Genomic DNA, 57,671 nt, shown 5'->3' with positions numbered 1-57,671 from the left:
TATGAAAAAAGACATAGTGACAGATCAATTATTAACGCTCTGGCAACAGCCGGCCTGATCGGCAACCTGGTAAAGGAAAATGGTTCCATTTCCGGTGCAGAGGTAGGTTGCCAAGGAGAGGTTGGAGTGGCCTGTGCAATGGCTGCCGGTGCGGCGGCACAACTCATGGGGGGCTCATCACATCAGATTGAATATGCGGCCGAGATGGCATTGGAGCATCATCTGGGTTTAACGTGTGATCCCGTGCTGGGGCTCGTGCAAGTCCCATGTATCGAGCGTAATGCCTTTGCTGCGGTGAGGGCCATGGCCTGCGCCGAATATGCGCTGCTCACAGATGGACGGCATTTAATCAGTTTTGACAAGGTTGTGGAAACCATGCGTAAGACAGGCCACGATATACTCTCCCTGTATCGTGAGACTTCTTTAGGTGGACTGGCAACAGCCTTTTTTGAAAATAATAATAATAATAAGGAATCTGTATGAAGAAAAACAGTGTGAAAAAATGGCACATCGCCACAACCCTGGTCACTGGTCTACTCTTTACTTCTCAGGCATTGGCTTGTACCACCTTTATTATTACCCCTGGAGCCACAGAAAGCGGGGCCATGTATGTCGGCCATAGTGATGATGGTCACCTTAACGATCCCCGCCTTGTTTACGTCCCGGCTGCAGACCATCAGCCAGGCTCCACCCGCCCGGTTTACTTTGACGCAACATCCATAGGGGAATTACCTGAATACGGCAGCTTTGTCTATCGTCGCTATACCGGCAGTGACCGCGGGCCTGGATACGTCAACACACGCGTCCCACAATCAAAGCCTGTCGGCTTTATCCCCCAGGTTGCACACACATACGCCTATTTTGACGGCAACTACGGTATCATGAACGAACATCAGCTGATGTTTGGTGAGTGTACCAATGGTACCAAAATGGGAAATGTAAAGCCCTCTCCCAAGCACCTCTTTTACAGTGCCGAACTCGCTCGTGTAGCTTTAGAGAGATGCAAAACTGCCCGTGAAGCAGTTGAACTGATAGGGCACTTAATCGACACCTATGGTTTTCATGGAACTGGTGAAACATTGCCTGTTGCTGATCCCAAAGAGGGGTGGTTGATTGAAATGGTTCCCGGCGACGACAGCTTTGGCGGGTTGTGGGTAGCGCAAAGAATACCTGATGGCGAAATGGTGGTGAGTGCGAATGAACTACGCATCCGTGAGGTTGACCCCAATAATCCTGATCAATTATTTAGTCCCAATCTGCATAAGGTCGCCCAAGCTAAAGGCTGGTGGAAACCGGAAGATGGCCAATTGGACTGGCTCCGCGCAGTGAGCCTTGGCGAATACAATCACCCATACTACTCTTTACGCAGGGTATGGCGTGTAATGGACAAGCTTGCGCCCTCGTTACATCTCAGCCCATGGGTTAAAGATGGATATACAAGAGACTACCCATTAACCATCACCCCGGATCACAAAGTAACCCGCCACGAAGTACTGCACCTGCTTCGCGACCATTATGAAGGAACAGAGTTCGATATGACCAAAGGCGTTGCTGCCGGTCCTTTCGGAGTACCATACCGCTATCTTGGCCCCTATGAATCAGCAGGCGACGTGGCAGATCCGAAAGCACACCATGACGGGGCATGGCAACGGCCATTATCTGTCTATTACTGCACCTATTCCTTTATCTGTGAAGGCCGATCATGGTTGCCGGATGCCATTGGCGGGCTGCTCTGGTTTGGGCTGTCAAAACCTTCGGAAACAGCCTATACGCCTCTCTACGTGGGAACGACAAAAGTTGCAGAACCGTATTCCACAGCTGACCCAAGATACTACACCAGAGATTCTGCCTTCTGGGCGTTTAACTTTGTCGAGAATTGGGCTGCCATTAATTATTCGGGTGTACACCAGGACATCGTTGATGTGCGTGATCCGCTAGAAAAAGAACATTTTCAAGCAGTCGCTCAAGCAGACAAAGAGGCTCTTTCCCTGTTTAAACAAAACCCAGCGGCTGCCACTGCCTATCTTACTGAGTTCAGTGTCAATACTGCGCAAAATGTCTTTGAGACCTGGCAGAATTTTGCTGATATGCTCATCGTAAAATATGCTGATGGCGGGATGAATTATCCTGGAGAATTAAATCATAAGGTTGGTTATCCGCAGGAATGGCTAAAAACCACGTCCTGGGTAAATGGTCCGACGACCTATGAGCAACCTGAGGCAAAATAAGTGAGCGAGAACTAAAAATTCATAAAGTGGATAGTACGGCCCCTTCAGCAGTACGACAAAAACGCACTGCTGAAGGAGGTAAAAAACTTATTTCCTTTTCTATGGAAGTGCCTGACGTAACGAGTCTGCTCCCGAATTTTCTACATTCTGCTGGACAAGTATATCCACAGGACGCACCGGCTTGCCGTAATACTCTGTATTCCATTTCTCTCTTGGAGCGATTACCGCGCCTTCGACACTCAGCCCGATAAAGGCACCTTTTGATCGCCCAAAAGCGAGGATATCAGCTGTTTGGGCCTTGTTGGTAGCCCCGACCGGGCCGGCAGCGACAGTGGCGTCCCCACCAAGCTTGAATTCAGTTGACAACATAGCTTGCAGCCCTTTATCGCTCATCACCATCAGTATAATTTCAGATGCATCTGCACCAACCTGCAGGCCAAAAGAGATCGATCCCATCGTGTAGAATGCGGGATAGCTCCACTTGCCTGTTTTCGAATCCTGTGCGAGCAGCGCACCGCTTCCTCCTGAACCGCCGATGAAGAATCCGGCTTTAAGCATCTGTGGCACAATGAAGACGCCTTTTGCCTTTTTGACATTTTTTCTAAACCATTCCATGTTAGGGTCACCCAAAAAACTCTTGTAAACAGCAGTTGCCTTTGCTACCAATTCTTCGGGTTTACTGAAATCATCGGCAGCAAGCATTGGAGAAGCGCAACATGCCGATAAAAAAAGAAAACCAACGGCTGTAAGGATTACTCGTCTTAACATTTCCATCATTCTGCTCCTTTTATGGGTGTTTTGTACACGCTGGTTTGCCCGGTACATCCACCGAGTAACCAGCTGTTAGTTCATTTTTCTAGACACCGGCCAAATGCAGTTTCAATTGCTCACAGGTTAAAAACAGTCTTACTGCCGGCCTGCCGGGAGTAGAGCAAAGTTGCCTTCCATTTTTTTTATTTTGCACCATGTCTGTCCCTCTCTTCCCCAAAATAGAAAACATTCTGGATGTACGCCGTCAAAAATGCTGCATCACCATGTACCACGATAGGCGGCATACATACCTAAAGGATTCTAAACAGCAGTCAGGCGGCAAACACCTTACGAACAAGAGCTGTAACAATCGGGTCACCTGTATCCACAATACTGGCCGAATAAATCCACTCTCTGTTGGCATTTCCGGAAACGGCAATAGCATTTTCTTCGTACTCGACCAGGTTCAATTCTCCGTTTTCCGGAGGGACACTGTCCTGCATGCGGGTTGAAGTCAGCCGGAAAGAAGAAAAAGGACGGCCTTCCGGATATACAAGTTCAAAAACGCCATTTTTTACAATGCCAATAAGTATCTTGTCCATCACACTTCCCCATGAATAAGGTCAATAAATGAACCTGCAACGTAACTATTTTGCCTATTGTGCCGAATCAAAGATTTTTACCAGTTTGTACAAACTGTACCTGCTCTGCAGGGCTCTATAGAGCTTAAACAGGTCCATTTGGCAAATAAGCCCCGACTTCGAAACCTCGGTGTGCAAAATGCTCTGACCGCCTATGAGTGAAGCACGACCCAACAGTTTCCGTGCAACAAACCTACAAACAATCAAGGCTGCTCCGACCTTCGTCTAGCCGAACCAAACAAATAGCCTGCAACAGCACCGAGCAGGCCGATGGGCGCAGTCAACTGTTCTGTTGTCAGGGCCGACACAGCCATGAAAATGGTTCCCTCGATTACCAGGATAAGTCCCACCGCATTTACCAGCGACTCACTGGAACAGTTGGGTATTTTTTTTAGACAGAATAAAACCAGCGCCAACATCAACGGAGTAGAGACGACGATACCCCCCAGCAGCCATATCCGATGCTTTTCCTGTAACATTCGAAATTCGGCATCCTTGGTATAAAAGGCAATGTCAAGGGCAGACTCCTCCTGGGTCGGAAGAGGTGCAGATAATTGCCGAGAAGGTGCTCCCGAAATAATGTCTTCGATGGCTTGGTCACTAGAGGGCACCGTTTCCTCTCCGTAAGCCTTTACGGCAGTGTAAGGCAAAATTCCCAACCAGGCACAAACAGTTACACTGATAATTGTAAGGACCAACAGCATACGCATACACGCCTCCCGTATCCACCCTCACCGGCACTGGCTGGATCTCATCTGTTGATTTAATGCATTCAGAAAACGGCTGTAATAGTTTTTATCCTCTGTCGTTCCTGCCGTTTCATACTCTCTTTGCAATGTGGCCTGCATTCTCTTGAGCTCTGCGCAGGAAGAAGTGCGTATATCTCTTTTAAACCGGCGTATTTTCTGCTCTGTTTGAGACGCCCTTGATTGGGGAACAACCTGTTGATACTGGGTTGCCCTGTTAGGTGTGGGAAACGGTAGCAACTCCGCAGCAAATGCTGCAACAGCAACATGCAAAAAGACCACCAAGATAATAATCAGCCAACTCAAGCGACATGTGCGTCTCCTTAGTTTAAAAACAAACATGCTCATCTCCTTTTCAACGATGATGGCCTTGCGAAAGTCCATCACCTGCTAAAAAACGGCGAAACGTAACCACAGGCAGAGGGTATGTCGAATAGCGTGAAAATTCGATGATGCCTTCAATAATAGCATCTCCGCATCTTTTGTTCCCATCATCCTCAAGGAGCTTGCGCTAACCCGACACCACGGTCGGCAACATCCACCCCGGAAGCAAGGGGAGCGGTTACTGCGGCTGCCAAAAGGCGGCTGGTGATTACACTTGCCTTGGCCGGCAACGGTTGGCTGCGAATAGCCTCCCACCAAAGAGCTGCTAGCCCGGCAACATGTGGACATGCCATACTGGTTCCATTTAAAGGAGTCAAACCGCCTCCTGTTTTAGCGGACACAATGCCTACACCAGGTGCGGCAATCTGTGGGAATGTGTTGGAAAAGTAGGCAACTCCCAAGCCATTGCTCCCTTGTTCCAAAGCGCCCACAGCCATGACCCCTTCTGCTGCCGCAGGAATCGAAACCCCGATCTTATAGTCAGGATTTGTATTGCGTTTGCTCTCATTACCTGCCGCTGCCACTACGATTGTTCCAGCACCAAAAGCAGCCTGGCGTCTGATCATCAGCATTACCGCGTCAAACATTCTCAAGTTGGCCCGATACCCTTCCAATGCCCTTGACGTCGCAAAATCAGCCGGTAAACCTTGATTGTTCACCATATCGTCAACCCATCCGGGAAAATCAAAACCCAGTGACATGGAAATCACGGATGCGCCATGATTTGCTGCCCATTGCATCCCTTGAAAAAGCATCTGCGAGTCTCCGCGTCCGTCATTGCCCAAAACCTTGCCGATCAGGGCCTGGTCAACGCCGGGAGCAACCCCAATTCTTGTATTTGCAACGGTTCGGCCAAAGACGGTACCGGCACAATGGGTACCATGGCCCTGTACATCGCCGTTACCGTCACCGCTGAAATCCTTTTCAACCAAGTTAACGCCTGCAAAGGCAGTATGATTGCTGTCAATTCCAGTATCCAACACAGAAACAAGAACACCTTTTCCTGTATAGGCAGACCCATCGGCTCCTACAGCACTGATTCCCCAGGCGGGTTTGTCTTCTTGCGGCTCTACCATCACAACCGGAGCAATCAGCCGGGTAGGCATAACCGGTGCCATTGCATGCACCTGTGGGTCATTGGCGAAATCGACAACTTCGGCGGATCGAAGCTCCTGGGTTTCTAAAACCGGATGAAAATCCTGCAGAGGCTCAAATCCCCGAGTAGAAGTGGCTATCTCAAATGGAGCTCCCAAACTTGTCCCGCTCATATCACGTAAAATAGTATATTGACGCGGCATAACTCTACCTCCAAGAAGTATATAAGCTCGTATTCAAAGGGATTTTGCTCCCCCAAGAAAAAAAATTAATGCACTAGGACCCCAACCTACCCCGGAATTTTTGATCAATAATCCGGACGAAGGGACTACTCGACCTACAATCTCCTCCCTACCTGTTCATTTAAATGGTAATATCATCAGGTCCGTTTACTACCCGATGTCCTCGGTGTTCAACCATGCCTAAAGGATCATGCATGGCAAGCTGTCCAAAACCAACCCCTACCCTGTTTTCTACCAGTTGAACCGGGACCTGATAGGTTTGGTACGCACCAAAAACAAACTCCAGATCTTCCATAAATCCGGATTGGCTCAAAAGATACGCCGTTGCCGAGAGCTGACCAGTGAAGGCATTTATGCAAACAACGACCTTCCAATACTCCTGTGGAATAAGCACATCCCGATATTCGCGATCGCAAAGCCCGAAAACAGGGCCTGTAAAAACACTTACTTTCAGATCATGGGTGGCCGCATTATCAAGAATATATTCCTCCAGGTCCAACCAACTTCTCTGGTTAAGCTGCGCATGTTGCGGATGAGCATTGGTATAGAAAAACGTATCATCTGCCGCTTGAGCGGCCTCTTCTCTCGTATCCCCCCATGCAGGATCAAGTCGTCGTACCATGTGACCTCGATCCAATGGATTGTTTTTGTATAGTTCATTGCCTACTTGATATATTTCCTCCATACGCGGGTCCAGTCCCCATCTGTCGCGGCGGCGTGGTATCTTGTACAACTTACGGCCATCAATATTGCACGCAGTAAACAGTGCCAGGCGACGGCTCTTATGCATCACCACCGAAAAATGCAGATAATGCAGGTATCCATCCTCTCTGTTGTTTACCGGGGCAACAACAGCTGGATCTACCTCAGGAAAGTCAACGGTCTCTCCTAAAAACAAAGGGTCATACCCTTTGCGGATTTCCAGGTCTGCCAGAGTCGGTTTCCTCTCTTCAGTCCCTGAAACCGATAGTTGAATTACGCTGCGGCCATAAAGATCTGCGAGCTTGCTCTTAATCGTTTCGCTGGTGACAGCAAAATTATTCTCTTTATAGGAGCCTGCAAAATGGAGCCCTGCAGCTTTCCCATCTTTAAGATTGACCACCACCGAACCTGAATTGCCCCCCAAAGTGGTACAGTCATGGGTCAAGATAAACCGATCTTCGCGAACACCGGTCACACGCCCCGGACTTAGCCGTTTAACATTGTAGATATTTTTAAAAATGCGCTGCATGATAAACGGATCATTTCTTCCCCCATCCTTAGCGGGATAACCGATAACAGCAACATCATCGTTTCGTTGCAAATGCAGGGATGACAGTTCGATCGGTTGCGGCAAGCCCTCAACCTTTTCAAGTCGAATCAAAGCCATATCCGGCCTTTCAGGACCTTCTTTTTCAATAAAAACAACATCAACAACCTCAACTTCAAAAGCTGGATTAGGGGATGCGTACTCTTCGTTAAAATCTACCTGCACCCCAAGCTGAACGCCGAAAGGCGTGGTACGGAGGACAATTTGATTGTTTGCATGATAAGCAAAAACGTTTGCAACATGTCGGTTGGTGATCATCACGTCTTCCTCTATCATCCACCCGGTCCCGACATATTCCAGTGTAGGATCATTCACCAACTCCACACGCCCTACTTTAGGGATAGCCTGCCGCAGATACCCTGTTGCCGGTTCTATTCTTTTTTTTATCACCTGCAGCTCTGGTTCTTCCCATTGCCCGTCCCGAATAAGCAAGGCAGGCCGCCCCGTAGCAAGCACAATCGCTTCAGGAGAGGCAAACCCTGTGGGAACCCCTTCCTTTCCATCAAGCAGTAAATCGATTCTTTCACGATCGCTTGCCTGCAGCAGCACGTCCATGCCTGCACGGAAGGTTGGAGACTCCATCAAATCCTCGAGCATCCCCTGCAGCGATTCTACCTTATCTTGTAGTTCAGAAACGACTTCTTCGTCGGCAAGCAGGGAAGCTAATGGAGCGTTTTCATTTTTTTTCCTACTCATTGGGGCTTCTCCCTATTCCAGGCAATAAAATGGTGATGACAAAATTGATTGTTTACTCTACTCATTCGCAGGACTCCCAGCAGATAACACGCAATTGTCATACCATTTACACGGCAAAACCCGATACCGCGTAAACGGTCCTTCTTCTGCTCTTTAGGGGCACAGCCCGTGAAAGCAGGTTCTAAAAGTGGTGCATATACACCACCCATGGTGGTGCATTTCGACCACCAGCAATCGCGATGGTTTTTTTTTTGCCCGACAATGGGCAATGATGAACAGGAGTATTAATGACAAAGAGAGAAAAAGCGGTAACGATAACAAAGGGGAGAGAGTGAAAAAAAGTACCCAGATCTACAACAAACAGAGGGGAACGTCCCTGTGAGGACGGGCATAAAGAGAGTAGCTGCCCCAGCAAAGGCAAGCTACAAAATGTGAATATGAGAAGAATTACATTGTACGGTTAATTGCGTATTTTTTCATGCGGTAGCGAAGGGTATTCCTGGTTATGCCAAGCTTTCTTGCCGCCTTGGATTGATTCCATCCACTCTGTTCCAGGGCTGCTAAAATAAGATTTCTTTCCTGTGAAGACAGGTCCAGATAATCATTGGAACGGCTCTGCGGAACAATGTATTCCGAGCGTATTTTCTCCGGCAGCAAATCCTCTGTTATCTCACCATGCCGGCAGACAAGCACGACCCTTTCCAACACATTTTTCAGCTCCCGTACATTACCCGGCCAATGATAACTCTGCAAAAGCTGCAAGACCCCGTCTGCCAAAACCAATGGCGGTTTATTTTGCTCCCTACAAAATAATGCAACAAAATAATCGACCAGCTCATCCAAATCAGCCCCTCGCTGCCTGAGTGGCGGTACACGGAGAGGATACATGTTAAGACGGTGATAGAGATCACTTCTAAACTGCCTGTTGTGGACCATTTGATCAAGATTACGATTGGTCGCGGCAATGATCTTGACATCTACCAAACGAGATTTTGAGGATCCCACAGGAGAGACCAACTTATCCTCAACCGCATGCAAAATTTTCGGTTGCAGATCAAGAGGGAGGTCACCAATTTCATCAAGAAAAATGGTGCCTTTATCTGCCTCCACAAATGCACCCTCCCTGTTGCCGACTGCTCCGGTAAAAGCTCCCCTGACATGTCCGAATAATTCACTTTCAAGCAGATCGTGGGGAATGGCCGCACAATTAACCCGTATAAAGGGTTTAGCTGCTCGTGGGGAATGAGCATGAATCGATTGCGCAATCAGTTCTTTGCCCGTTCCTGACTCGCCGGTAATCAATACTGACATTTTGGTAGAGCCGATAAGCTTAATATCCTCATACAACTTATGCATAACCTGAGAGGATCCTACCATCTTTGCCTCTCCCTGAACCCCACGTGAGACACCAACTTCCTTTCGGGTATCCGCGATGGCTCGCGCTACGACACGCACAACCTCCATATTATCAATCGGTTTGGTCAAATAATCATATGCCCCCTGTTTCATCGCCGTAACGGCACTCTGAATAGTCCCAAAAGCGGTGAGAATAATCAGCGGAACATTCTGGTACCTGCGGTTTCGAAAATCCAAAACTTCCATACCATCAGCCCGCGCCATTTTCAAATCGGTCAACACAGCATGGGGCTCCATATCACGCCACAAAAGCATCCCCTTTACTCCGTCTTCAGCAGCCTGAACCTCATACCCTTCTTCAGAAAGGACTAAGGTCAGCAAATGACGCATGCGTTCTTCGTCTTCAATTATGAGTACCCGACTTTTCATATGCAATTATCCTGGAAACAATTCTGGAGTTTCAATCTAATTTTTACCCACAGTTACCAGCGGCCTCAAAGGCAACCTGATAATAACCCTTGCCCCTCCTTCTTGGCTATTGACGAGCTTGATGCTCCCGTTGTGGGCACGCACGACTTGCCTGCAAACAGGAAGACCGAGCCCTACTCCCTTTTCTTTGGTAGTAAAAAATTTTTTAAAAACAAGCTTTAAATCATCTTCAGCAACACCTGGTCCGGTATCCTCAACTACTATTTCGATCCGTTGCTGTTCTATCTCTCGAATGGAAATGGTTATGGTTCCAACCGCTTCCATTGCCTCTTCACTGTTTGCCACGCAATTAAACAATACCTGCCGGAGTTGTTTAAAATCTGCATAAAGCACCGGTAACGTATCCGGCAGGTTGACATTGATCTTTACACCCTGCGAGTGTTCTTCACACTCCACCCATTTATCCACAAAATCCTTAATCTCAAACTGTAGATCAACTTTTCTGAACTTAGGCGGTTTATGACGGGCAAGGCCGAGAAGATTATTGATGATCAGATTTAAGCTATCCACCTCTTCAATCACATACTGCAGCAAATTTTCCTGGACCTCAGCACTTCGCTGTTCACTCAAGAGGTACTGGGCGGAACTCCTGATAATTCCCAGTGGATTAATCAACTCATGGGCCAACATGGCTGTCATTTCACCAAGGGCAGCCATTTTTTCAGCCTGCACCAACTTATGAAATGTTGCTTGTAACTGGTCATTGCTCCCAGCAAGCGACTCAAAGTTCAGGGCATTTTCGATGGCCGTGGACACTTGACTCCCCAGGATGCTGAATGCCTGAAAATCACGACTTGTATAAGAGGTACCATCTTTCCTGGGACCAATCAGCAGCATTCCCGCAAAAAGCGATCCCCCTTGCAGACCATACACCAATGCAAATCCAGCCTTTTTAATCTCCAGCAGTTCCGCGCTCAAAACAGAATCACCCACCATTCGTTTACAAGAGAAAGATTGCTGTCCTTGCCGCAGCAAAGTAATCAAACGACTTTTCGACCAAAGACTTGATCCAAAACGCAGGTTCTCCGGGTACAGGCGGCTGCGCTTTTCCTCCATGATCATCAAACCTATACCGGTAACCTGTAGCCCTTTGGGCAATTCATCAACAAGGATATCGACCAAATCGGGCAGCTGCAAAGTAGTGGCAATTCTCCCGCTCACCTCACAAAGTAGATTCTGATAATCCGGCCTGCTCCCGAAAATGAGCCGGTCCACGCTATACTGCACCAATCGCCTTAAAGGACTGTAGACAAGAGCGCAACCAAGAATAACGAGTAATAAAAATTCGGTGGGGGCGTCACGGGAATTGGGAGAAAGATAATCCAACAACGCCAACAGGCAGGCATATAAGCCGTAAAGCATCCCCAGAAGTATCCCAAAAGTCAGCCCACTGCTCAACAACCGGTCAAGCTCTACTTTCAGAAAAAAAATCGGTCCAAAAAAGAAAAAAAGAGAAACAACTGTGGCTGTAAACAGCGATAAGGTAAGGGAAACAAGCGAGTGATCTACAATAAGCAGAGGCAGCATATACAGGTAAACAAAGACCAGTACCCCAAACCACACCCCTATAAACAGGAGAATAAACAGGTCTTTTTTACTTATCTGTAAAAAACGTGGCATAGTGGATACGCTGACCGGAAAGTATTATTTTGAATATATGAGGATACTACCTGCCCCCTATTCCTGCCGGGCAAGCTTTTTTCACCTCATTCTTCCATTGAGAACTATTGATTTAGCATCTTACAAACCAGGCTCTCCTGTTTACCGCCAGTAGTCCGGAACTATCTTATTTCATAACAATTATACCAAAACAACGAGGTGATCGCCAACGTTTCTGCAGTTTGCCCGAAAAGACTTGTCTTGCAAGCACTTTTAGATTTCAGCAGATAAAAAAACAACAGCCGACAAGGCTAAAATGCACATAGCAAATATATAAGACAACTTTTCTATACTGGTTGCTTATTTTTTTTATCTAACCGAATCAGGTACAGCCACCAAAGACTACCGGGCACCATAAACAACATAGCGAGCACTACGACAATACTTCTGGGAGAAAAACCAGCATCCAGTGCCTGTCCAGTGGCCAGGGTTGACAGACTCATAATCAATGTCAAAAGCGCCATCTCCACCGCAAAAACCCTGCCCCGAAACTGTTCTTCAACCCGCAAATGAAGAAGTGTGGAGCTAAAAACCCACTGGATGGCACCACCAATATGCCCAAACAGAACAAAAATGCCGGCAATAAAAATATTAGGAGCCTGACTGAACAGCAGGTAGGCGACGGCAGAGATGGCAAAAGCCACTCCAATAGCCCGGCGCATACCTGAAGAATCAGCCCCAAACCAACGCCAGGCAAGAAACGGACCGATGGCAGCCCCAATGCCGCGCATGGAGTAGAGTACGCCACTCAAACCGCCGCGGCCACCATCAGAAAAGACCTGTTCACCAAAAACCGTTAGCATAACCAATATGCCTCCGGACAGTGCCCAGCCACTTTTCACCAACAGAAGCGCCGCAACCCGTGAATTACTCCGCACGTACTGCAAACCTTCCAAAAATGAGGGCACCCCGGTAAGTCTGGCCAAGGAAAATTCCTTTTTTTTCCGTGGTCGCAACCTCAGCACCACCGTACTAACAAGGAGTGCTGAGCCCAAAAAAGTAGCCACATCAATAAGTATAGCAGCCTTCCAACCGAACCAGGCTGTCACAAACCCGCCAAGTGCAGCGCCCAAGGCCAGGTTAACCGACCAGGAGGCACCGAAAAGGCCATTAGCTACCTTCAACTCCTCCTTACTGCACAGATCGGGAATGGAAGCCTGACGTGCAGGATGATTAAACGTCCAAGCCGACTCCTGTAAAAATGCCAACATATAAATCAACCAGACCTGAGAATCGAGTCCTGCCAGCAAATACCCCGAAACCACCAAAGCCCGAAGCACATCGCAGATTATCATAATTTTCTTGCGATTGAAATGGTCGGCAACCACCCCGGCAAAAGGTCCCAAAAGCGTTGTCGGCAAAAACTTGGCAACTAAAAACCAGCTAATGGCCTCACCAGATCCGGTCAAATCCGTCAACACAACAAAGATGGCGATGTAATTAAACCAATCTCCGACCTGACTAACAATAGTCGCAAGCCAGAAGCGTCGAAATTTTTGATTGGTTCGTAAAAATTGTAAATATGATCTCAGCCGGCCTGCTGTCAGCTTGTCCAGACCATCATGCTCAGTATCTGTCATAAACGTATACGAGGTGCAAAAAGATTATAGTTCTAGTAAGTTATAAAAAAATACCTTCACAGGGGGCAACGGGCACTTCCCCAACCTGCCTACAAAACCGGAATGGAAGCAAACGCCGGTAGCGCAAAACGATCAGATCGGGACACCTGCCCCCTCTATTTAGACAGAAGCTTCCCTCGCTCCTTTTACCATATCCTAAAAAACGCTTTTCATTCCCATAGTCTCCACAGTCTTCAATGCAGATAATCTCAGCAACGGTGTATAGAATAATCATGCAGCATACAGGCTCATCGGTATACCCTTATACCATCTCAAACAGCTCCCCCTTCTTGAAAAAGAATAAAAGAGTGGGTGATTATTTCATCTTAGTGGTGTCTATTCTTTGCCGAAACAGCGCCTGACGAATGACGGTCAGGCCGGAGAAAGGTAATACAATGGTAAACAACGAACAAAGGCCCATGCTCCGCTTCCTGGTTACCCTGACTATATGTTCAGTGGTTGGATTGCAGACGTGGATGGTTCTATTTAACAACTTCGCCGTGGAAGTGGCTGCCCTTGATGGAAAACAAGTCGGTGCCATTCAATCGGTACGTGAAATACCGGGCTTTCTTGCCCTACTGGCAATCTATGTCATGCTTCTTTTGCAGGAACATAAAATTGCAGCACTGTCCATTATCCTTCTTGGAGCAGGTACGGCTGCAACCGGTTTTTTCCCGACATTTTTCGGTTTACTGACCACGACCCTGCTGATGAGCTTTGGCTTTCATTACTATGAGACCATGAACCAATCACTGGTGCTCCAGTATTTCAACCGGTCTACCTCTCCGCTGATATTAGGCCGTTTGCGCAGCCTGTCTGCAGCTGCGGCCATCCTCACCAGTGGTCTTATCCTCTGTCTCGGCAAACTTATTGATTACCGATGGATATATCTCATACTTGGTTCTACAGTTACGGCTGCAGGACTGTGGGCGTTGTTCCAAAACCCCACCCACGCCAACATAGTGCCGCAACACAAAAAGATGATATTCCGTCGTCGCTACGCCCTTTACTATTTCCTCACCTTTATGGCAGGCGCTCGCAGGCAGATTTTTATTGCTTTTTCGGTTTTTCTACTGGTCAAAATTTTTTCTTTTTCGGTGCAAGAGGTAATCTTACTGTTCATCGTTAACAACATCATCAACTACTTCCTCAATCCTGTGCTAGGCAAAGCTATCGTGCGCTATGGTGAGCGAAAAATACTCACCATCGAATACACCGGCTTGATTTTCGTCTTTCTTGCCTATGGTTTTACCGAGTCAAAACTGATCGTGATGTGTATGTATATTTTAGATCATGTCCTGTTTAACTTTTCCATGGCTATCAAGACCTATTTCCAAAAAATTGGAGACCCTCAGGATATCGCCCCCAGCATGGCTGTCGGCTTTACTATTAACCACATTGCAGCGGTTGTCATACCTGTGCTTGGCGGTCTCATCTGGATGGTAGACTATCGGATTCCGTTTGTCATCGGTGCCATGATGAGCGGCATCTCATTGATCGCCGTCCAAAAAATATCGCTTCCCGCAAAACAATCGCCGTAAATACTCATGGGGGGGGATAACTTCCTGATTTATTCCCCCTAAAATCTATAACTGCTCACATCACCAACCAAATAGCAAACACATCTTCACACTATGCAATCCAAACATTCTACTACGAGCCAATCGCTTACAGCTCAACCGATAATAACCTCACGCATGTCCAGAGAAGAAATTAACGCCCTACCCATAAAAAAATGGCAAGGCCCAACTCACCTCATCTCGTGCAAAGAGCAATTACAACACGCCATATCGATATTGAAAAAAAACCATGTCCTTGGTTTTGACACGGAGACCAGACCAGCCTTTCGTAAAGGACAGCAGTATCTACCCGCTCTGCTCCAGCTGGCTACAGAAAAAGAGGTTTTTCTCTTTCAACTCAAGCAGATCGGCCTACCTGAATCTATCAGCGCATTGCTCAGCAACAGAACAATTTCCAAGGTTGGAGTCGCAATAACCGATGACGTGCAAGGGCTGCAAAAAGTCACCCACTTTTCTCCTGCAGGATTTATTGACCTGGCAAAACTTGGCAAGACCCTCAGCATACAGCATTTTGGATTGAGAGGTCTTGCAGCGGCCACCATGGGGATCCGCATTCCAAAATCAAAAAAAATCACCACCAGCAACTGGGCCAAGAAGGACCTCTCGCCGGGACAAATTCAATATGCGGCAACCGATGCATGGATAGGGAGGGAAATTTTCCTGCGGTTAAACAATAAGTGAATCCGGCCATGGGCATTTCATGCCCCTCACCCGACCACAGGTGTCCTACGAAAAGGGTTGCCTCCAGGCCGACAGGATATACACTATACAAGAAGACCTTAGCGACCCTTAAAAATAACAAACAGGGAGACCTTTTTTATGGCAAACGAAAAATTTAACAATCACTACCAAAGCTTGATCAACAATTTCCCTGAAGTTATGGCAGCAGTGGAAAACCTTGGCGCTACAGTGCGGACGGCAGGGCCACTGGATAAAAAAACGACGGAATTGATCCAGTTAGGAGTTGCAGCGGCAACTCAATCAACAGGAGCAGTGCACTCCCATACCCGCCGTGCTCTTGCAGCAGGCGCATCTGTGGCAGAAATACAACACAGCCTGCTTCTACTTATCTCCACTATAGGTTTTCCAAAAGTGGCAGCTGCGCTGGCATGGATTCAGGAAACGATCGCTGAAAAGTAATCTATTTTACATCATTCGAATGGAGCCTTACTCACACTCTCTTGGCGACTATCGCTCACCAGCTATTGCCCGGTATGTTTACCGGTTCCTGCATACGCTCAAGCTGATCTTCAAGATCAGCTATTTCCTGCTGCCAGTAAGCAGCTGAACCAAAATCAGGTACGACTACGGAATGCCCGTCTTCTTTAACCTGATAGGCACACCAGGCTGTATAGTGGACAAAGCGCATTGCACGGAGAGGCTCCATCAGGGCAAGGCTTCTGTTATCAAAACTGCGGAAAGTTTCATACCCTTCAAGAAAAAGATCAATCTCGACAAAGGCTGAGTCCAAGGTACCTGGAAGCAGCATCCAGAAATCCTGCACCGGCGGCCCTGTAGCAATATCATCCAAATCGATCAGGTAAAAAGATTCTCCTGGTCGATAAATGAGGTTACCGGAATGACAGTCGCCATGGATGCGAATCATGTCGGTATCTTCAAACAGAGGGCTCGCTTCCCTGATAAACCTTTGTACGACTGCTTCATAATCAGCGGCCAACTCCTCGGTAAGGAGGCCGCTTTCAAGGATGTAGCGGAGATGAGCCTGCGTGCTTTGATCCGGCCTGATCGTCGGTCGATGGGCAAATGATCCTGCGGCACCAACCACATGGGTACGACCCAATAACCGACCGAGTTCAATCCACTGCCCATCATTGAGTTCGTCAACATAACGTCCCCCTTTTTTGGGAAAAAGGGTGAAAAAAATGTTTTCGTAGCAACCGAGCGTACCACCCTTCTGCAATGGAAGTGGTGTAATCACGGGGATCTCATCCTTTGCCAGTTGGTGGAGGAATTGGTGTTCCTCCAGCAATGCCTCTTTACTCCAGCGTCCAGGCCGAAAAAATTTAATGATAATCCCATTGCCGTCTTCATCTTCTAATTCATATACCCGGTTGATATAACTATTCAATGGGCGGCACAAATTAGAGAGATATATACCAAGCTCTTTTTCGGCAAGGTTAAGAATGGCATCAGGCGTGAGCGCCGAAAAAACACCACCAGTTGAGCTTTCTTTCGTATTCATATACGGGCATTACCTTTTTGAAACGGATTCTGCAGCCTACCTTGCCGGCTTAATTGATATTTATTGGCCGGAGGGCGACAAGTATGCTACGATCAAACCGTAATTATTAATATCTTCTTTTTGATCATTCTCTCTTCGACCTGCAGATAATTGTTCCATTTCTGCGAAGAGGCCACAAAGAATAATCAAAACAAGGACTGTCTTTTTTTGACACTCACTCCCAGAGGAAAAGAATGCGTACCTCCCACTATCGCATACAATCAGTTGGTCCAGTCCTCTTCCAGCTCTTGAGCCTGCGCTCTTCTTCCTTCTCTACTCGATTCTCCAGAGGCCTTCTGTTTTATTACGTCATTCTATCTTGTTTAGCTATCACAATACGCCCGCCTGGTATGTATCGGCATACCGAAACAACCCTTTTACACCATATGCAATGAAGGAAAACCTACGTTCTTTTACTAACAAGGAGGAAAAACATGAAAAAATGGGAATGCACAATTTGCGGATACATCCATGAAGGTGAAAATCCCCCAGATGAATGCCCTGTATGCGGAGCAGACAGCAGTGCGTTTATCGAGGTCACAGAAAAGGCTGCACCTGAAACGCCCGAAGAGGATACAGCAGAAAAAGGACAGGATGAAGAAAACCCGGTTCCAGAAACGCTTCTCGAAAAAGCTACTGCACTTATCCTGCAGTTTCATCTCCATCCGATTACAGTCCATACCCCCAATGGAATAATCCCCTTCGCCTTCATACTGCTCATACTTACTCCTGTTTTCGGCCTCATTTCATTTGAGACGGCGGCCTTTTACAGTCTTGTTTTTGTACTCCTCAACATGCCGGTGGTCCTGTACACCGGGTACGTCACCTGGCAAAAAAAATACAAAGGTGCAATGACGTCGCTCTTTAAGCTCAAGATTGGTGCTTCCATCGCTGCTACCGTTCTGCTTACCCTGCTCGTTATCTGGCGACTGGTACAACCGGAAGTGATGGCTACGCCTTCTTCTGGGAGGATGATGTTTATTTTCCTTGCCTTGCTCCTTCTGGCAGCGGTGGGCATAGCCGGCCACATGGGTGGTAAACTTGTATTCGGTGTTAAAAAGAGCAGTTGATATTAATAATAATTGATCCTAAGTGATTTTTATTCCCAAAACTATTGCAAACTTTTTTCGGATACGTTATTCATCTTCGTAATTTGATTAACCAAGCAAATGATGGACTTATAAAAAGTCCATCACACACTAAAGATGGCTAAGTACAAAAGTTCGATATACAAGGCGCAGTGTTTTTCCCGAGGCTTTGACTATACATATGGTATGTCAAAGCCTCGGGAAAAACCTGCAACACCGTAGATCGGACTTTTTACAACGCCATCAGCACATAACAAACTACAGATAAGTATATTCAATCATTTTAAAGGAGTAAAAAATGGCTACAACAAATGACAATCTGAAAGAAGCTTTTGCCGGTGAAAGTCAGGCTAACCAGAAGTACCGGGCTTTTGCCAAGAAAGCAGAAAAAGATGGTTTCGTTAACATTGCAAAGCTGTTCCGTACCACTGCTGAGGCAGAGCGAATTCATGCAGAGGGTCACTTAAAGGCACTAGATGGAATTGCTACTACAGCCGAAAACCTGCAGGCTGCCATTGACGGAGAAACCTTTGAGTTCTCCAATATGTATCCCCCCATGGTTGACCAGGCAGTCGCTGAGGGGCACAGAGCCAAGACCATGTTTAAATTCGCAGTGGATGCAGAAGAAGTCCATGCCCAGATTTACTCCAAGGCACTCGAAGCAGTAAAAAACGGAGTTGATATGGATGTCACAGACTTTTATCTTTGCCCCATATGCGGCTATATTGAACTTGGTGCAGCCCCTGAAAAATGCCCGGTTTGCGGAGCAAAACAGCAGGTCTTTACCCAAGTAGCATAACGATGTTCCGCCCTCTGCCGGCAGCTTATTTCTAGACAAAGCTGTCGGCAGAGCTCCCATTATACAACCCGCCTTACACAACGCTCCGCCCCTTGTTGTTTTTCATTTATTGTGCAAACAGGAACAAATAAGGGCTCGCACCACCAAAGCGTACTCTGTCTCAGCCGTTTCCGGTCTGCCCATTGCATGGAGGGCAGGACTGCATTTTTTTGAAGTTCGCTAAATATAAATAGAAGTTGTTCTCCCTCGCGATCATTAACTATTTTGCAAAAGATAGAGCACCTTTTATCGCCGACAGATGCAAACAAGGAAGTGGGTCAATTGATTTTTCTGAATGCCCCAACCTGAAAAATCGTATAAAGAGGTAATAAGGGGTTGCTGGACATGATTAAGATTCACCATCGTTAACCTGGAGTTCTCATCAGTTCAGGCGGCGTCAGGTTCATTTTTTTTTGGTAATGAATGGAAGCGTAAACTCCGGGTAAGCGTAGACTCAGCTAGCAGTCTCTATTCATTACAAAAATACAACCATTCAACCCCTCTTTATTTTCTGCAACGGTGACAACGACCCAACTTTTCTATATAATTAAACATATTCCAGCTGAGCTCTACCAGCAGCTACAGAAGCATCACTACCTGGAAACAAGTCTATGCCTCCTCCAGTCCAAGCAGCCACCCACAAAGGCCGTTATGAAAGTCTTCTCAATAGTATCTCCACCAATGATGTGGTTTGTATTCTTATTGTTGCAGACCCTGATGCCATCGCCAGTGCTCTGGCTTTAAAAAGATTGTTCTGGAGAAAAGTAAAGAAAACTCTTATCTGCCGGGTTAATGCTATTAAACGTTCGGATAATCTGGCCATGATCAGAGAGTTAAAGATCACCCTCCCTTACATTACAAAGGCAGACACCAGTGAGGTGACGACATGGGCCATGGTTGATTCACAGCCCCATCATCATAAATCTTTAAGCAATACCAATTTCAGGATCATAATCGATCATCACACGCCTGATCCAACTCTGAAAGCTCCTTTCAAGGATATCCGCGAGGAATATGGCGCGGTTTCTTCCATTATGACGGAATACCTTAGAGCGGCGGGGATTACTCCTTCGACCAAATTAGCCACTGCTCTATTTTACGGCATTAAGACAGACACAGATAACTTTGCCAGAACGTCAACTTACGATGATGTCAAGGCGTTTCGGTACCTTTATCCTCACGTTAATATTAATATTATAAAAAAAATTGAATCATCTGAAATCAACAAGAAAAACCTGGACGCATTCCGCAAAGCTTTCGAAGAGTTGCAATTTATAGGTGATACGGCCTATATCCATATGGGTGAAGTAAAGGATGCCGATTCTTTGGTGATTCTTGCCGATTTTTTTCTAAAGATGGCAGAGGCGACCTGGTGCATCGTGTCCGGTGTTTACGGTAAAAAATTAATTATAATTCTGAGAAATACCGGTTTTCGACTTGATGCGGGCAAACTTGCACAACGGCTGTTCGGTAAGCTGGGTTCTGCTGGAGGGCATAAGAACGCGGCTAGAGCAGAGATCCCACTCGCAGGGCTTGCAGACGAAACAGATGATTTATCGCAACTTGGAAAATATATTGCTGATAAAATCAAAAACCGTTGATCCTGTTTTGGAAGCTGGCAACACTTAATATCGCTGTTGCAAGATGCGATCGGCCACGAGGGCTTTATAAAACGAGAGGCAAAAATAACGAGTTGGTAAGGATCAATAATTTCACAAATATGTTTGTTCTTTCAGAGATTGGCATGTTTCCAGGAGTCTGTCGGCCTGAACCCTTTCTCTCCAGCTCGACGTTATTGCCGAAAAAACAATACTCGCAGGGAAGCGTAAACTCCGATAGTAAGTTTATGGCTGTGCCTCTTGCGTCGCATAAAAAGAATGCTTTGGGCCACAGCCGGTATCACTCCTGACAGGGACCGAGTTCAAACATGGTCTGTTTGAAAACTGCGCAATACCCTTGATCACACTGCATCTGTCCAGCTGGAACAATGACAATTAGCCATATACCCGCAATAATTCTTACACCCCAAAACGGCTCAAACAAAAACGTGTATTTTAGTACATTTTTTTGCAATGAGCTTCATGCCGGAACCTTGCAGATTCTTTGCCGATTTCCATTACGCAACCGTCGGTCATATTCCTCTGTTACAATCGGATTTACTCCACTTTTTCTAAAAATAGCGGAGGGCAAATGAAGCATCGTGTTTAAATGTTGACAGGTGATACAGCTTGGCCGGCGAAAGGAGTAGGTCATCCCTCTGCACTATGTTGAGAAAGAAAGTTCGGCAGGTTAAACCCAATTTGAAATTGTACGTTTTTGTTTCCGGCACATTAATTCCGCCTCATGCTTTTAGAAAATAGCAGGCCATAGGGGGTAGTCGTATAAGTTTGGACTATTCTTGGCTGGGGATCCTGTTTTTCCGGACAAGCCTCCTCTTTTGTCGGAATTTTTAATTTTTCCATAGCAACATGGTTTTCCACAGTGCAGAAAGCCATGGTTTTTCGTCTAAGCGCAAGAGGCGAAACATGGCCTGCTTTATGCTAGGATATAATTGTCCCTCAGGTGACTGTTGGAATTAACCATGACAAATGCCTTACAGGCAAATCAACAAAAAGAGAGGTGTTTATCAAGGTGAACGTGGTGTTTCTGTTCTGCATAATTGCCAGTCTATTCGATTTAGCTGGAATCGCAGGCACTGCGGTCTGCAGTGCGCTGTTATGAAAGGTGGGCCTCCTGCAGCATCATAGTCTGGTTAGAGTCCATTTTCATCTCAAGAGAGGGCGAGTAGAATATTTATTTATATTAATTATTTACCAAGGAGGCAGGTATGTTTCCAGTATCATCCATATTATGTCCGAGTGACGGTAGTCAACATTCAGAATCTGCATTAAGCGTTGGCGTCGAGATTGCCGAGAAATTTGGTGCAGCATTACATGTTTTGCAGGTAGTCCAGCCGGTTCCGATAGTCATTGGATCAGGCTATGGCTCAACCTCACTTAACGGTTTTAATGTGCCGATGTATGAAGAAAAGCTGGTTAAAGATGCTGAACAGGAATTGTCCCAGATAGTGGAAAAAACTGTTCCGAGCACCGTTGAAGTAAGCACTCATATTGAGGTTGGATTAGCTGCTGATGCTATCAATGACTTTGCCGTAAAGAGTAAGATCGATCTGATCGTAATGGCTACCCATGGCCGATCCGGGTTGACTCATTTTATGATTGGTTCGGTAGCTGAAAAAACCGTGCGCAAGTCGACAGTGCCTGTTTTGATAGTTCCGGCTAAAGCTGCGGCCTAACCTGAAAAAACGTAACTATTCAACAGTAGCCCCAACTCTCCAAGATCTGCGGGCCCAGCATTCCGATGTATCGAGGTCGGAGCTTATCTGCTAATCGGTCAGCTTGTGAACATTTGAAGCACTGCTGAACAGCATCACTTTCCAAATTAATCAGCCATCAATGGGGATACACCTATGCCATTTAGTCACGTATTGTGGACCGGGCAAAAAGATTGTTTTAATAGTCTAGGACAGCGGGTCGATTGTTGCGAATTGGGACAAAAATCTGAATATGAAATTGCCTTTTCCTGGCCTGATCCCCGTTTTGAACTAATTGATCAAAATATCATTAAAGATCGAGCGACCCAACTCATTTGGCCGCGCAATGCATCCCTTACTGAATATCCAATGGGTTGGTTCGAAGCCTTGCAATGGATAAACGAGCTCAACGAACAACAACTTTTTGGTAAGAAGAGTTGGCGATTACCGAACCGAAGAGAGTTGAGAAGTTTGATTGATCATAGCAGAAGTAATCCTGCTCTTCCCCAGGACCATCTTTTTCATAATCTTGCCATAGGATGGTATTGGACATCCACTACCTCTGCCATGAACACGAATTATGCCTGGTATATCCATATGGAAGGGGGGAGAATGTTTTATGGCAACAAGAATGAAAGTTACTGGTTACTACCGGTTTGCGGTACCAGCAACATTTTACCTCGAACCGGCCAAGAATCTTGTTTTGATAAAAACGGGCAGGCATCTCTATGTAATGAAACAGGACAAGATGGATTCTTTCGCTGTGGAGCAGAATGGCCGGCCCCTCGGTTTGTTATTGACGCACAAGGAGTACTGGACCAACTCACTGGACTGATCTGGCATCCTGATGGAAACCTGACGGATGGACCTGTTTCTTGGGAAGAAGCTTTATATGCTGTTAAATCCTATGCGGCTAAAACTCGTCAACCATTTCGCCTACCGACTATCAATGAAATGGAGAGTCTGGTAGATGCTTCTCAGCACTCTCCAGCCTTACCGCGCCGTCATTTTTTTGATAATCCGCAAGAGGCATATTGGACATCGACAACTAGTGGTTTTGAAACTGATTGGTCGTATGTCTTGTATCTTCATAAAGGAGCTGTAGGGGTTGGGTATAAAAGAAATAAAGATTTTCACGTATGGCCGGTAATGCACCATGACCAAAGGGTCATATAATACCAGCAATTGCCAAAAAATCGTAAAACGCAACCTAACTGTTAAGCAGCACCCAACTCTCCAGGATCTGCCCACCCAGCATACCGATATATCGAAGTCGGAGCTTATCTACTAACCTGTCAGCTTGTGAACATTCGGAGCACTGCTGAACAGGTACAGTTCGGGGTAGAGGTAAAGCATCATTCTTCCTTGGTATAGACGGAATTCCCTTCTTTTAAAAAAAATCTGAAATCAAATTGTAATATCAGCAATTAATGGTAAATGGTCAGAAGCCGTTCTGCTTAGCCGTGTCTTATAGGGTCTCAATGCGCTAAGCGCACCAATCGGCTTAACCCAGATCCTGTCGAGCTTAAGCAGTGGGATCCATGCTGGAAATGTCGCAGGTGAAGACGATTGAGTAAAAACCATTTGCACCGCTCGCATTGAACGTCCCCACACCAGCCATTCATTAAAATCGCCTAACAATACAGAGACATCGGCATTCTTGGTGCCGATAACCCGTAACAATTGGTTAATTTGAAAGTATCGTTCAGCAATACCAAGGCCGAGGTGCGTTGCCCAGATCGTAATGGAGGTCTCGATATCCGGAACATGAAGAACAATCTCAATAACACCACGCGGTTCTTTGCCCGTGACACTGATATTGATGCGGTTGACTGTAGAGATTGGCAATCCGGTTAAAATGGCATTTCCGTATCGAGTACCTGAAGTGGTAAGCGTGAATCCCTCAATAGCTTCCATCTCGGTTTCCAAGGCCAATCGGGCTAACATACTAGATGATTGCTTGTTACTGGAAGTGACCTCTTGTAGGGCAACAATATCAGCATTTAGTCCTTTAAGAACTGCCACTATTCTATCTATATTTTCTACTCCGTCCCGCCCCACGCATCGATGAACATTATAAGTTGCAATTCGAAAGTTCATTATGAACCGTTGTTTTTTCTTTTCCGGCTGCGCCTCTTTTTGATCCAATTTTTAAAAAAGGCCAGCCCGCCAATAGCAACAACAACTGCCGCAAAAAGTGCTGTATAGCTTGTCATGTCAGGTTGCTGCAAAGATTTGGAGAACCGATCGGCCACCATTGCAATCGCGACAATCCCTGGAAGAATACCAATAAATGTACCCCAGAAAAAATCTTTCACGCGTATAGCTGAGACTCCTGCAATGAGGTTGATTATGGAAAATGGTGCTACGGGTATTATCCGAAAAGCGATAATGGCCATGAGTCCCGACTCTTTAAGACGCTGATTAATTCTGTTTATCAGGCTTCCGGAAAAACGGGCAACAAATTCTTTTCCTAGAAGATTTCCTAAAAAAAACATTGTCATGGCACTGAGAAGTACCCCCACTAATGCATACACCCCACCAAACCATGGGCCGTAAACAACAATAGTTGCCATAATCATCAACGTAACAGGAAACGAAAGAAGACTAAGCAGTATATAAGATGCAGGGACAAGCAACGGACTGAAAGGATACTCTTTTATCAAGCGGGCAAAATCTGTAACGGATTCGACGTTGAGATAATTTTCCAAAGAAGTCCAACGCCACAGTGCCACAAGCCCCAACACTACCAGGATCATCACCAGTATCTTGAGGAAATGGCGATAGGCCGGAAGTTGCTGTTCCGGGCGAACGAGGTAATCCAAAAATTCTTCAGGTTCAATGGGCTTTTCAGGATCAAGAAGCTCTGATTCAGGGACTATCCGGTCGAGGTCTTTGTCTATCTTACCTTCTAAAGTGCATAAACTCCGATCATTGCCGGACAGTGATTCCACTGCTGAAATAAGCGATTTCTTCCGAGAAACAGCCTCTTTCACTTGTTCGGGCACAACCCCAAGATGTTCGGCCAGCAAGGTATTCCGAAACGTTATGATAGCCTGCGCTGGAGCAGAGTTTGGCTCTGTTGCGATGGCAAGATCGCACTCAGAATCCAATCCCAATGATCTGTTACTGAGATTTGAGGAGCCGATGCGGACAAAACAATCGTCAATAACCATTATTTTAGCGTGCACCATCAGGGACACATCTGCTTTTTTACTGATTCTTGGATAGTATACACGTAGTCGGTCATGCCTGTCAGCCTGCCGCAATACCCGCAGAATACGTCCTCGTAAAACATCCATGGTATGCTGCTCCAGCCAACCGCCGGTCTGCAATGGTAAAACAGCTATAATCTCCGGACCGTCCTCCTCAGCGAGCTTTTTCTCCAATGCCTCACAGACACGATATGAGCTCAGGTACTGGTTTTCTATGTAAATGTATTTGCCGGCTTTGGCGATCGTATCGCAATAGAGCCTTTCAACTTCTCTGATCTCTTCATGGCCATTATGTTGCGGTAAAGTACGAGAAATGGCCACAGTAACATTGCTTAAGTCAGGAGTAACACTCTCCGGCCAAGGGTCCCCATTCCTCCCGGGCTCACCTTTTTTCGGTTGGTCTTCACACGCCCTTTGCCATCGTTCACGTACTATTTGCCCCAATGCCGTTGCAGCTTCACCATCAACGAGCATCTGTACATCGTGAAACGGGGGATACGTATTTCCATCCGGATCGATTCGTAACTTATCATCCGGTCGATGCTCGGAGGTGTCCCAGCGCCATTTTGATAGATCAAAACCTCCTGAAAAGGCAACGAAATCATCGACAACCACGATTTTCTGATGCTGTGATGCGCCGACAGGATGCTCACCATCAAGGCAGAAATGAATATTTTTATGGGTTCTCCACTTTAATTTGTATCGCGGAAAAAACTCACGTTCCATTGCGTAAATCATGGCAAAGTCCCAGCTCAGCAGATAGATATCAAGTTCCCCTTTCTTGCTAGCCAGATAGTCAAGGAATTCTCCCAATGTCTCGGGTGATGCCTTTTTTTCACCATTGCGAAGCAAACGTAATTCGCTGTGCAGATCCCATCCAACAATCATGATCGAATGTTCAGCCTTTTCCATGGCTTCATACACAGCACGAAAATAGTTTTCGCCATCAATCAAAAAGGAAGCCCGATGCGCCTTTTTAAGATATCTGCAATTTTCACCAGGTTTGAATATATTTTCCATTGTCAAACTCATAAGCCTGCTTCTCTCACCTTTACCTGTTAATTTGAGTATAACTCGTTACGGGATCGGGTCGGCCATATAAAGTATCGTTTTTTACCTGTTCGTTACACGCGATTTTACCTTAACGACAAAAATTAAAAACAGTTAACCTAAATCCTGCAATCGGCAATACCTTCCCCTTATGCTGAGTTAATAACCGTTCAATAGTTTTCCATATGCGTACAAACAAATATGGAGCGGCTTAACAGTTACCCTCTTTTTGGCCTTTTCCCTCTCTTTCCTTGCCGAGAAATCACTCAAGCATTACCGTGTAAAAAGTATAAGACAAATTCCAACTATTGGGAGAAGAGAAGCATGTTGAAAAAATTACTGATGCTCACCATCATGATATTAATGCCTATAACTGCGGTTTGGGCCACTTCTGCAGTTCCAAAAATTGAGGCAGAAAAACTGCAGGCAATGCTAGGTTCGCCGGGCGTAATTGTCCTTGACGCCCGCGCTGCAGGTGCCTGGAAAGATAGCACCGAAAAAATTCAGGGAGCAATTCGTGCTGCATCCGAAGACTATCAACAGTGGAAAGCACAATACTCCAAAAATGCGACTATTGTTCTCTACTGCAGCTGACCAAGTGAAGCGACAAGTGCCAGGTTGGCACAAAAAATGATAGACAACAACTACTATAAAGTATTTGCTCTAAAAGGTGGTTGGAATATGTGGAAGGAAAAAGGATTTCCCGTTGAAAAGAAGTAACGTTCCTTAAACGACAAGCAGGCACAGCACGTTACTTCTGCCATCATCTTGGCGTGTGACTGCTGTGTCAGCTAATGGAGTGATTGCTCACCCAAACAATCCAGCAAACGGGATGATTATTATTGTGTTGCTGCTCTCAGCTAGACATCGGTCCGATTTTCGTCTGTAACTTCGTTGCAGGTGTCCCCCTTATTGACTCACCGCTACAACTGCTGCACGTGCCTCCCCCGCCGGAATGACACGTTTCACCAAGCTCCTGCTGTCTCTTGGTCTTTTTTTTTCGACCGGACATGACCAACCAAGCAAACCCCACAAATCCAATAAAAGTAATGCTGAAAATTAGAAAAAATTCACCCATGGGACCTACCCGCCAAAGTCATCAAAATGAATATTACTTGGTTCTACGCCCAGGTTATCGAGCATGTCCAGTACGGCGGAGATCATCATAGGCGGCCCGCACAGGTAATACTCCACGTCTTCAGGAGCTGGATGCTTTCCGAGATATTCATCATACAGTACTTGATGAATGAATCCGACCTTACCTGTCCACTCATCTTCCGGTTGGGGCTCGGACAACGCCACATGAAATTCAAAATTAGGGAACTCCTCGGCAAGCTGCTCAAACTCATCATCATAAAAAACTTCTTGGCGACTGCGCCCCCCATACCAGTATGCAACCTTTCGTTTGGTTTTTCGTCCTTTAAACAGTTCAAAGATATGACTTCGCAAAGGAGCCATCCCGGCACCACCGCCGATATAAATCATCTCCGCATCACTTTCTTTGATAAAAAATTCACCAAAAGGACCGGCAATGGTCACCTTATCGCCTTCTTTTAAATTAAAAATGTAGGAGGAAGCCTGCCCCGGCGGAATACCTAAAGGTCCTCGCGGTGGCGGGCTGGCAATTCGTACATTGAGCTTAATGATTCCTTTTTCTCCTGGATAGTTTGCCATGGAGTAGGCCCTGGTAACAGGTGTATGGACATGCGACTGATACTGGAACATCTTGAACTTGGTCCAATCACCAAGAAATTTTTCATCAATATCAAAACTCTTGTAATTCAACGCATGGGAGGGAACCTCGATCTGTATGTATCCACCCGCCTTAAAATTTACTTCTTCACCCGGCGGCAAATCCAGTACCAGTTCTTTGATAAAAGTGGCTACGTTCCTGTTTGAACGGACCGTACACTCCCATTTTCTGGTCTCAAGCATCTCTGCCGGAACCTTTATCTTCAAGTCCCGCTTTACAGGCACCTGGCAGGAGAGACGATAACCAGCTTTTGCTTCATAGGGCTTAATTGCAGAAAGCTCAGTAGGCAAAATTGCTCCGCCGCCATCTTCAACCACACAGCGACACTGACCGCAACTTCCACCGCCGCCACAAGCTGAAGAAAGAAAAATATCATTGGCTGCCAAAGTGGTCAGCAGCTTCCCCCCGGGTTGCACCTCCAGTTCCTTTTCATCATTGATAAGGATCGATATCTCGCCACCGGGCAACAAGACCTTTTTCGCAGCGACAATGAGGCTGACCAAAATAAACTGAATAGTCACAAAACAGAGCACCCCAAAAATAATTTCATTCATAGCACTGTCTCCAAAAAGGTAGCGGTCGAACCAGCAAAAAAACATCGAGTATACATCTTTTGACCACCATTAAAATCCGGCAAGACCCATAAAGGCGAGAGCGATCAATCCAGCACTGATAAAGGTCACTCCCAGGCCATGCAATCCTGCCGGCGGGTCAGCATATTCCAGTTTTTCCCTGATGCCTGCAAGAAGTACCACCGCGAGAAAAAACCCACCGCCGGCACCAAACCCGTAGGCAACACTCTCGCCAAAGGCCAAATCACGTTCAACCATAAACAAGGTACCGCCAAGGATGGCGCAGTTCACTGTCAACAATGGCAGAAAAATACCCAAGGTATTGTAGAGAGCCGGAATAAAACGATCAAGCACCATCTCTAAGATTTGGACAATAGCAGCAATAATACCGATGTAGGTCAACAGCCCGAGAAAGGTCAGATCTATATTCGGTTGCCCGGCCCAGGCAAGAGCTCCGGCCTTAAGTACCTTATTTAAAAGCAGGTTGTTAATAGGGACGGTGATCAGCATCAAAACCAGTACCGCAGCCCCCAGGCCAACGGCACTTTTCACTTTCTTGGAAATCGCCAAAAAAGTGCACATGCCTAGAAAAAAGCTCAGCGGCAGGTTCTCAATAAAAAGAGATCGAAAAATGATATCAAAATAGTGCGCCATTACGCTTTCTCCTGCTGAACGGGATCTATGGTACGCAGAAACCAGATAAGGATGGCAATCAGAAAAAAGGCACTCACTGGAAGCAACAAAAATCCATTTCGCTCGTACCAGCCACCATTGGTTGTCAGCTGGAAAATTTCCCACCCGAAAAGGCTCCCAGAACCAAACAACTCCCTGATAAAAGCAACAAACATAAGCACAAATCCGTAGCCAAGCCCGTTACCGATGCCATCAAGAAAGCTGTTCACCGGCGGATTGCTCATGGCAAAGCCTTCGGCCCGCCCCATGACAATGCAGTTGGTTATAATAAGACCGACATAGATCGAGAGCTGCTTGGAAAGATCAAAGTAAAAAGCCTTGAGGAATTGATCAACCAGGATGACCAGGGTGGCAATCACTGTTATCTGGATGCCAATGCGAACAGAATTGGGGATCTGATACCGGACGATGGAAATAGTCAAGCTGGAAAAAGCCACCACCAAGGTCACACAGATAAACATCACAAAAGCAGTGGTCATCTGGGATGTGACAGCCAGGGCTGAACATATCCCCAAGACAAGCAGCGCTATGGGATTGCGCTCAATGATCGAACGTAGGAGTAAATCTCTTTTCCGGTCATCCATTGAAACCTCCCTCTTTTTTGATCCGCTCAATAAATGGTTTAAAGCCATGGTCACCGAACCAGAACTGCATCAAATCGCTCACCCCGTTGGCGGTCATTGTGGCTCCCGACAAACCGTCGATTTCATAAGCTGCCTGCTCACCACTTTTCTCGGCACTGCCCTTGACCACTTGCAGGCGAACTGCTCGATCCTGATCATACACCTTCTTGCCCTGCCACCCTTTTTGCCAGTTTGCATTTTCCACTTCACCGCCCAAACCCGGCGTTTCGCCATGGGCATAAAAACTGACCCCGCGAATGGTGTTCAAATCTGCATCCAAGGCAACGTAGGCAAACATAGTAGACCATAACCCCTTGCCGCGAACAGGGAGAATAACCTGCTCTATCGTATTATCATCCCCGGCGATCAGGTACACCAACGAATACTTTTCCAACCGGGAAAGACGGGCAAGATCCTCTTCTTTTGCAAGCGGTCTGCCGAGTTCATCGCTAAAGGCAGCCTTGGTCTGATTGAACTCATCAGGAGAAAGCTGTTCCTCGGCAACAAAGCTACCGGTTGCAAGCTCCACCAAACGGGTTTCAACAACTTTAAACTGATCAGCCACCGAAACATCATCTTTGAAAATCCCGGCCGCCCGTAAAATATTCTTTTTCTGATCCAGCTGACGATTTGACTCCTGCAGCGGACGCAATCCAACAGCAGCCCCTGCCACCAACAAAGAGCAGGCAAAGGCCAGCACCAGTACCGAATAAAACGGTTTTAAAGCAGATTCTTCAGCCATGACGCATTATCCTTCGTTTAATATTGGCCTGCACCACAAAATAATCAAGCAGCGGTGCCAGAATATTGCCCAGTAAAATCGCCAGCATGACCCCTTCCGGATAGGCTGGATTAGCCACCCTGATGGCAATGGCCAGCACGCCGATAAAGCCACCGTAAATCCACATGCCGAGCCGTGTCTGCGCGGCAGAGACTGGATCTGTAGCCATAAAGGTAAGCCCAAAAGCAAAGCCTCCCATTACCAAATGCCAGTGAGGCGGTATCTCCCGCAACGGATTCTCAGCTCCAGGCACCACATAAAATACAGTGGCCATAAAGAGCCCACCCAGGACCATGGAGAGCATGATCCTCCACGAGGCGACACCGGTAACAAGCAGCAGGACAACTGCAAACAGACAGGCAAGAGTGGAGGTTTCCCCCATGGAACCGGGGATTGATCCGATAAAAGCCTGCCCCCAGCTATAGTCTAAAGTGGCCATAGCTTGTCCAGGCTCACTGCCCGCGACCATACCGATAGGAGTGGCGCCAGTGAATCCGTCCACAGCTGTCCAGACCTTATCCCCACTCATTCTGGCTGGGTAAGCAAAGAAAATAAAAGCGCGAGAGGCCAAAGCCGGATTCATAAAATTCCGCCCAACCCCCCCAAAAACCTCTTTGGCAAAAATAACCCCAAAACTGATCCCCAGCGCAACCTGCCACAGTGGAACCGTCGGCGGCAGGGTCAAAGGAAACAGGAGACTGGTAACCAGAAAGGCCTCAGACATTTCATGGCCGCGAATAATGTTAAACAGGACTTCCCAAACACTGCCGACGATGACCGTTACCAGGTAAATGGGAAGAAAATACAACGCACCATGGAGAAAATTGCTCAGCATGCTTGATGGATCACAGCCGACAAGGGCCATAATATCTCCCCGCCAACCTCCTGGCGAAGATATTCCCAGCTGCTCCAAGCCGCTGTTTGCCTGGTATCCGGTATTCCACAGTGCCATGATCACGCAGGGAATAAGGGAAAAGATAACAATGATCATGATCCGCTTATAATCGACAGCGTCACGAATGTGCGGCGCAACCCTGGTTATTCGGTTGCTGTGAAACAAAAAAGAATCGGTTGCCTCATAGAGCGGATACCATCGCTCCAAGGGGCCACCCTTTTCAAACTGAGGGGCTAATTTTGCAAACTGATCGCTAAGAAAGCTCATGTCGTTTTAAGGTGGCTGTAATTGCTGATTGAATCATGCAACATGGCTGAAATTCGGCCCGGTGCACGTCTAATGGCTATAAATGAATGAAAATTTCCTCCCATGCATCTATCGCCCGCCCTACCCTTCCTGCTCAAGCGTACCAAGGACCGCACGCAGCATAGGGCCAAATTCATTTTTACCTGGACAAACAAAGGAACAAAGCGCAAGGTCTTCTTCCACCAGCTCCAGACAGCCCAGCTCAGCGGCTTTTTCCGCATCACCCACTGCCAGACTTTTCAATAAAGGAAGTGGTATGATATCCAGGGGCATAACTTTTTCATATACCGAAAGTGGATATATGGCCCGGTGCCCTCCCCAGACAGCAGTAAGAAAAGAGAAGCGGCTTTTCTGTTTTGCAAAGGCAGATAAAAAAAGGCCGGTGGCTGTAAAACGGTCCTTACCCGGACTCAACCATCCAAAAAGTGACCTGCCACTGCCTTCCCGCAGAGTTGAAACCTGTCGGTGATACCTGCCAAGGTATCCGGTAAACTCGCCCACAGCTCGCCCATCCAAGACGCCGCCGGACAAAAGTCTATATCCATCGGCTGCCACACGTTCATCACTGCAAATCTCATCCAGGGAAGCTCCTAGATGCGTTTGCACCAATGCCGGAGCCGTGAAGCCCTCGCCGCTGAAAGCAACCACCGTATTGGTTGACAAACAGCCATGGGTAAACAGGTAGCCAATCCGGATAACATCCTGACAATCAATGTGCCAAACCTGTTTCTGAGCATGGACCGGGTCAATAAAATGAATATGAGTGGATGGCAGGCCAGCCGGATGAGGACCGTCAAATGCCCATGTGGTAACTCCAGCCACATCAGTTGCTGCCACATCAGTAGCATTCGGAGAGACGCAGAGATGGAGCGGTACCTCCAACATTTTTTGTAGCACTCTCAAGCCCAGCTCAAAACATGCTTTATCTGCTGCAATGATGATTGCCGGGTCAGCAGCCAGAGGATTGGTATCCATAGCCGTAATAAAAAGTGAGGACGGCACACTTTCCGCTGCCGGTATACGACCAAAAGGACGAGTTCTCAGAGCCGTCCACAATCCCGATTCCTGCAACAGGCCGCGAATAACCTCAGCCTCCTGCTGTTCAACCGGTACCTCAGTGGCTTGGGCAAAAGACACCGCCTCTTCACCTTCCAGGCTTATAACCAGCGATTCAAATTTTCGCTTCGCCCCTCTATGAATTGCTTTTACCGTGCCACTGCCTGGGGCTGTAAACTGAAAGCCTGGATTTTTTTTATCAACAAATACCGGCTGCCCCAGTTTAACCTGCTCCCCTTCCTTAACCAGCATGGTGGGTTTGAGTCCGAGGTAGTCATCCCCCACAAGGGCCACATGACGGACAGCAGCCCCCTGCCTGATCTGCTGCTGGGGCAAACCTTTCAGAGGTAGGTCCACCCCCTGTTTAATGGTGAATGTCTTCATATCATACCTCAAATCCACTGGTACGATATTGGCGCAGGTCCTTATCTATGAGTAACCCTTCACAATGCTCCATCGTTTCCAGCGTTGCTAAAGCCTTTTCCGGCCCTTGCACCATGGCCGCAGTAGCGAGGCCATCGGCCATGGCAACGGATGGAGCGGTGACGGTAGCACTTGCAAGTTCAGGAGGCGACATACCGGTTCGCGGGTCTATGATATGATGATGCCGCATATCCTCTGTAAACCATTGCATATAATCACCTGAAGTTGCTATGGCGGTAGGCCGACTCACCTCCATGACCATCATTTCTTCAACATTTTGAGGGCGAGGATTGCGAACGCCGATACGCCACGGCTTGCCCTGAGGCTTGGCTCCGGATACCATCAGGTCACCGCCGGCCTCAACATAGACATTATGAAAACCAAGCTCCTGCAAAACAGCCACACCCTGGTCAACGATGTATCCTTTTCCTATCCCATCAACCGTGATCGACATGCCTGATTGACGAAAGGCCGCCCTATCACCGGTCCACTCAATTGCTTGAAAATCCACCAGACCGCGAGCAGTGTTCAGCTGTTCTTCTGTTGGCAACGCATCGGTGGCATAGAGATCAAGCAGGGGCAGAACGGTGATATCAAAGGCACCGTCCGTCGCCATGCTCACATCTCGTGCCAAGGAAAGAATAGATTGCAATGCATGCGAGGGATTGTTCACGACTCCATAGCGGTTAAGCCGCGACAATTCGCTCTCCTTCAGGTGCCTGCTCAACAGTTGCTCGACCTCACCCATCTTGTGCAGGGTTGCCTCAACCCCTTGCAAACAGGCATCCTGGTCAGGTCCGCAAACGATAAGGTTAATTTGGGTACCCATCATTTTGCGGGACTCCCGTACGATATGAGGGATAGCCCTGGTCGGACGAATACCGAATTGATACAGCCCGGCACCGGCACCTGCCACCGCGACTATCTGCAGAAACCTTCGCCGATTGAAACGTGGTTTGCTTTTCCTGCTCTCAGTCATATTTCCCTACCTTTTCCACAAAAGTTTTCAAATCCGATAGTAACTCTTCAGCGAATAACAAAGAACCTCGCCTTAACCTCGACCTGTACCTGTTTAGCAGTGCTCCAAATGCATATAAGCAAACTGCCTTTCTGCTCCCTTCTCTATATTCGGAAACATCTCCCTGTTACCTTTCACGCTGCAACAGGAAAGTTTTCCGGCCTGTTAGTCGTTTCTTCTCACTCAGAATATGCTCTAATAGCTGATCGCCAAAAGCGCGGACAGCATAACTATATCGCGCAAAAATCAATAAATCGTGAAAAAATGCCCTATACTGTACCACCGTAAGTTGATCATTATATAGCATGAGCAGAAGCAGCATCAGGGTATTAAAATATACCAGCCCTGCTGACCGGGCGAGAATTAATACATGTTTGTCATCAGAAAGAACTGCCAGTCGATGGTCGGATGCAACAGGACAAAGAGCCTGATCTGCAGCACCTGGAGGCGCTTCCACGCAAATGACCTGTACGGGGAGGGAACGACCAAACTCCTGCAGCACCTGGGGAACAACCAACAACCGGTAGACGGATGCCAGGCGGTTCAGAAGCCCAAGTCGCTCAAGATAGATCAAGGTTGAAGTATCGATAACACCACCCTTGAATTGCTGCACATCATGTAAGGCAGTTTTAATATCCATGGTCATGGTAATTTATTGGGTTACTTCATAATATCCGGCTATAGTAACATAAACAGATAGAAATAATCATCATTGTTAATAAAAAGATGAAAAAAAGAGGTTCAAAAATGGATCTACAGCTGATTATAGATCAGGAAGCCTGCATCCAGTGCAGTGCCTGCGTCAAAGATTGCCCCTATGAGATATTGGAACTTTCCCCTGACTTTCCAGCGGTCATAGCTGACAAAGCCGACCAGTGTATCCAGTGTCAGCACTGTCTGGCAGTCTGCCCCACAGGAGCGCTGTCGATCCTCGGCTTTGATCCGCAGGATTCCCTCCCTCTCAAGGGGCAACTGCCGACACCTGAACAAATGGATATACTTATCAGGGGAAGACGCTCTGTTCGCAGATACAAATCGACTCCGCTGGAAAGCAGCGTAATTGATACGATGATGGCCACTATCGCCCATGCTCCTACAGGCGTCAACAGGCGCGAGTGCCTCCTCACAGTGGTTGAGGAAAAGGCGGTGATGGAAAAAATTGCCAAAGAAACCATCGCCGGAATACGGAAAAAAGCAGACACCGAAACGCTTCCCAAAGGTTTGGAGTTTTTTGCAGGTATTGTCCGAGCCTGGGACAAGGGAAAGGATGTGCTTTTTAGAAAAGCGCCCCACATGCTGATCATATCAGTTCCTAAAACCGGCCCTGCCCCGGGGGCAGATCCAATTATTGCCTTCAGCTATTTCGAACTGCTGGCAGCCAGCATGAATATTGGTACCCTTTGGGATGGCTTGGCAAAATGGGCTATTACCGATATTGTTCCAGAAATGCAGAAAAAAATAGGTATCCCTGAGGATCACCAGATTGGGTACGTGATGCTGTTTGGAAAACCGGCAGTTAAATATTTTCGCACTGTACAACGGGATAAGGCTAATATCAGACGCGTTACTTATAAATAGCTGCCAGGAGAGATAAGATACAGAGGAGGTAATTTGGCAATTACCTCCTTTTCGATGCCTGTGTTCTTGCATAATCTTGATCCCAACACCCTTTTTTGAACGATCACTATTACCCGCATAGAGTGGCTACCGGAGTCTTCGCTTCCCTGCGAGGATTATTTTTTTAACATAACGAAGAGATTGGACGAAAAGGCAGTAAATCAACTGGCTCATGTATATTTCAATGCCTGTTTTTTGCTGAGACTTTTCCACCAACCAATAAGCTACAGCCGGCCCTTATGTCAACTCCTGCACCGAACAGTCCTTTTATTTACATGGCCCCGCTCAGGGGAATCACCGACGCGTTGTTCAGACGAGTATACACACGCCATTTTTCTGGCGTGGACGCCGTACTTGCGCCGTTTATCATCCCCCATCCCCAAGCTATCCAGTCGAAAAAATTGCTCAAAGATATCATACCCGAAGCAAACGTTTCCGGGCTGAAACTGATTCCTCAGCTTCTGAACAGCAGCGCAGACGATTTTCTGGCTGTAGCGGCCCGAATTCACGACCTGGGATACGACGAAGTAAACTGGAATCTCGGCTGCCCGGCACCGATGGTGGCAAAAAAGAAAAGAGGCTCGGGCCTGCTGCCGTATCCTGATGAAATCGAGTCTTTGCTGGAGAAGGTAATGCCCCGGCTGAAACCTCGTCTATCGATCAAAATGAGGCTTGGTTACCGAGACTACGAAGAATCCATGGAACTGCTGCCCCGGTTGAACAAATACCCGCTTGCAGAGATTATCATCCATCCCCGCCTGGGAACCCAGCTATACAAAGGAAAAGCGTCCCCGGAACATTTCAGCTCACGCATGGATCATACCAGGCACACGCTCGTCTACAACGGCGATATCGTCTCTCTCGAATCATTTACCGAACTGCAGGAAAAACTGCCTGGGATCGATCGCTGGATGATCGGCAGAGGCCTGGTCGCCGACCCGCTGCTCCCGGAAAAAATAAAGGGAATCAAAATTCCCGAAGAGCAAAAACAAAAAAGACTGACCTTATTCCACGACGAACTCTACGCTGCCATGAAAGAGAACCTGAGTGGCCCGGGCCACCTCCTCGGTCGTATGAAACAGGTATGGCCGTACTTTATCGACTCTTTCCCGGAAAAAAAGAAGCAACTTAAGAAAATCATCAAAGCATCGACGGAAACGAAGTATTTGGAGGCGGTTGAGGCGGTAATAAGCAAGGAGTGAGGTCTGAGGAGTGTACTCCTGTATGACTTCGGTGGCTTCAAGAACTTCCAGACCAACACTTTCCCTGGTGAAATTGGTAGCCGCAGAAAAAATTACTTTCAACGATAAATGGTCTTTTGGGGATCAATCAGTCCGAGATATTGTGGCCTCTTTGACTGTAAAAAAACAGATCCGGCCAGCTCTTCATACGGGCCTTTGTCAAGTAGTCAGATGTAGAGCTCGCGGGAGGAGATACAAGCAAAAGGCGGCTTGAAAGTTTTTAGATATTCGCCGAACAGTTAAAAACTGAAATGACTGCTTATATACAATGCCTTACACCTCCGCCTTCTTTTATTATCAAATTTATATTTGCTAAATAGCAGCCTCTAACCTTTTCGATTTAGCGATTTAATTCGCCAGTTTTTCGTCTCTTCCTGTATACTCTGATAATGAATGTTACTCGGTGTCCTCTCTTTATTCTCTGTTCTATTGTTTATTGAATAACAGTACTCATAAGGCGAGTACTCGCCGCACTCTCCCCCTATACGGGAGAAACCCGTCATCGACACAGGGGAGGATGGTGCTGGTAGAGGGTACTGGAAGGATTGATTAGAAGGAAGTGGGGTAAGGTCAAGTTGCTGAAACAGCAGACCATGAGAAACTTCACAGGAATAGTGCAAAACTGCGGAATTGCTTAAATGGTTAACATTGCCATTACTAGTCTCTGCAATTGTTATGTCGTGCGTCCCTGTACTTTCTCATGGATAGTCTCAATCCCCAAAATATCGTTTTCGATGGTAAGATTTGGAGCTAACCGTGTGTCTGGGTACAGGGTATACCTTGGGTAAGCTTAACTCTTGCAATTCAGCGAAAAATCTTATTTTTATAATTTGGCGGGAGCCTTTTGCTTGGTAGATACAGGAAGTTTGCGTAAAAATCCTGCTTTTTGAAGTGATTGACCTTGCCAATTTTAGTCTCTACCAACGGCAGTAAATGCATCCCTATTTTACCATATGATAAACACATCAATTCTGCGCGAGCTTCACAATATTGAACTGCTCAAAAACACGGCCTCGTCGCGAATTATATGCTTGTTGTTAGACAGTGTTTGATTGCTAAAAATAAGCCGAAATTGAGTTTCGGTAATTAAAATCGACAAGAACCCATCAAACTCGTAAAATTAACATAGTATTAATTTTTTGATTCCTTTTCCCTAAAGTGGCCACATGAAAGCGATCGCCTCATTTTTGATTATAGGATTTTTTTTCTTTTGTACTCCTAGCGTACATGCAAGCCTTTTTGATGAGTTGAGTGGTGATCAGCAGCAGGCCGTGCTGCAGAAATTAAAAGGTCATTTGCCTGGAATGATTGAGTCAGATTCAGGCCTAAAAGGTTATGCAGATGCAATGGTTACTCATATCCCTGATCTGGCAACCAGTCTGGGTGCTTTAAGTGGCGGGTATTATGACCCAATCATAACACAATCCCTTACCTTTGGTGTAGATAGTATAGCCTCAGCATGGGCCGGCACTTTTGATGAAGGGCTGGGCCAAGATACTTTTAAATATATCTACAGCAAAAAGAGCAGTGTTAAAAATGTAGCCCTAGCCATGATGGACGAAAAAAACAACTGGGGTGATGTTAAGGATGTTGTTTGGGTAGAAATAAAAAGTAACCTGCGAGATGATTTAAATGCGTTTGCAGCAGATGCTGCCAAAGGGGCTTTTAACTGGGTTATCGGTGGGGGAAAGACACTTGGGTTTACTCCTGCAGATTTATATATCTTGGCCATACAAGCTGAAATGATTTTTATTGATGTCGAAACAAGAAGATATAAAGAGAAGACATTTCATGAAATTTATTCTCCTTATTATGAGGCTAGAGAAAGTGGTGCTAATCCATACTCAGCTTGGGAAACAATCATTTATGATAAAAAAGCAAACACCACAGGATGGAGAACCACTTTTGTCTTAGGAGATATGCCAGATAGTGACATCAAAGCCCTTTTTGAGAAGTGTTATAATTCTGGCATTTACAATGATAATTTGTATCAATTTATGAAATATTCTCTTGAGAAAGATATACAAAAAAAGCAAGCAGATCTGGCTAAAAATCTTGAGAAGTCGGGCAGTAAATTCAAAAATGACTTGAACGGTTTTTATGACAAAGTTAAGGGGAAATTAAATGAACTTGTAGGTGAAGAAGTAGAAAAAATTACTAAGCAAAGAGATGAAGAAATAGAAAATGATAAAGAACTAAAGAAACGTTACGAAGCAGCACTTGAAAAAGCAGGTATACTCCTTGATAAAATTGAAATTGATGATGATAAACGCCAACCATCTTGTGAAAGTTACGCTAAACAGCAGGAAAGAAAAAACGACGCAACACGTTCTAAAAATGAAAATGAGTGGGCCATAGATGATCTCGAAAAGAATCTAAACAACCTAGAGCAGTGCCAGGAAATTAATACTGAAAGTCAATCGATTAACAACGATCTAGATAAACTGAAAGCTTTACTGAACAAGTCTGCTCAGTCGTGGGAAGAATTGAAACAAGCTGTAACAGAAGTCTGTGCTGAGGCAAGTCTTGTTTCAAAAAGTCGAGAAAAGAGCAAAGCAAGACAGGCGCTCAACAATGCCATTAAGCTTGGAAAATCCGCTGAACAACTAGTGAGATCAAAAAGGCAGCTGGAGCAGGATATCGCAGAACAGTTAGGTTCATTATCTTTTCGTATATCACGGTTTGATAAAAAATATCGAGGGAAAGGGAGTAACGTAAAAGAGAATCTCGAGGAAAAATTACATGAAGCTCGGGAGGCTTTCGACCTTATAACTAAATGGGAAAAGGCGGAAAAACAGTATCAGGATGCAGAAAAAAGGATGGAAAGTAATCGTACTAAAGCGGTGAACCTAAGCCTTTCGATTGATAAGAACTACATAGAAATTAACGACATTTTAAATGAAGGCGGTTTATCTGACTCTCTATTTTCTTTATTTTCATCTGAGTCAAGTACATTCAAGTGGGGGAGTAAAGGCCAATCGTTACTTACAAAAGCTAGGAAAAGACAACAACATCTTGCTTCCTGTGACGAGGTCATTCAACTCCTTGTTACTCAAGAGAGGGAGCAATTACGTGGTCGACACTCACTTACACACACAATTCAAGAGCTTTTTCCAGATATCCTCGATTCCTCGACCAGTCGATCAAAAAATGATGAGGAAGAGGATGATGAGTGGACGTTGTCAGATACTCAAGACTTAAAGAAAAGATACAAGAGAGCGAGTGCTAAATGCAACTATACTAAGAATGCTGTTGATAGCATTGCGATGTTAACTGATCTCAGCGAACTGCAAAAGAAGCAGACGGATATCACTTATATTGATTTGTATCAGGGCAAGATAAATACTTGTATTGCCGCTGCATTGGCAGCTTTTGATAGGAAGTTTTTAGACAAAGAGGAAAGCGGGGAGGAGCAAGACGCTTCTAATAAGCCAGACAAAAAACAAGAAGCAGAAAAATACTGTAAAGAGAGATTGCCTGGAAGTGTCCCTGCTGTTGATAACAAAGGGAATTTGCTTCTTTCAACAACCGCTTCATTTCGCTGTAAATGTCCTGGTGACGCAATAAAGTATAATAATAAGTGCGTTCGTTGCAGCGTGCTAAAACAAAATTTTGATAATGCAATAAGGGCTAAGCGAACGGAAAATGCCTTGGAAATTTTAAAAGAATCTTTTCATTGTGATTGGGTCCAAAAACGAAATGATAAAACAAGTCTGACAGAGAGGGAAATTTGTCCAGACATGAATACGGTTTATCTCCTTGATGAAGATGATAATGCGCAATGTGTTCCATGTAGTCAACTTGAGGTTGATTTTGAAAATGCACTAGATGAAAATAATTATGAATATGCAAATACCCTGGCATCTTTAGCGGCACAATGTAGTTGGTCAAGCAACGCTGAAGATAAAATATCACAGGACAAAGCTCAAAAGCAGTGTAAGCAGAGCCTGCCTGGCAGTGTGGTGGTTCGATCCAGAGGAGTTGAAACGTGTCGATGTCCTGCAGGGACAGTAAAGTTGAGCGATCAGAATAATCACAATGCTTGTGTTTCCTGTAGTGATCTGGAGCGTGACTTTAATGCCATCCTCGCTGAGGGTGACTTGGAGTACGCAGAGACAATCTTAGAGTTTGCAGACGGTTGTGGTTACTGGGTAACTAATGGTTGGTCAAAGCTTAAAAAGGTCAAAGGGTGTCCACCAGGTAGTATTAAACTCAGTGATGAACACGGCAATAATCAATGTGTTTCTTGCGAAACACTGAAGCAGGATTTTCAGGCAACACTTAGTCAGGGTGATTTTCTATATGCGGAAGAATTACTCGATCTATCATCGGATTGCGGCTGGGTTGGCTACGGAAAGGAAGCCTTACGAAATGCCCAAAAATGCCCTCAAAATACCGTCAAATTAAGTGATGGAAGTGGATCAAACCAATGTGTACCATGTGACACACTCTACGCTGATTACAAGGTCGCTCGCGGACAGGGCGATCATCAATATGCTGATTCCTTACTTGATTTGGCATCAGAATGTGGTTGGAGTAAGCAAGCAGCTCAGCAAATCGGACAGGCACAACTTCAAGCAGAGCTGAATCAGAAGTGCAATCAACAGATGCAAGGGAGTCATGCCGTAATAAATGGTGATCGTTATAATTGTTACTGTGATGAAGGCATGCTTGAAATTACGTATGGTAATGGCACTAAAGTTTGTAAAAGCTGTGAACAAATACGGTTGATGGTTAACGATGCCTTAAGGAAAAATGATGCCAATACTGTAAGGGGTTTGATTCAAGGGGCAAGACATTGTGACTGGTATGACCAGGCTGCTGGTATTGTTGCAGGAATGACAAATAATCGACCATCACGTCAACCACAGTCACAACCCTCACAGAAGCAAGGCCCACTGACCGGTTCTTGGGATATGTATTGGAAAGAATTTAATCCGACATACTGGAAAAGTATGGACGGTTCCAAGACGAGATTCCTTAATTTCGATGGACACAAAGGAGTTGTAAAATTAACTCATGAAAACAACTCACTCCGTGGACAGTTCGATGTAACTTCCGGTAACGGTCAATCAATAATGGTCGATGGATCAGTAAATGGAAGCCAGGTGAATTTTTGTATTTTTACGTCACAAGAAAGGGACTGTACTGCGCTTACTGTAGACTATAATACCATGACAATGACTGGAGTAAACGTAAGTAAGTCCGGCAGAAAAAGAATTAAATGGACACTGAGAAAAAGAAGATAAAAGGCTTTGACTGTACCTACTCTTTTTTTTTTGGGGGGGGGGGGATGATCTTGAAACAGAACTGTCTGAAAGCACTACCATTTATATTGCTAGGAATTACTTTATGCTCCTTACTCGTCGGATGTCAACCGGTAAATACGACAGTAGTTGGTACAGCACGTACGCAAATAAATTCCAAAGATGTGGTCGTGTATTCAACAGCACCACCAAATTATGAAGTTATAGCACTAATTGAAGCATCAGATGATACAGGATGGACAGCTGCTGGCTCTCAGGAAAATGCGATTAATATAATGAAAAAACAGGCCGCTGAAGTCGGTGCTAATGGAGTAATCCTAGAAAGAATAGACACAAGATATCCTACGTTTAATGGCGTGACATGGGCAGTGAAGACTGCCATAGGCAAAGCTATTTATGTTCATCAGGGAAGGATTTATAATGAGTTGCCGGTCGCCCCGCAGGCCGTTTCCTCCCCCTCTAATACTTCTAGCAAGCCAGTGCGAAGGTGGAAAAAACCCGTTGATTAATGATTTTAGGTCAACTCAAGATCAAATAACGATAGTGAGTTGAAATCCTGCAAGAACAAGCACACAGCATATAGCTGTCAACAAGACCAAAAACTTACGGAAAAGGGTGATGAAAATATCAAGAGCAACCTCAATAATTATTGTGAAACAACTCACATCCGTCTGTATAACAGTATCAATTGTGTTCGTAGCAGTACATGCCTTTGCGCTGACTGCTCAAGAGCAATATGAGCGTGCCCGGCAATTCCATGAACAGGGGAATGATGTGCAAGGGTGCGCATGGCTTGAAAAAGCCGCAAATCAAGGTCATAGAGACGCACAAAACAAAATTGGCGTATGCTATCAGAATGGTTACGGCGGAACAAAAAGTTTGCAAAAAGCAGCGTATTGGTATGCTAAGGCTGCAGAACAGGGTGACTATTCGTCCATGAGTAACTTGGCTGGAATGCTCGCCTCAGGCGATGGAGTCCCTCGAGACTGTCGCCGGGCCGAACAGTACTTCCGCCGGTCGGCAGACCAAATCGGCCAATCTTCTTTCGGACTCGGGTTGATGTACCAGCAGGGGTGCGATTCGGTCGCCCCGAATATCAGCCAAATGGCAAAATATTTCGAAAAATCGGCGGAGCAGGGATACAGCGATGGCCAGTCGAACATCGCGTACCTCTATGCAAACGGCCGGGGAGTCCCCAAAAATTTTGAAAAGGCATGCTATTGGGCAACGGTCGCTTCTCTACAGGGAAATCGGCAGGGATTGGCAAATGCCGATGTTTTCTGTGCGCAGTTGTCAAGTGGTCATGCAGCAGATGCGAAACGACGTGCCGCACAATTCGGTATGGGAGGGACATCGTTAGGTCAAGCTCCGGCTCAGAGCTACTCCGGGGCTGAAACCAGCACGCCGGCATCCGGCGGCTCGTCTTTCAAACGTCGGTGGAAAAAAGCTGAATGATAATTTTATAGTAATCTCCAACAGACAATGTGAGGTTCAATTTCATGAGATATCTCATTTTATCAGCGCTGTTTCTGGCTCTCTCAACCAAGGCATACGCCGCCAGTTGCGTTTCCGGCAACTGCGTGAATGGTCACGGCACCTATGTCTGGGACAGCGGAGCGCAATACTCCGGGGATTGGCAGAATCAGAAACGGCATGGCCGGGGAACATTCACCTACGGTAGCGGTGAGACCTATACCGGCGATTGGATCAACAATCAAAAACACGGGCAAGGAACCTATGTCTGGCCGGGAGGTTCTCAGTTTACCGGTGGCTGGAAGAATAACAAAGCGCATGGTAAAGGTATCTACACGTTTGCAAACGGCCAGCGGGCAGCCCAAGTACTCAATATGGGGCAGCTGGTGTCTGAGAGGGCATTGAATCAGCAGGGTAGTGGCTCCCGACAGTCATCTGCCCTGCCGGCTCAGGCATCGAGTTTACCTTCGGGGAGGAAATGGAAAAGAGCTGAATAAATGTAAATGCCAATAATCATGTATCTTAAAACAACCAACTTGGGAAAAGGCACTTCCATGCACTGCTCAAAATCTCATCTGACTCAATTTGCTTTATCGACTTTATTCGTTGTTCTGTTTCTTTTTGTCTTGGTGGAAACCGGCTGACATCAAAGAGGCTGCGTTAACGTGAAAACCCTGTCGATTGTATTATTCAGCTTTGGTTCAATTATCTGCTGTTTAAACATGTACCTTTCCTATGTCGGACCTTATCTGTTTTTCCTTTTAAAAGGCCCAGACAAAGAATTGAGAATGGGATCCGGAATTCCTATGCTCGGTTCGGTCGCTATAATCATAGCACTCCTATGCTGGAGGACGACAACCTGGGTATGGGCTGGCATTTTTATGCTACTTATCGATACATTAGGCCCTTTGTGGCTAGCCGCAACAATACTCGATGAGAAGATGAGAGGAAAAAATAGCCGGGATAACAGACAGTTATAACACTATTTTTATTCGAAGATAGCGAATCTGGTCACATGGACCAACTTGATATGTTTTCTTGTTCGAAGCTTACCTTTCAGGACGTTGCACGATTTTCAATCAATACTAAGCAGGTTTACGATTTCTAATCGAATGTTATGATTGCACGTTGACATCTCAAATTTCTGCATGCACTCCAATGCAAGAGATCTCTTATATATGTAGCGAGACCCCAAACAACCCATATATCACCAAGTGGTCTTTTTTGAACTATCAGCCAGTTTAATATTTTATAGTGAGCAGAGACTTTCCATTTTCAAAAAAACTGACCCAAAATTGAGTAACTTCAATCTGAAGATTACCAAAGATAAGGTGATTGCTGAAGTATGTCATTGAAGTTAACATGGCCACATCGAAGCTCCGAACCTCCAACTAGTACCTCTACTTGAGCTTATTCCATTTCAGAAATAACTTCTCACAAAGGTAAATTGAACCGAATTTTAGTGCCGAAATCGGCAGTAGAAAGGCCTATTAATACGGATCTTTTTCGAGATTCTGTCTGATAATATTAACCGATCCTCATGACCGATAGAAAAGTAATATTTTTCAGCATTTCTACCCAAAAGTATCTATCCTTAATACTGAGCATTTCCGATTTATCTAATCGCACGATCTATCCAAGTAATTATTAGACAAATGTGCGCGCATGTGTCACCCTGCTTTTATAGAAACTATTGGTGTAGGATTATAGAGTTCCAAAATAAAGCTGTTATTTCATTTTCATGACCATAATAACCGACATCTATTGGTAGGCTAAACATGACCCGAAAATTTGTTTTCCTACTAATATTTTTTTTTGGGGTCCCCATTCAATTAGTTTGTGCAGAGTTGAAACTCACTACCTTAGAGTGGGCGCCGTACGTTTACAATCACTCAGACCAAGGATATGTTGCTCAACTTGTAAAAATGGCATTTGCCAATTCAAATTATGAGGTTAAGCTGTCCTTCTTTCCATGGGCCAGAGCTCTTCGTGTCGCAAGCAACGGCACTTTCGCAGGATATTTTCCCGAATATTATTCAGAACAAAGGTCAGAAGAGTTTTATTTTTCTGAATCATTTCCCGCTGCTCCTCTTGTACTTTTCAAAAGAAAAAAGGATGTTATCGAATACTCAAATCTTCGGGATTTGGAGCCTTACACGATTGCGGTAGTCACGGGGTATGTGAATACTGAGGAGTTTGATAAGGCTACATATCTTAAGAAAGAAAAAACAACCAGTGATTTACAGAATTTCAAGATGCTTATGGCGGGTCGCGTAGACCTCGTAGTCGCTGACAAATATGTTGGATATTATTTGGTAAAAAATTACTTACCAGAAAGTTTGCAATTCATTGACGTTATCGACCCACCGTTAGATAGGAAAAAGCTGTATCTATGCGTTTCAAAAAAACATCCTGATGCCGTTATGATTCTGCAAGCATTCAATAACGGCCTTTATAATATGCGTAATAATGGTTTTCTTGAAAACCTTACACAACGCTTCTTTTCACAAAATGATATTCATTAGGATGCGGTGTGGATTTGACCTGAAAGTGATACATTGTTCGGTTTGAATACCAATGCAAACTTTGTCGAGTAACATGCAAGATAGCATGATAGTAGCCGACAATACCAGGTAGAGGTTTCCATTGGCAATAAGAGCTCTTGGGGAAGAACATCGGTTTTAGACTGTTCCTGTTGTGTTGCGAGTTGACCTATCTGTCTGAAATTATTTCACTTTTTAAGTAGAATGCCAAACGTCTGCTTTTGCTTGTTATTTCAATTTGTTACGCTAACCCTGGGAATGATTCTTCTTTTCGATGCAACATAACTTATTTGGCTATCCTTTACCTTCCCGTCAGCCTCTTGCGAGGAAGTAAAAGAAGGAAATGCAAAGAAAAAGGAGGAAGAAAAGATAAAAAGTTACAACGACAAAAGGAAGGAAGAAAAGCAAACAAAGAAGAAAAGAGACAACAAAAAGAATCTCGCAACATAATTCCTGTAGATATTCAGATTGGCGGATTTTGCCTCCTGGGAAATGACAAGCCAACGATGCATAGAAATGATCGTTCCTTAACTTCAATAGACTATATGCTTGTCCTTTTTACCCTACGCCTGTCAAAAAGGAATTAGTCTATAATTAAACCTAGCTTTTCAAAAATAAGCAGGGCTAAGTTTGATTGCTCAACGGTGAAACCGATGCGAACCCATCCTTTTTTCTGAGTAATGACAAATATCCTATCCCTGCTGGGTCTCTTGACATCACAAGGGAACCAGGTGCGAAAATCACCAGTACCATGAATACGGTACTTTCCAGACCCAAGCGTTGGAGCGAACACTTCAATTTTCTTTATTTGATCCATCTTGATCCGCTTAGATCCAAAAGGAAAGTAGTAATGGTGAAACAGTATATATTCCTTTGTTATTCCGACAAGTTTATCGTGATATTCCATTTCGATCTATTTTTGTATTTTTACTCTTACCGGGCCATTGGCAATCTAAACCGTTACGGTAATTTCTCAAGTTAATCTTTTTCCTGCATTTCTGATTTTCAAAAGCCCAAATATCTCCTATCAAGTATGATCTTCAATTCGCAACCTGAGCGCAAATATATTTCCCAAAGACATTTATCCGCATTCGAACTTGAAAATGATTGACATGACAGAGATACTCACCTTGTTCATCAATGTTTTTCTTAAGATTTTTATGATCTTTACCCCCTTTTTCGTCATGTCGGCTTTTCTGTCGCTCACCAGAAACGAATCGCAGGTCGAGCGGCACAGGATAGCCAAAAAGGTGACCATGGCGGTCGCTCTGACCTGTTTTGCTCTTTTTCTTTTTGGCACTTATATTTTCGCGTTGTTTGGCATCACTCTTGATGCCTTCCGCATCGGTGCTGGGGCGATACTGTTTCTCTCAGCTGTTTCCATGGTCCAGGGAAAAACAACTGTTTCTCCGCAAGAATCCCAGGAAGATGTGGCGGTTGTTCCCCTGGCGATTCCTATTACAGTTGGCCCGGGCACAATCGGTGCTCTTTTGGTCATGGGTGCTGGTCTGGAAACGTTCTCCGAGAAACTTACCGCTTGTTTTGCGCTGCTCTGCGCTATCTTTTCGGTTGGAGCCCTGCTCCTTGTTGCAGGCCGCTTTGAACGCCTTCTCGGCCAACAGGGGTTGCTCATACTAACCAAACTTACAGGCCTCTTCGTTTCGGCCATAGCCGCACAGATTTTTTTCACAGGGTTGAAAAATTTCTTGAGCTGAAAATGAGAGGCCAGGCAGCACTTCCTTTCGAGTCTTACCCATGATGCATCTGATTTAGGCATATTTCAAAAAATGTGGTAGGCTCAAACCGTCATGAAATCCAGATACCACCTATACACGCATTCTTCTTAGTTGGTATCTGTACAGAAACGCTATCAATGAGCATACCTATAATGAAAAGTACTAAAGCTGTCTGTCTTATAAGTGTTCTGTTTCTATGCCTGGGGCTATCGACAACGATTTTTGGTGCTGAAGAAGAGAACACTCTTCGGCTCGCGCTTCTGCCGATCCCAGACGTGTTGCCGGTATATGTTGCCCAGGAAAGGGGACATTTTGCTGAACAGGGAATCCTCGTCGAAGCTCTGCCCGTTGGGAGTGCTGTGGAACGTGACCAGCTGCTGCAGGCTGAAAGAGTGGATGGCATGATCAATGAAATCTCCGGCGCAGCCAATTTCAACAGAGAGCAGAACCGGGTGAAAATTGTCTCTATTGCCCGTTCACCAATAGGGGATTCGCCGCTGTTCAGGCTCCTTGCGGCGCCCGGCAGTCATCTGAAGACGGTTGCTGATTTGGCCGATGTTTCCATTGGTATTTCTAAAAACACCATCATAGAATATATAAGCACTCGACTGCTTGAAGCTGGTGGCGTGGGGCCTGAGGCTATTCAATACAAATCAGTTCCGGTATTACCGGAACGTTTGCAGCTGCTTCTTTCCGGACAATTACAGGCGGTGACGCTACCAGACCCTCTTGGAGCTAGTGCCATCCAGGGGGGAGCCATTGAAATCGTCAATGATACGGCCTTGAGCAGTGTCAGTGCCAGCGTTGTCACCTTTACCAATGATGTGCTTGTAAAAAAAGCCGAAACCGTTAAGAAATTTATGGTAGCCTGGGATAGAGCGTGTGCAGATCTCAATAGTGATCCCGCTGCTTTTCAGTCGTTGATGTTGAAAAAAATTCGGATGCCGAAAAACATCGCCAACGATTATCAGGCACCTCCTCTGCCGAGAAAAGAGGTGCCGACAAAAGCGCAGTGGGACGATGTCATGGCCTGGATGCTTGAGAAAAAGCTCCTGAGCACACCTTTGGCCTATGAAGGTTCGGTTACCTCGGAGTTTCTCGCACCATGAAAGGGAGCTCGAAGTGATAAAGATCCACAACCTCACTTTTGGTTATGGAGGTACGAAGCTTCTCTTTGAAGATTTCTCTTTCAACATTAAGCGAGGTGAATCCTGGAGCGTTATCGGCCCGTCTGGCTGTGGGAAGACCACGCTGCTCTATCTTATAGCAGGATTGCAACAACCCTCTGAAGGGGAAATCCGTATTGGTAAAGAAAAAATTATCCGAGCCAGACCATCCACCGGGCTGGTGCTTCAGGATCACGGTCTGCTGCCTTGGGCGACAATTTTGGAAAATACCCGGCTGGGCCTGAAGATACGAAAATTTTATGGTCCGGATGGCAAACACAGCCCTGCCAATGCGGTGCATGATGCGGCAAAGGATGCAGACCGCGTTGAATACTGGTTGCACTGGTTGGGGATCGCCCACTTGAAGGCGATGTACCCCGCGCAGCTGTCAAGGGGGCAGAGACAACGGGCGGCTATCGCCAGAACCCTGGTTCTCGGACCCGACCTGTTGCTGATGGATGAGCCTTTTTCAGCACTTGATGCCCCGATCAGAGAAGAACTGCAAAAGGTGATGAACCGTTTTCACCAGGAGTCTGGTTTAACATCGCTCACCGTTACCCATGATATTGAAGAGGCTGTGATGCTGGGTGAAAAAATACTGGTGCTGGGTAACAGCTGCAACCGGCTTCCACAGATCATCGACAACCATCTGTCGGGCGAAATCGACAAACGAACCGATCCCGAGTTCCTGAAACGGTGCAGTGCATTGCGCGATCTTCTGGCACGTTACACCACCCGGGATGCCGGAATCAACTCAGGGAGTCGCTGACAACAATGAAGAAAAAAGCGACCTTGCTCGATACCCTTATAGGCATTGTGATGTTTTTCTGCCTCTGGCAACTGGCAGCCCTTTTGGTCAATCGTCCGATCCTTCCTTCTCCGGTGGTTGTAGTACCGCTTTTTTTTGCCCACATCACCGGCGACTTAGGCCTCCATTTTCTGGCGTCTGCAGGGCGGGTTCTGGCTGCAGTTTGTCTGGCCACCTTATTTGCGGCACCTCTTGGGCTGGCGCTCGGACAGATGCCGCAACTGGACCGGATACTGAGCCCATTGATCGCTATAATCTACCCGATCCCCAAGATCATCTTTCTGCCGGTTATCTATGTGCTGATGGGCATCAGCGATTTTTCCAAAATCACCCTGATTGCCATCATTATCTTTTTTCAGATACTGGTTGTGGTGCGTGATGAGGCCTCGGGGTTGAAGAAGGAGTTGCTCCTTTCTGTTAAATCCCTTGGTGCCGGGCGTCGGGCTCTTTTCCGCTATGTCTATCTGCCGGCGTCGCTGCCTGCGGTATTGACCGCCCTGAGGATCTCGGTAGGCACAGCGGTGGCGGTACTTTTTATAGCCGAACAGTCGTTGACGAGCTATGGACTTGGCTATTACATAGTGATTGAGACATATCAGGTGCTGCTCTATCCGGAAATGTATACTGGTATCATGGGGATGGGGCTTTTGGGAGTGCTGCTCTATTTTGCTATTTATGCTATAGAGCTGAAAGTAAGTAGACATCGCTTTGTTGAATGATGCCGGATTGTTAAAAACTTTTCATCTGCGTCGTTGCTGCATTTTTTTTTCTGTTGCAGCGTATTTGAGTACACCGCAATGAAAACAATTGTACGCGCCCCCTGATTTCCATTAGGCACATGAAAATCAGGGGGCGATCATACCATTACACAGAAACCATTATGCAAGAGACTCTCTCAAAATTCGAGATTTGGCTACTGGCCATTCGTCCCAAAACCCTGCCGGCAGCGGTCGGGCCGGTGGCGGTAGGGTCTGCCGTGGCCTTTAGCCATGGAAAATTCGCCTTTGTTCCGGCTTTTTGTTGTCTTCTTGGAGCTACCCTGCTGCAGATCGGAGTGAATTTGGCCAATGATTATTTTGACTTTAAAAATAGCATCGACTCCGAGGAGCGACTGGGGCCGGTACGGGTTACCCAAAGCGGCCTGATTTCACCAGCTGCGGTGAAGGGGGGGATGATTTTTAGCCTGCTGCTTGCGTTTTTTCTTTTTCTTTACCTGGCTACGGTAGGCGGAGTAACGATAGTGATCATTGGTATAGTTTCAGTGCTGGCGGCGCTGGCCTATAGTGGCGGCCCTTATCCTCTGGCTTCTCATGGGCTGGGTGAGCTGTTTGTTTTTATCTTTTTTGGTCTGGTGGCGGTGTGCGGAACATCTTTTATCCAAAGCGGCGAGCTGAGTCTGCTGGCGTTAGTTGCAGCGGTTCCCCCCGGACTGCTGATCACCGCGATCATGGTGGTCAATAACTTACGAGATATTGATACCGATCGCAAAGCGGGCAAAAATACCCTGGCTGTGATTCTTGGGCGTAGCCGGACAATTATTGAATTTAAACTGTTGCTGTTGCTGAGCTATCTGGTTCCACCGCTCATGGTGTTGACCGGCGTTGCCAAGAGCTTTATTCTCCTGCCGCTGCTTACCGTTCCTCTGGCCTGGCTGTTGGCTAAAAAAATAAAAGTTGAGCAGGGGGTTCAACTGAATGCGTTGCTGGCCGATACCGCCAGATTATCGTTTTTATATAGTTTGTTGTTTGCTGCCGGCCTGATAGTTGACTTCAGCTGATGCCACAATAAAAATGGGAAGAATATTTCCTTTTAAATAAAGCATGGTCAATTACAACCAAAAAAGGACCTTTCACAAGTGTATCTGCCTGAGAGATGCCTGAAAGAAACGCCCTGGTAGCCTGTCGGATTGAGCAATTTTTTCTTCAAATCAAGGCCTTGTCGGAAAAACAAGCACAGCCATATACTTAATATCGGAGTCTGCGCTTCCTTACCTGCGAGCATTATTTTTTCTGCAATAACGACGAGTTGAGGATAAAGGGTTCAGTCCGACAGACTCCTAGACCATAGGAGAACAACTACTCAATTAAACCAATAAATAAGGGGTAACATTTCATTTTCTTTGCAATTTCTCTTAGGTTCTCGGTACTATGAATTGGTATATTAAAGGCAAAATAAGTTACCTTTTTTGATCCATCCTATTACCACTCAAGGTGCATGATGATTGCCAATACAGGTGCACATACAGGTAAATGCGACGATCTTTCCTTTGCGCAACAGAGGATGCATCCTATTCTTGTGGGCCCTGCTGAACGATCCATCATCTCCGAAGACCTTCCCTGCTCGTCTCAGCAGAAAATTGCTGCCAAGTACGCCCTCCCTTGTTCTACACCACCAGCATGCACGCAGCCTGTCAAGAGCGGCAAAGAGTTACTTATTACGACATGGGTAGAAAGCTGATGCAATCCACTCAATCACAACAAGCCAAAATAGAAAAACTTCACGACCTGAACGAAGATAACACTGTTAGGCTCAAAAGCTCGGGTGACTGGACCATTGATACGCTCCACGATGCGGCAGAGATGCTGACTGAAATGACCAGCACATATCGCAATGTCCCTATCCTGTGGGATGTGTCTGCTACAGGACGCGTTGATTCCGCCGGCATGCTGCTGTTTATTCGCAGCTTCGATGCGCTCAAGGCAAACCAGTGCTCCGTGGACGTTGTGGGCGCTACCAGTGAGCACGAAAAAATATATCAACTGGTGCGTAGGTACGCTTTCGGGCATCGTGAAGCCAAACCTGCACTTTTCTCCCGTCTCCTGATGCCTTTCAACAGGATAGGCAGAAGGTTCGTTGCCTTTCTGACTGATTTGAAGGACTTTTTAGCCTTTACCGGAGAAAATTTCATCAACCTGCTGCTTGCAATAGTGCACCCACGTACCATCCGTTTCGGTGCTATTGTAAAAAATATTGAAGAAGCTGGTGTCCGGGCAATGCCCATCGTGGCTCTGACCAGTTTTCTCATAGGGGTGGTTATAGCCTATCAGGGAGCGGTACAGCTGGAAAAATTTGGTGCTAATATTTTCATTGTGGACATGATAGCACTTTCAGTGACCAGAGAACTCTCCCCATTGATCACAGCCATCGTGGTTGCAGGTCGAACCGGCTCTTCCTATACAGCTCAGCTTGGAGTGATGAAAATAACGGAAGAGATAGATGCCATGCGAACCATGGGGTTTGACCCTCATCGCTTTCTCGTTCTTCCCCGAATTTTCGCCCTGATCATTGCCCTGCCGTTGATGATTTTCTTTGCCGACATAATCGGGATTGGTGCCGGCATGTTTATCTCGCATATACACCTCAACCTTTCCTATCCGGAATTTATACATCGCCTGCAGAAAGTACTGGCGGTCAAGCATGTCTGGGTCGGCATAGGCAAAGGACCGTTTTTCGCCTGGCTTATTGCTACGGTAGGATGTTTCCGCGGCTTTCAAGTTTCTAAAAACACAGAGAGCATAGGGCGCTACACCACCATCAGCGTGGTCAACGCCATTTTTCTGGTAATAGCTTGTGATGCACTTTTTTCGGTGGTCTTTACGGAGCTCGGCATTTGAACGACACAATTATTAAGGTATCAAATATCGTTACCCGATTCGGCACCAATGTGATCCATGACGGCATCAACCTGAGCGTACGCCGGGGGGAGATATACGGCCTTTTGGGCGGCAGTGGTTCGGGTAAGTCCACCCTGCTCAAACAGATGATTATGCTGTTGCGCCCTGAATCCGGAGAAATCACCCTTCTCGGCCATAACCTTATGAGCATCAGCCGCAACGATGCAGCCTCCCTACGCCACTATTGGGGAGTGCTTTTCCAGGGCGGCGCCCTCTATTCGTCACTCACTGTTGCTGAAAATGTCGGCATCAAGCTCCGGGAATACACAGAGCTCCCAGAAAATATGATTGAGGAGCTGGTGCAAATGAAAATAAAAATGGTTGGACTACCACCTACTGCGGCAACGCTCTATCCTGCTGAACTGAGCGGAGGCATGATAAAGCGGGCAGCCCTGGCACGTGCACTGGCAATGGACCCGCAACTCCTGTTTCTTGATGAACCCACTTCAGGACTGGATCCAATCGGCGCCGAGGCCTTTGACAATCTGCTTATTGAACTGCGCGACATTCTCGGGTTAACAGTGGTAATGGTTACCCATGATCTGGATTCTATCTGGACCATTGTTGATCGTTTTGCCGTTTTGGGCGAAAAAAAAGTCATTGCAGAAGGCACACTTAAGGAAGTTCTGCACGCCTCCCATCCTATTGTACAACAATTCTTTGGCGGGTCCCGGGGGCAAATACGGAGCAGAGATGGAAAGTAAAATTAATTATACACTGGTTGGGCTATTCGTTGTCTTTCTCACAGCAGGGCTGATAACCTTTGCCTACTGGCTGGGAAAACATGGCGGCAAACAGGAATATGACACCTACCTTGTTTATATGTCGGAATCTGTAGCAGGGTTAAGCACTGATGCCTCTGTTAAATACAAGGGCGTTAATGTGGGCACAGTCGTACAGCTGGGTATAAGCCCTCATAACTCGGAAGAGGTGGAACTCCGTTTACAGATTGTACGCAGCACCCCCATCAAAACCGACACCACCGCACAATTAAAGTCTTTTGGCATAACAGGTCTGGCATTTATAGAGCTCAGCGGCGGCAGCAAAGATGCTCCACTGCTGAAAACCTCAAGCACGGGAGTTCCAATCATCCCGGCAACGCCCTCCACCTTTACCCAAATGTATGCCTCTCTGGAACAACTGGTAAAGCAATCGACCTTGGCGATGGCCAAGTTTGACAGGATACTCAGCGAAAAAAACCTGGAGAACATTGGCACCATCATTGCGGAGACAACATTACTTGTCAAAGATATCAGGGGACAATTGCAGGGATTACAGGATGTTGTTGATAACGGCGTGGTCATGGAAAAACAGATAAACAAGGCTTTTGCAAAAGTAGCAGATGCCTCGCAAAGCATACAAACAATGGCAGACAGCCTGGAACATAACTATGCTGACCTTGGACATAACATGCGACAGGACGTCCAACAGAGCCTTGAGCTCCTCAATCAGCTATTATACAATCTGGATATTCTTGCCGGAGACCTAAAGCACACCACCCAAGCCATACAGGCCAGTCCAAGCGACCTGCTTTTTAAACGCAGTCAGCCAAAACCTGGACCAGGGGAAAAATAATATCATGAAAAACAGGAGCATTTTACTCGCAATATTTTGCTGTGCCCTCGCCAGCTGCAGCTTCAACAAGGTCCCACCAAGCGATATCTATACCATATTGCCTGATTTTGGGAAAAGCAGCAGCTCCACCACAGTGAAAAAAAAGAACCGACCCGTCATCAAGCTTGCTCCAATTCGGGCATCGCGGGCGTTTACCGGTACCGACATGGTGTACGTCACTACCCAATATGAACAAAACAGCTATGCCTACAGCCGCTGGAGTGACGCACCTGTAACGTTACTGCCCCTTCTCTTCCAAACAGCCCTTGAAGCAACCGGGAGTTTCTGGGCTGTAATCAGCCCTCCATCGGCAGCAAAAGCTGACTTTCTGCTCGAAAGTACCCTCACTGATTTCAGCCATCACGTACATGACGGCAACATCTCAGAAGGAATTATCAGTATACGTTTCTACCTAATAAACGCGGCAACAAAAACGGTAATCGCGACCAGGGAATTTCGCTCTCAAGTCCCGAGTTCCACACCCAATGCCGGGGATGGGGCTACCGCGCTTAACCAGGCGGCGGATACGGTTGCCCATGACCTCGCCTCCTGGCTTAAGGGGATGCAGCTCTAACCCGAATCCCCCATGTCTCTTTGTAGGAGGTGGATGCGGTTCCCGATCGTTGCTCCTGACACAGAGCAAAGATAGCTCTGGTGACACAAGTAAATAATAACAGGAAAATCCCAGAGGATTTTTAAAAAGAGTGTACGTATCTCATCACCATACCCTTTTCACCTCGCCATATGAATACACTTAATCAACTCAAGGCTGTTCTTGTTTTCGTAGCTATCTTTCATCTCATTTTTGGTTTTGGCTTGATGTTTTCAATTGATTTTCAAAAAGCCGCCATTGCTCATTATGGGGGCACTCTGGAATGGAACGTAACAAACGTTTATTTCATCAGAATAATTGGATCATTCGCTTTTGTTCTTGGTTATCTTGCCTGGATGGCTTCACGCGATCCGATGAAGCACAAAGTCATTATTATCGGTTTTATCGAATTCTTTATTCTTCGAAATATTAGCCGCCACCTTTTTGCAGACGAGCTCTATGCGGCACTTGGTGTTAGCCATATGATGAATGTTATGACCTCAGTGTTTTTTGGAATACAGGCCTTGCTACTGTGGTATCTTTTGTGGCGCATTTCCAGAAAAAAGCAGGCAACCAAAGCAACCCCAGAGTAGCAATCGATTAAGAAACCAAGATTACAGGCTACCCCAACTCCAAACTGCAATTTTTGCGATTTATTGGTTGCACAGAGGCGTCATTTGGCAATAATGCTGTTCATATTCTTTCCTGACAGACAATATTTTGATGATGCATGAAGCCCTTTAAAAAAATGCTGATAACGGACAATACTTAGCCAATTATCTATCTAGTGTCTGTCCATAAATAGCAATTTTTTCAAAGGCGGCCGCAGCCAGTCGCATCAGCGAACACAATCGGTTCATAGGGCAAGCAAACTTTTGCTATCCTTTTCAGCTTGTCATTTGAAAATTCCTTCAAAAACCAAAATCTAAGCGCACCTGTCCTTTCTGTTTAGAGAAATCCCGCCAAACAACTGGCTGTTAAGCCAGTTGTTGACGCGCTATGGTAAGCAGGTTGGCAGAGACTATCGACGCCCACACATAACTCTTAAATCCCTCATATCCTTTCCAGGTGCAACGAGTCAGGCCAAGGCTTCGCTTTAACCAGGAGATACCGGATTCTATCCCTGCTCTAAAATTTCGTAATCCTTTATAAACCTGAAAATCGTCTAAAGCGAACATCCTAATCGTAAGACCCTACTTTATAAGCACGGTTTTATTGAATTACCGTGCTTTTTTTCTTGTCTTTAAACGTGTACGTATTATAATTATACGACCATCTTA

At 46.2% G+C, this 57,671-nt stretch carries 52 protein-coding genes and 1 pseudogene (1 of these 53 running past the window's edge); 31 read left to right on the top strand and 22 right to left on the bottom strand.

Annotation, left to right across the window (positions count from 1 at the left end):
• Both JWH17_RS10600 and JWH17_RS10595 read left to right on the top strand, forming a co-directional pair.
• On the top strand, window positions 1-483 hold the 3' end of the coding sequence (locus JWH17_RS10600) for an L-serine ammonia-lyase (protein WP_205222590.1). Its footprint begins 744 nt before the window's first position; only the last 483 of its 1,227 coding nucleotides appear in the window; its start codon lies beyond the left edge, outside the window; its stop codon occupies window positions 481-483.
• Complete coding sequence (locus tag JWH17_RS10595) at window positions 480-2,228, top strand: dipeptidase (RefSeq protein ID WP_205222589.1); 1,749 nt, start codon at window positions 480-482, stop codon at window positions 2,226-2,228. The genes JWH17_RS10600 and JWH17_RS10595 overlap by 4 nt, the downstream gene beginning before the upstream one ends.
• Before the next feature lie 99 nt (window positions 2,229-2,327).
• Here the strand turns inward: JWH17_RS10595 and JWH17_RS10590 are convergent, their stop codons facing one another.
• The 6 genes from JWH17_RS10590 to JWH17_RS10565 all read right to left on the bottom strand — a co-directional run bounded on the left by JWH17_RS10590 (window position 2,328) and on the right by JWH17_RS10565 (window position 8,091).
• On the bottom strand, window positions 2,328-3,005 hold the full coding sequence (locus JWH17_RS10590) for a lipid-binding SYLF domain-containing protein (protein ID WP_232371030.1): 678 nt from the start codon (window positions 3,003-3,005) through the stop codon (window positions 2,328-2,330).
• A 305-nt stretch (window positions 3,006-3,310) separates the two neighbouring features.
• Window positions 3,311-3,580, bottom strand: a complete 270-nt coding sequence (locus tag JWH17_RS10585; protein ID WP_205222588.1) for a hypothetical protein — start codon at window positions 3,578-3,580, stop codon at window positions 3,311-3,313.
• A 242-nt stretch (window positions 3,581-3,822) separates the two neighbouring features.
• Window positions 3,823-4,329, bottom strand: a complete 507-nt coding sequence (locus tag JWH17_RS10580) for a hypothetical protein (RefSeq protein ID WP_205222587.1) — start codon at window positions 4,327-4,329, stop codon at window positions 3,823-3,825.
• 21 nt (window positions 4,330-4,350) lie between these two features.
• A complete protein-coding gene (locus JWH17_RS10575; protein WP_205222586.1) occupies window positions 4,351-4,749 on the bottom strand; it encodes a hypothetical protein in 399 nt (132 codons plus the stop codon).
• Window positions 4,750-4,862: 113 nt separating this feature from the next.
• Window positions 4,863-6,047 carry a S8 family peptidase gene (locus tag JWH17_RS10570; protein WP_205222585.1) on the bottom strand — a complete coding sequence of 395 codons (1,185 nt, stop codon included), beginning with the start codon at window positions 6,045-6,047 and terminating at the stop codon, window positions 4,863-4,865.
• A gap of 160 nt (window positions 6,048-6,207) precedes the next feature.
• Window positions 6,208-8,091, bottom strand: a complete 1,884-nt coding sequence (locus tag JWH17_RS10565; RefSeq protein ID WP_205222584.1) for a DNA/RNA non-specific endonuclease — start codon at window positions 8,089-8,091, stop codon at window positions 6,208-6,210.
• A gap of 187 nt (window positions 8,092-8,278) precedes the next feature.
• On the opposite strand from JWH17_RS10565, the gene JWH17_RS10560 reads away from it, so the two are divergent.
• Window positions 8,279-8,473 carry a hypothetical protein gene (locus tag JWH17_RS10560; protein WP_205222583.1) on the top strand — a complete coding sequence of 65 codons (195 nt, stop codon included), beginning with the start codon at window positions 8,279-8,281 and terminating at the stop codon, window positions 8,471-8,473.
• A gap of 65 nt (window positions 8,474-8,538) precedes the next feature.
• On the opposite strand, the gene JWH17_RS10555 is transcribed toward JWH17_RS10560, so the two are convergent.
• The 3 genes from JWH17_RS10555 to JWH17_RS10545 all read right to left on the bottom strand — a co-directional run bounded on the left by JWH17_RS10555 (window position 8,539) and on the right by JWH17_RS10545 (window position 13,175).
• Window positions 8,539-9,876 (bottom strand): sigma-54-dependent transcriptional regulator, encoded by a 1,338-nt coding sequence (locus JWH17_RS10555; protein ID WP_205222582.1) that lies wholly within the window; start codon window positions 9,874-9,876, stop codon window positions 8,539-8,541.
• 36 nt (window positions 9,877-9,912) lie between these two features.
• Window positions 9,913-11,556 carry a sensor histidine kinase gene (locus JWH17_RS10550; RefSeq protein ID WP_205222581.1) on the bottom strand — a complete coding sequence of 548 codons (1,644 nt, stop codon included), beginning with the start codon at window positions 11,554-11,556 and terminating at the stop codon, window positions 9,913-9,915.
• Between the two features lie 326 nt (window positions 11,557-11,882).
• The gene (locus JWH17_RS10545; protein ID WP_205222580.1) at window positions 11,883-13,175 is read right to left on the bottom strand and encodes an MFS transporter; all 1,293 of its coding nucleotides are present in this window, start codon (window positions 13,173-13,175) and stop codon (window positions 11,883-11,885) included.
• Between the two features lie 434 nt (window positions 13,176-13,609).
• Here JWH17_RS10545 and JWH17_RS10540 point away from each other — a divergent pair, with 434 nt between their 5' ends.
• The 3 genes from JWH17_RS10540 (at window position 13,610) to JWH17_RS10530 (ending at window position 15,934) form a co-directional block, all read left to right on the top strand.
• Window positions 13,610-14,755, top strand: coding sequence for an MFS transporter (locus JWH17_RS10540; RefSeq protein WP_205222579.1), 1,146 nt, complete (start codon window positions 13,610-13,612; stop codon window positions 14,753-14,755).
• Between the two features lie 156 nt (window positions 14,756-14,911).
• A complete protein-coding gene (locus tag JWH17_RS10535) occupies window positions 14,912-15,475 on the top strand; it encodes a 3'-5' exonuclease (RefSeq protein ID WP_205222578.1) in 564 nt (187 codons plus the stop codon).
• Window positions 15,476-15,613: 138 nt separating this feature from the next.
• Window positions 15,614-15,934, top strand: coding sequence for a carboxymuconolactone decarboxylase family protein (locus tag JWH17_RS10530; protein WP_205222577.1), 321 nt, complete (start codon window positions 15,614-15,616; stop codon window positions 15,932-15,934).
• Window positions 15,935-15,989: 55 nt separating this feature from the next.
• On the opposite strand, the gene JWH17_RS10525 is transcribed toward JWH17_RS10530, so the two are convergent.
• Window positions 15,990-16,997, bottom strand: a complete 1,008-nt coding sequence (locus JWH17_RS10525) for a serine/threonine protein kinase (RefSeq protein WP_205222576.1) — start codon at window positions 16,995-16,997, stop codon at window positions 15,990-15,992.
• Between the two features lie 473 nt (window positions 16,998-17,470).
• On the opposite strand from JWH17_RS10525, the gene JWH17_RS10520 reads away from it, so the two are divergent.
• The 5 genes from JWH17_RS10520 to JWH17_RS10500 all read left to right on the top strand — a co-directional run bounded on the left by JWH17_RS10520 (window position 17,471) and on the right by JWH17_RS10500 (window position 23,451).
• On the top strand, window positions 17,471-18,106 hold the full coding sequence (locus JWH17_RS10520) for a rubredoxin-like domain-containing protein (RefSeq protein ID WP_205222575.1): 636 nt from the start codon (window positions 17,471-17,473) through the stop codon (window positions 18,104-18,106).
• 316 nt (window positions 18,107-18,422) lie between these two features.
• Entirely contained in the window at window positions 18,423-18,923 is a 501-nt protein-coding gene (locus JWH17_RS10515; protein WP_205222574.1) for a rubrerythrin family protein, read from the top strand.
• Between the two features lie 650 nt (window positions 18,924-19,573).
• A complete protein-coding gene (locus JWH17_RS10510; RefSeq protein WP_205222573.1) occupies window positions 19,574-20,563 on the top strand; it encodes a DHH family phosphoesterase in 990 nt (329 codons plus the stop codon).
• A 1,226-nt stretch (window positions 20,564-21,789) separates the two neighbouring features.
• Window positions 21,790-22,257 (top strand): universal stress protein, encoded by a 468-nt coding sequence (locus tag JWH17_RS10505; protein ID WP_205222572.1) that lies wholly within the window; start codon window positions 21,790-21,792, stop codon window positions 22,255-22,257.
• Window positions 22,258-22,431: 174 nt separating this feature from the next.
• Window positions 22,432-23,451 carry an Lcl C-terminal domain-containing protein gene (locus JWH17_RS10500; RefSeq protein WP_205222571.1) on the top strand — a complete coding sequence of 340 codons (1,020 nt, stop codon included), beginning with the start codon at window positions 22,432-22,434 and terminating at the stop codon, window positions 23,449-23,451.
• Between the two features lie 231 nt (window positions 23,452-23,682).
• Here JWH17_RS10500 and JWH17_RS10495 read toward each other — a convergent pair whose 3' ends face one another.
• Window positions 23,683-24,375 (bottom strand): endonuclease/exonuclease/phosphatase family protein, encoded by a 693-nt coding sequence (locus JWH17_RS10495; protein WP_232371032.1) that lies wholly within the window; start codon window positions 24,373-24,375, stop codon window positions 23,683-23,685.
• Window positions 24,375-26,510, bottom strand: a complete 2,136-nt coding sequence (locus tag JWH17_RS10490; protein WP_205222569.1) for a VTT domain-containing protein — start codon at window positions 26,508-26,510, stop codon at window positions 24,375-24,377. The genes JWH17_RS10495 and JWH17_RS10490 overlap by 1 nt, the downstream gene beginning before the upstream one ends.
• Window positions 26,511-26,864: 354 nt before the next feature.
• On the opposite strand from JWH17_RS10490, the gene JWH17_RS10485 reads away from it, so the two are divergent.
• Window positions 26,865-27,134, top strand: coding sequence for a rhodanese-like domain-containing protein (locus JWH17_RS10485; protein WP_205222568.1), 270 nt, complete (start codon window positions 26,865-26,867; stop codon window positions 27,132-27,134).
• Between the two features lie 489 nt (window positions 27,135-27,623).
• Here the strand turns inward: JWH17_RS10485 and nqrF are convergent, their stop codons facing one another.
• From nqrF to JWH17_RS10445, 8 genes are all read right to left on the bottom strand, one after another.
• Entirely contained in the window at window positions 27,624-28,847 is a 1,224-nt protein-coding gene (gene nqrF / locus JWH17_RS10480) for an NADH:ubiquinone reductase (Na(+)-transporting) subunit F (protein WP_205222567.1), read from the bottom strand.
• Between the two features lie 69 nt (window positions 28,848-28,916).
• Window positions 28,917-29,519, bottom strand: coding sequence for an NADH:ubiquinone reductase (Na(+)-transporting) subunit E (nqrE, locus tag JWH17_RS10475; RefSeq protein ID WP_205222566.1), 603 nt, complete (start codon window positions 29,517-29,519; stop codon window positions 28,917-28,919).
• A complete protein-coding gene (locus JWH17_RS10470; RefSeq protein WP_205222565.1) occupies window positions 29,519-30,142 on the bottom strand; it encodes an NADH:ubiquinone reductase (Na(+)-transporting) subunit D in 624 nt (207 codons plus the stop codon). The genes nqrE and JWH17_RS10470 overlap by 1 nt, the downstream gene beginning before the upstream one ends.
• Complete coding sequence (locus tag JWH17_RS10465) at window positions 30,135-30,923, bottom strand: Na(+)-translocating NADH-quinone reductase subunit C (RefSeq protein WP_205222564.1); 789 nt, start codon at window positions 30,921-30,923, stop codon at window positions 30,135-30,137. The genes JWH17_RS10470 and JWH17_RS10465 overlap by 8 nt, the downstream gene beginning before the upstream one ends.
• Window positions 30,916-32,124, bottom strand: a complete 1,209-nt coding sequence (locus JWH17_RS10460) for an NADH:ubiquinone reductase (Na(+)-transporting) subunit B (RefSeq protein WP_205222563.1) — start codon at window positions 32,122-32,124, stop codon at window positions 30,916-30,918. The genes JWH17_RS10465 and JWH17_RS10460 overlap by 8 nt, the downstream gene beginning before the upstream one ends.
• A gap of 120 nt (window positions 32,125-32,244) precedes the next feature.
• Entirely contained in the window at window positions 32,245-33,603 is a 1,359-nt protein-coding gene (locus JWH17_RS10455; protein WP_205222562.1) for a Na(+)-translocating NADH-quinone reductase subunit A, read from the bottom strand.
• 1 nt (window position 33,604) lies between these two features.
• On the bottom strand, window positions 33,605-34,621 hold the full coding sequence (locus JWH17_RS10450) for an FAD:protein FMN transferase (RefSeq protein ID WP_205222561.1): 1,017 nt from the start codon (window positions 34,619-34,621) through the stop codon (window positions 33,605-33,607).
• A 166-nt stretch (window positions 34,622-34,787) separates the two neighbouring features.
• Entirely contained in the window at window positions 34,788-35,306 is a 519-nt protein-coding gene (locus tag JWH17_RS10445) for a hypothetical protein (RefSeq protein WP_205222560.1), read from the bottom strand.
• A gap of 101 nt (window positions 35,307-35,407) precedes the next feature.
• Here JWH17_RS10445 and JWH17_RS10440 point away from each other — a divergent pair, with 101 nt between their 5' ends.
• From JWH17_RS10440 to JWH17_RS10405, 8 genes are all read left to right on the top strand, one after another.
• Window positions 35,408-36,238 (top strand): nitroreductase family protein, encoded by an 831-nt coding sequence (locus JWH17_RS10440; RefSeq protein ID WP_205222559.1) that lies wholly within the window; start codon window positions 35,408-35,410, stop codon window positions 36,236-36,238.
• Between the two features lie 278 nt (window positions 36,239-36,516).
• Window positions 36,517-37,479, top strand: coding sequence for a tRNA-dihydrouridine synthase family protein (locus JWH17_RS10435; RefSeq protein WP_205222558.1), 963 nt, complete (start codon window positions 36,517-36,519; stop codon window positions 37,477-37,479).
• 1,205 nt (window positions 37,480-38,684) lie between these two features.
• On the top strand, window positions 38,685-42,767 hold the full coding sequence (locus JWH17_RS10430; protein ID WP_205222557.1) for a coiled-coil domain-containing protein: 4,083 nt from the start codon (window positions 38,685-38,687) through the stop codon (window positions 42,765-42,767).
• Entirely contained in the window at window positions 42,743-43,294 is a 552-nt protein-coding gene (locus JWH17_RS10425) for a YbjQ family protein (protein ID WP_205222556.1), read from the top strand. Before JWH17_RS10430 ends, JWH17_RS10425 begins: the two co-directional genes overlap by 25 nt.
• A 109-nt stretch (window positions 43,295-43,403) precedes the next feature.
• Entirely contained in the window at window positions 43,404-44,240 is an 837-nt protein-coding gene (locus tag JWH17_RS10420; RefSeq protein ID WP_205222555.1) for a tetratricopeptide repeat protein, read from the top strand.
• 44 nt (window positions 44,241-44,284) lie between these two features.
• Window positions 44,285-44,755 carry an MORN repeat-containing protein gene (locus JWH17_RS10415; RefSeq protein WP_205222554.1) on the top strand — a complete coding sequence of 157 codons (471 nt, stop codon included), beginning with the start codon at window positions 44,285-44,287 and terminating at the stop codon, window positions 44,753-44,755.
• Between the two features lie 1,281 nt (window positions 44,756-46,036).
• The gene (locus tag JWH17_RS10410; RefSeq protein ID WP_205222553.1) at window positions 46,037-46,783 is read left to right on the top strand and encodes a substrate-binding periplasmic protein; all 747 of its coding nucleotides are present in this window, start codon (window positions 46,037-46,039) and stop codon (window positions 46,781-46,783) included.
• 308 nt (window positions 46,784-47,091) lie between these two features.
• A complete protein-coding gene (locus tag JWH17_RS10405; RefSeq protein WP_205222552.1) occupies window positions 47,092-47,388 on the top strand; it encodes a hypothetical protein in 297 nt (98 codons plus the stop codon).
• On the opposite strand, the gene JWH17_RS10400 is transcribed toward JWH17_RS10405, so the two are convergent.
• Window positions 47,385-47,618: a hypothetical protein gene (locus JWH17_RS10400; RefSeq protein WP_205222551.1), complete on the bottom strand. Its 234-nt coding sequence runs from the start codon at window positions 47,616-47,618 to the stop codon at window positions 47,385-47,387. The two genes, JWH17_RS10405 and JWH17_RS10400, sit on opposite strands and share 4 nt — an antisense overlap.
• A 295-nt stretch (window positions 47,619-47,913) precedes the next feature.
• Between JWH17_RS10400 and JWH17_RS10395 the strand changes: the two genes are divergently transcribed.
• The 11 genes from JWH17_RS10395 (at window position 47,914) to JWH17_RS10345 (ending at window position 56,984) form a co-directional block, all read left to right on the top strand.
• Complete coding sequence (locus tag JWH17_RS10395; protein WP_394713460.1) at window positions 47,914-48,516, top strand: MarC family protein; 603 nt, start codon at window positions 47,914-47,916, stop codon at window positions 48,514-48,516.
• 173 nt (window positions 48,517-48,689) lie between these two features.
• A complete protein-coding gene (locus JWH17_RS10390) occupies window positions 48,690-49,646 on the top strand; it encodes an ABC transporter substrate-binding protein (RefSeq protein ID WP_205222550.1) in 957 nt (318 codons plus the stop codon).
• Between the two features lie 13 nt (window positions 49,647-49,659).
• Window positions 49,660-50,472 carry an ABC transporter ATP-binding protein gene (locus JWH17_RS10385; protein ID WP_205222549.1) on the top strand — a complete coding sequence of 271 codons (813 nt, stop codon included), beginning with the start codon at window positions 49,660-49,662 and terminating at the stop codon, window positions 50,470-50,472.
• A gap of 5 nt (window positions 50,473-50,477) precedes the next feature.
• Window positions 50,478-51,230, top strand: coding sequence for an ABC transporter permease (locus JWH17_RS10380; protein WP_205222548.1), 753 nt, complete (start codon window positions 50,478-50,480; stop codon window positions 51,228-51,230).
• 161 nt (window positions 51,231-51,391) lie between these two features.
• Window positions 51,392-52,288, top strand: coding sequence for a 1,4-dihydroxy-2-naphthoate polyprenyltransferase (locus tag JWH17_RS10375; protein ID WP_205222547.1), 897 nt, complete (start codon window positions 51,392-51,394; stop codon window positions 52,286-52,288).
• 437 nt (window positions 52,289-52,725) lie between these two features.
• Window positions 52,726-52,968 (top strand): hypothetical protein, encoded by a 243-nt coding sequence (locus JWH17_RS10370; protein ID WP_205222546.1) that lies wholly within the window; start codon window positions 52,726-52,728, stop codon window positions 52,966-52,968.
• Complete coding sequence (locus JWH17_RS10365) at window positions 52,953-54,125, top strand: ABC transporter permease (protein ID WP_205222545.1); 1,173 nt, start codon at window positions 52,953-52,955, stop codon at window positions 54,123-54,125. Before JWH17_RS10370 ends, JWH17_RS10365 begins: the two co-directional genes overlap by 16 nt.
• Complete coding sequence (locus tag JWH17_RS10360) at window positions 54,122-54,889, top strand: ABC transporter ATP-binding protein (RefSeq protein WP_205222544.1); 768 nt, start codon at window positions 54,122-54,124, stop codon at window positions 54,887-54,889. Before JWH17_RS10365 ends, JWH17_RS10360 begins: the two co-directional genes overlap by 4 nt.
• A complete protein-coding gene (locus JWH17_RS10355) occupies window positions 54,879-55,760 on the top strand; it encodes an MlaD family protein (protein WP_205222543.1) in 882 nt (293 codons plus the stop codon). Before JWH17_RS10360 ends, JWH17_RS10355 begins: the two co-directional genes overlap by 11 nt.
• A 4-nt stretch (window positions 55,761-55,764) precedes the next feature.
• Window positions 55,765-56,373 carry an ABC-type transport auxiliary lipoprotein family protein gene (locus tag JWH17_RS10350; RefSeq protein ID WP_205222542.1) on the top strand — a complete coding sequence of 203 codons (609 nt, stop codon included), beginning with the start codon at window positions 55,765-55,767 and terminating at the stop codon, window positions 56,371-56,373.
• A gap of 170 nt (window positions 56,374-56,543) precedes the next feature.
• A complete protein-coding gene (locus tag JWH17_RS10345) occupies window positions 56,544-56,984 on the top strand; it encodes a hypothetical protein (RefSeq protein ID WP_205222541.1) in 441 nt (146 codons plus the stop codon).
• Window positions 56,985-57,368: 384 nt separating this feature from the next.
• Here the strand turns inward: JWH17_RS10345 and JWH17_RS10340 are convergent.
• A pseudogene (locus JWH17_RS10340) lies at window positions 57,369-57,545 on the bottom strand (transposase); the annotation flags it as partial.
• Between the last annotated feature and the right edge of the window lie 126 nt (window positions 57,546-57,671).

Origin of the sequence: Desulfogranum marinum (assembly GCF_016918565.1) — a bacterium.
GTDB lineage: Bacteria > Desulfobacterota > Desulfobulbia > Desulfobulbales > Desulfobulbaceae > Desulfogranum > Desulfogranum marinum.
Note: the sequence above shows the minus strand (reverse complement) of the source record. Positions and strands in the feature narration are given on the sequence as shown.

Coding starts and splice junctions, on each gene's coding strand:
- JWH17_RS10595 (WP_205222589.1), top strand. CDS start 480: ATGAAGAAAAACAGTGTGAAAAAATGGCACATCGCCACAACCCTGGTC.
- JWH17_RS10590 (WP_232371030.1), bottom strand. CDS start 3,005: ATGATGGAAATGTTAAGACGAGTAATCCTTACAGCCGTTGGTTTTCTT.
- JWH17_RS10585 (WP_205222588.1), bottom strand. CDS start 3,580: ATGGACAAGATACTTATTGGCATTGTAAAAAATGGCGTTTTTGAACTT.
- JWH17_RS10580 (WP_205222587.1), bottom strand. CDS start 4,329: ATGCGTATGCTGTTGGTCCTTACAATTATCAGTGTAACTGTTTGTGCC.
- JWH17_RS10575 (WP_205222586.1), bottom strand. CDS start 4,749: ATGGACTTTCGCAAGGCCATCATCGTTGAAAAGGAGATGAGCATGTTT.
- JWH17_RS10570 (WP_205222585.1), bottom strand. CDS start 6,047: ATGCCGCGTCAATATACTATTTTACGTGATATGAGCGGGACAAGTTTG.
- JWH17_RS10565 (WP_205222584.1), bottom strand. CDS start 8,091: ATGAGTAGGAAAAAAAATGAAAACGCTCCATTAGCTTCCCTGCTTGCC.
- JWH17_RS10555 (WP_205222582.1), bottom strand. CDS start 9,876: ATGAAAAGTCGGGTACTCATAATTGAAGACGAAGAACGCATGCGTCAT.
- JWH17_RS10550 (WP_205222581.1), bottom strand. CDS start 11,556: ATGCCACGTTTTTTACAGATAAGTAAAAAAGACCTGTTTATTCTCCTG.
- JWH17_RS10545 (WP_205222580.1), bottom strand. CDS start 13,175: ATGACAGATACTGAGCATGATGGTCTGGACAAGCTGACAGCAGGCCGG.
- JWH17_RS10540 (WP_205222579.1), top strand. CDS start 13,610: ATGGTAAACAACGAACAAAGGCCCATGCTCCGCTTCCTGGTTACCCTG.
- JWH17_RS10535 (WP_205222578.1), top strand. CDS start 14,912: ATGTCCAGAGAAGAAATTAACGCCCTACCCATAAAAAAATGGCAAGGC.
- JWH17_RS10530 (WP_205222577.1), top strand. CDS start 15,614: ATGGCAAACGAAAAATTTAACAATCACTACCAAAGCTTGATCAACAAT.
- JWH17_RS10525 (WP_205222576.1), bottom strand. CDS start 16,997: ATGAATACGAAAGAAAGCTCAACTGGTGGTGTTTTTTCGGCGCTCACG.
- JWH17_RS10520 (WP_205222575.1), top strand. CDS start 17,471: ATGAAAAAATGGGAATGCACAATTTGCGGATACATCCATGAAGGTGAA.
- JWH17_RS10515 (WP_205222574.1), top strand. CDS start 18,423: ATGGCTACAACAAATGACAATCTGAAAGAAGCTTTTGCCGGTGAAAGT.
- JWH17_RS10510 (WP_205222573.1), top strand. CDS start 19,574: ATGCCTCCTCCAGTCCAAGCAGCCACCCACAAAGGCCGTTATGAAAGT.
- JWH17_RS10505 (WP_205222572.1), top strand. CDS start 21,790: ATGTTTCCAGTATCATCCATATTATGTCCGAGTGACGGTAGTCAACAT.
- JWH17_RS10500 (WP_205222571.1), top strand. CDS start 22,432: ATGCCATTTAGTCACGTATTGTGGACCGGGCAAAAAGATTGTTTTAAT.
- JWH17_RS10495 (WP_232371032.1), bottom strand. CDS start 24,375: ATGAACTTTCGAATTGCAACTTATAATGTTCATCGATGCGTGGGGCGG.
- JWH17_RS10490 (WP_205222569.1), bottom strand. CDS start 26,510: ATGGAAAATATATTCAAACCTGGTGAAAATTGCAGATATCTTAAAAAG.
- JWH17_RS10485 (WP_205222568.1), top strand. CDS start 26,865: ATGTTGAAAAAATTACTGATGCTCACCATCATGATATTAATGCCTATA.
- nqrF (WP_205222567.1), bottom strand. CDS start 28,847: ATGAATGAAATTATTTTTGGGGTGCTCTGTTTTGTGACTATTCAGTTT.
- nqrE (WP_205222566.1), bottom strand. CDS start 29,519: ATGGCGCACTATTTTGATATCATTTTTCGATCTCTTTTTATTGAGAAC.
- JWH17_RS10470 (WP_205222565.1), bottom strand. CDS start 30,142: ATGGATGACCGGAAAAGAGATTTACTCCTACGTTCGATCATTGAGCGC.
- JWH17_RS10465 (WP_205222564.1), bottom strand. CDS start 30,923: ATGGCTGAAGAATCTGCTTTAAAACCGTTTTATTCGGTACTGGTGCTG.
- JWH17_RS10460 (WP_205222563.1), bottom strand. CDS start 32,124: ATGAGCTTTCTTAGCGATCAGTTTGCAAAATTAGCCCCTCAGTTTGAA.
- JWH17_RS10455 (WP_205222562.1), bottom strand. CDS start 33,603: ATGAAGACATTCACCATTAAACAGGGGGTGGACCTACCTCTGAAAGGT.
- JWH17_RS10450 (WP_205222561.1), bottom strand. CDS start 34,621: ATGACTGAGAGCAGGAAAAGCAAACCACGTTTCAATCGGCGAAGGTTT.
- JWH17_RS10445 (WP_205222560.1), bottom strand. CDS start 35,306: ATGACCATGGATATTAAAACTGCCTTACATGATGTGCAGCAATTCAAG.
- JWH17_RS10440 (WP_205222559.1), top strand. CDS start 35,408: ATGGATCTACAGCTGATTATAGATCAGGAAGCCTGCATCCAGTGCAGT.
- JWH17_RS10435 (WP_205222558.1), top strand. CDS start 36,517: ATGTCAACTCCTGCACCGAACAGTCCTTTTATTTACATGGCCCCGCTC.
- JWH17_RS10430 (WP_205222557.1), top strand. CDS start 38,685: ATGAAAGCGATCGCCTCATTTTTGATTATAGGATTTTTTTTCTTTTGT.
- JWH17_RS10425 (WP_205222556.1), top strand. CDS start 42,743: ATGGACACTGAGAAAAAGAAGATAAAAGGCTTTGACTGTACCTACTCT.
- JWH17_RS10420 (WP_205222555.1), top strand. CDS start 43,404: ATGAAAATATCAAGAGCAACCTCAATAATTATTGTGAAACAACTCACA.
- JWH17_RS10415 (WP_205222554.1), top strand. CDS start 44,285: ATGAGATATCTCATTTTATCAGCGCTGTTTCTGGCTCTCTCAACCAAG.
- JWH17_RS10410 (WP_205222553.1), top strand. CDS start 46,037: ATGACCCGAAAATTTGTTTTCCTACTAATATTTTTTTTTGGGGTCCCC.
- JWH17_RS10400 (WP_205222551.1), bottom strand. CDS start 47,618: ATGGATCAAATAAAGAAAATTGAAGTGTTCGCTCCAACGCTTGGGTCT.
- JWH17_RS10395 (WP_394713460.1), top strand. CDS start 47,914: ATGACAGAGATACTCACCTTGTTCATCAATGTTTTTCTTAAGATTTTT.
- JWH17_RS10390 (WP_205222550.1), top strand. CDS start 48,690: ATGAAAAGTACTAAAGCTGTCTGTCTTATAAGTGTTCTGTTTCTATGC.
- JWH17_RS10380 (WP_205222548.1), top strand. CDS start 50,478: ATGAAGAAAAAAGCGACCTTGCTCGATACCCTTATAGGCATTGTGATG.
- JWH17_RS10375 (WP_205222547.1), top strand. CDS start 51,392: ATGCAAGAGACTCTCTCAAAATTCGAGATTTGGCTACTGGCCATTCGT.
- JWH17_RS10370 (WP_205222546.1), top strand. CDS start 52,726: ATGATGATTGCCAATACAGGTGCACATACAGGTAAATGCGACGATCTT.
- JWH17_RS10365 (WP_205222545.1), top strand. CDS start 52,953: ATGGGTAGAAAGCTGATGCAATCCACTCAATCACAACAAGCCAAAATA.
- JWH17_RS10355 (WP_205222543.1), top strand. CDS start 54,879: ATGGAAAGTAAAATTAATTATACACTGGTTGGGCTATTCGTTGTCTTT.
- JWH17_RS10350 (WP_205222542.1), top strand. CDS start 55,765: ATGAAAAACAGGAGCATTTTACTCGCAATATTTTGCTGTGCCCTCGCC.
- JWH17_RS10345 (WP_205222541.1), top strand. CDS start 56,544: ATGAATACACTTAATCAACTCAAGGCTGTTCTTGTTTTCGTAGCTATC.